Annotated in this window: 56 protein-coding genes and 1 pseudogene; 28 read left to right on the top strand and 29 right to left on the bottom strand. The window is 68.3% G+C overall.

Translation table 11 applies throughout. The annotated features are described in order from the left end of the window. Positions 1-2,608, top strand: a 2,608-nt coding sequence (locus OKJ99_RS34900; RefSeq protein ID WP_326022263.1) for an SUKH-4 family immunity protein, incomplete at its 5' end; no start/stop codon positions are given. Positions 2,609-2,675: 67 nt separating this feature from the next. Here OKJ99_RS34900 and OKJ99_RS34895 read toward each other — a convergent pair. Both OKJ99_RS34895 and OKJ99_RS34890 read right to left on the bottom strand, forming a co-directional pair. Next, a complete protein-coding gene (locus tag OKJ99_RS34895) occupies positions 2,676-3,275 on the bottom strand; it encodes a hypothetical protein (protein WP_326022262.1) in 600 nt (199 codons plus the stop codon). A 28-nt stretch (positions 3,276-3,303) separates the two neighbouring features. Continuing rightward, the gene (locus OKJ99_RS34890; protein WP_326022261.1) at positions 3,304-4,548 is read right to left on the bottom strand and encodes a hypothetical protein; all 1,245 of its coding nucleotides are present in this window, start codon (positions 4,546-4,548) and stop codon (positions 3,304-3,306) included. Between the two features lie 500 nt (positions 4,549-5,048). Between OKJ99_RS34890 and OKJ99_RS34885 the strand changes: the two genes are divergently transcribed. The 7 genes from OKJ99_RS34885 to OKJ99_RS34855 all read left to right on the top strand — a co-directional run bounded on the left by OKJ99_RS34885 (position 5,049) and on the right by OKJ99_RS34855 (position 13,109). After that, positions 5,049-6,437, top strand: coding sequence for a collagenase (locus OKJ99_RS34885; protein WP_326022260.1), 1,389 nt, complete (start codon positions 5,049-5,051; stop codon positions 6,435-6,437). Then, a complete protein-coding gene (locus OKJ99_RS34880) occupies positions 6,434-7,984 on the top strand; it encodes an outer membrane protein assembly factor BamB family protein (protein ID WP_326022259.1) in 1,551 nt (516 codons plus the stop codon). The genes OKJ99_RS34885 and OKJ99_RS34880 overlap by 4 nt, the downstream gene beginning before the upstream one ends. 338 nt (positions 7,985-8,322) lie before the next feature. Next, the gene (locus OKJ99_RS34875) at positions 8,323-8,637 is read left to right on the top strand and encodes a hypothetical protein (RefSeq protein ID WP_326022258.1); all 315 of its coding nucleotides are present in this window, start codon (positions 8,323-8,325) and stop codon (positions 8,635-8,637) included. An 89-nt stretch (positions 8,638-8,726) separates the two neighbouring features. Continuing rightward, positions 8,727-10,931: a DUF6571 family protein gene (locus tag OKJ99_RS34870; RefSeq protein WP_326022257.1), complete on the top strand. Its 2,205-nt coding sequence runs from the start codon at positions 8,727-8,729 to the stop codon at positions 10,929-10,931. Continuing rightward, entirely contained in the window at positions 10,928-11,512 is a 585-nt protein-coding gene (locus OKJ99_RS34865) for a hypothetical protein (protein WP_326022256.1), read from the top strand. Before OKJ99_RS34870 ends, OKJ99_RS34865 begins: the two co-directional genes overlap by 4 nt. Before the next feature lie 63 nt (positions 11,513-11,575). Further along, a complete protein-coding gene (locus OKJ99_RS34860) occupies positions 11,576-12,346 on the top strand; it encodes a transposase family protein (RefSeq protein ID WP_326022255.1) in 771 nt (256 codons plus the stop codon). Between the two features lie 427 nt (positions 12,347-12,773). Next, the gene (locus OKJ99_RS34855; protein ID WP_326022254.1) at positions 12,774-13,109 is read left to right on the top strand and encodes a hypothetical protein; all 336 of its coding nucleotides are present in this window, start codon (positions 12,774-12,776) and stop codon (positions 13,107-13,109) included. Positions 13,110-13,226: 117 nt separating this feature from the next. On the opposite strand, the gene OKJ99_RS34850 is transcribed toward OKJ99_RS34855, so the two are convergent. Together OKJ99_RS34850 and OKJ99_RS34845 are read right to left on the bottom strand one after the other, a co-directional pair. Next, positions 13,227-13,409, bottom strand: a complete 183-nt coding sequence (locus tag OKJ99_RS34850) for a DUF397 domain-containing protein (protein WP_326022266.1) — start codon at positions 13,407-13,409, stop codon at positions 13,227-13,229. A gap of 20 nt (positions 13,410-13,429) precedes the next feature. After that, positions 13,430-14,269: a helix-turn-helix domain-containing protein gene (locus tag OKJ99_RS34845; RefSeq protein WP_326022265.1), complete on the bottom strand. Its 840-nt coding sequence runs from the start codon at positions 14,267-14,269 to the stop codon at positions 13,430-13,432. A gap of 231 nt (positions 14,270-14,500) precedes the next feature. On the opposite strand from OKJ99_RS34845, the gene OKJ99_RS34840 reads away from it, so the two are divergent. The 4 genes from OKJ99_RS34840 to OKJ99_RS34825 all read left to right on the top strand — a co-directional run bounded on the left by OKJ99_RS34840 (position 14,501) and on the right by OKJ99_RS34825 (position 16,854). Beyond that, positions 14,501-14,746, top strand: a complete 246-nt coding sequence (locus OKJ99_RS34840) for a hypothetical protein (protein WP_326022253.1) — start codon at positions 14,501-14,503, stop codon at positions 14,744-14,746. Positions 14,747-15,080: 334 nt separating this feature from the next. After that, a complete protein-coding gene (locus OKJ99_RS34835) occupies positions 15,081-15,851 on the top strand; it encodes an ATP-binding protein (RefSeq protein ID WP_326022252.1) in 771 nt (256 codons plus the stop codon). Between the two features lie 167 nt (positions 15,852-16,018). After that, complete coding sequence (locus OKJ99_RS34830) at positions 16,019-16,498, top strand: hypothetical protein (RefSeq protein ID WP_326022251.1); 480 nt, start codon at positions 16,019-16,021, stop codon at positions 16,496-16,498. After that, a complete protein-coding gene (locus OKJ99_RS34825; protein WP_326022250.1) occupies positions 16,495-16,854 on the top strand; it encodes a hypothetical protein in 360 nt (119 codons plus the stop codon). Before OKJ99_RS34830 ends, OKJ99_RS34825 begins: the two co-directional genes overlap by 4 nt. A 221-nt stretch (positions 16,855-17,075) precedes the next feature. Here the strand turns inward: OKJ99_RS34825 and OKJ99_RS34820 are convergent, their stop codons facing one another. The 3 genes from OKJ99_RS34820 to OKJ99_RS34810 form a co-directional block, all read right to left on the bottom strand. Then, positions 17,076-18,452 carry a S8 family serine peptidase gene (locus OKJ99_RS34820; RefSeq protein WP_326022249.1) on the bottom strand — a complete coding sequence of 459 codons (1,377 nt, stop codon included), beginning with the start codon at positions 18,450-18,452 and terminating at the stop codon, positions 17,076-17,078. A gap of 92 nt (positions 18,453-18,544) precedes the next feature. Beyond that, positions 18,545-19,951: a WXG100 family type VII secretion target gene (locus OKJ99_RS34815; RefSeq protein ID WP_326022248.1), complete on the bottom strand. Its 1,407-nt coding sequence runs from the start codon at positions 19,949-19,951 to the stop codon at positions 18,545-18,547. 65 nt (positions 19,952-20,016) lie between these two features. After that, a complete protein-coding gene (locus OKJ99_RS34810; RefSeq protein ID WP_326022247.1) occupies positions 20,017-20,451 on the bottom strand; it encodes a hypothetical protein in 435 nt (144 codons plus the stop codon). Positions 20,452-21,018: 567 nt separating this feature from the next. Between OKJ99_RS34810 and OKJ99_RS34805 the strand changes: the two genes are divergently transcribed. The 6 genes from OKJ99_RS34805 (at position 21,019) to OKJ99_RS34780 (ending at position 25,875) form a co-directional block, all read left to right on the top strand. After that, positions 21,019-21,333, top strand: coding sequence for a hypothetical protein (locus OKJ99_RS34805; protein ID WP_326022246.1), 315 nt, complete (start codon positions 21,019-21,021; stop codon positions 21,331-21,333). Between the two features lie 3 nt (positions 21,334-21,336). Then, on the top strand, positions 21,337-22,617 hold the full coding sequence (locus OKJ99_RS34800) for a putative T7SS-secreted protein (RefSeq protein WP_326022245.1): 1,281 nt from the start codon (positions 21,337-21,339) through the stop codon (positions 22,615-22,617). A gap of 110 nt (positions 22,618-22,727) precedes the next feature. Beyond that, positions 22,728-23,315 carry a hypothetical protein gene (locus OKJ99_RS34795; protein ID WP_326022244.1) on the top strand — a complete coding sequence of 196 codons (588 nt, stop codon included), beginning with the start codon at positions 22,728-22,730 and terminating at the stop codon, positions 23,313-23,315. A gap of 36 nt (positions 23,316-23,351) precedes the next feature. After that, positions 23,352-24,131: a hypothetical protein gene (locus OKJ99_RS34790; protein WP_326022243.1), complete on the top strand. Its 780-nt coding sequence runs from the start codon at positions 23,352-23,354 to the stop codon at positions 24,129-24,131. A 427-nt stretch (positions 24,132-24,558) separates the two neighbouring features. Next, positions 24,559-25,203 (top strand): hypothetical protein, encoded by a 645-nt coding sequence (locus OKJ99_RS34785; protein WP_326022241.1) that lies wholly within the window; start codon positions 24,559-24,561, stop codon positions 25,201-25,203. Positions 25,204-25,221: 18 nt separating this feature from the next. After that, positions 25,222-25,875 carry a hypothetical protein gene (locus OKJ99_RS34780; RefSeq protein WP_326022240.1) on the top strand — a complete coding sequence of 218 codons (654 nt, stop codon included), beginning with the start codon at positions 25,222-25,224 and terminating at the stop codon, positions 25,873-25,875. Positions 25,876-25,918: 43 nt separating this feature from the next. Here the strand turns inward: OKJ99_RS34780 and OKJ99_RS34775 are convergent, their stop codons facing one another. The 8 genes from OKJ99_RS34775 to OKJ99_RS34740 all read right to left on the bottom strand — a co-directional run bounded on the left by OKJ99_RS34775 (position 25,919) and on the right by OKJ99_RS34740 (position 31,848). Continuing rightward, positions 25,919-26,635: an SMI1/KNR4 family protein gene (locus OKJ99_RS34775; RefSeq protein ID WP_326022239.1), complete on the bottom strand. Its 717-nt coding sequence runs from the start codon at positions 26,633-26,635 to the stop codon at positions 25,919-25,921. Positions 26,636-26,641: 6 nt separating this feature from the next. After that, positions 26,642-27,451: a hypothetical protein gene (locus OKJ99_RS34770; RefSeq protein ID WP_326022238.1), complete on the bottom strand. Its 810-nt coding sequence runs from the start codon at positions 27,449-27,451 to the stop codon at positions 26,642-26,644. A 152-nt stretch (positions 27,452-27,603) separates the two neighbouring features. Next, positions 27,604-28,257: a NucA/NucB deoxyribonuclease domain-containing protein gene (locus OKJ99_RS34765; protein ID WP_326022237.1), complete on the bottom strand. Its 654-nt coding sequence runs from the start codon at positions 28,255-28,257 to the stop codon at positions 27,604-27,606. Beyond that, positions 28,254-28,988, bottom strand: coding sequence for a WXG100-like domain-containing protein (locus tag OKJ99_RS34760; RefSeq protein ID WP_326022235.1), 735 nt, complete (start codon positions 28,986-28,988; stop codon positions 28,254-28,256). The genes OKJ99_RS34765 and OKJ99_RS34760 overlap by 4 nt, the downstream gene beginning before the upstream one ends. Before the next feature lie 99 nt (positions 28,989-29,087). Continuing rightward, positions 29,088-29,501, bottom strand: a complete 414-nt coding sequence (locus tag OKJ99_RS34755) for a hypothetical protein (RefSeq protein ID WP_326022234.1) — start codon at positions 29,499-29,501, stop codon at positions 29,088-29,090. Next, a complete protein-coding gene (locus tag OKJ99_RS34750) occupies positions 29,501-30,751 on the bottom strand; it encodes an amidase domain-containing protein (RefSeq protein WP_326022232.1) in 1,251 nt (416 codons plus the stop codon). Before OKJ99_RS34750 ends, OKJ99_RS34755 begins: the two co-directional genes overlap by 1 nt. A 2-nt stretch (positions 30,752-30,753) precedes the next feature. Then, a complete protein-coding gene (locus tag OKJ99_RS34745; protein WP_326022231.1) occupies positions 30,754-31,077 on the bottom strand; it encodes a type VII secretion target in 324 nt (107 codons plus the stop codon). A gap of 114 nt (positions 31,078-31,191) precedes the next feature. Continuing rightward, positions 31,192-31,848, bottom strand: a complete 657-nt coding sequence (locus OKJ99_RS34740) for a hypothetical protein (protein ID WP_326022230.1) — start codon at positions 31,846-31,848, stop codon at positions 31,192-31,194. A 68-nt stretch (positions 31,849-31,916) separates the two neighbouring features. Between OKJ99_RS34740 and OKJ99_RS34735 the strand changes: the two genes are divergently transcribed. Next, positions 31,917-32,273: a hypothetical protein gene (locus tag OKJ99_RS34735; RefSeq protein WP_326022229.1), complete on the top strand. Its 357-nt coding sequence runs from the start codon at positions 31,917-31,919 to the stop codon at positions 32,271-32,273. Between the two features lie 386 nt (positions 32,274-32,659). Beyond that, a complete protein-coding gene (locus tag OKJ99_RS34730; protein WP_326022228.1) occupies positions 32,660-33,793 on the top strand; it encodes a hypothetical protein in 1,134 nt (377 codons plus the stop codon). Between the two features lie 51 nt (positions 33,794-33,844). Here the strand turns inward: OKJ99_RS34730 and OKJ99_RS34725 are convergent, their stop codons facing one another. The 5 genes from OKJ99_RS34725 to OKJ99_RS34705 all read right to left on the bottom strand — a co-directional run bounded on the left by OKJ99_RS34725 (position 33,845) and on the right by OKJ99_RS34705 (position 37,224). Then, the gene (locus tag OKJ99_RS34725) at positions 33,845-34,465 is read right to left on the bottom strand and encodes a hypothetical protein (protein ID WP_326022227.1); all 621 of its coding nucleotides are present in this window, start codon (positions 34,463-34,465) and stop codon (positions 33,845-33,847) included. Between the two features lie 117 nt (positions 34,466-34,582). Further along, positions 34,583-34,873: a WXG100 family type VII secretion target gene (locus OKJ99_RS34720; RefSeq protein WP_326022226.1), complete on the bottom strand. Its 291-nt coding sequence runs from the start codon at positions 34,871-34,873 to the stop codon at positions 34,583-34,585. A 107-nt stretch (positions 34,874-34,980) separates the two neighbouring features. Beyond that, positions 34,981-35,307 (bottom strand): WXG100 family type VII secretion target, encoded by a 327-nt coding sequence (locus OKJ99_RS34715; protein WP_266714845.1) that lies wholly within the window; start codon positions 35,305-35,307, stop codon positions 34,981-34,983. A gap of 262 nt (positions 35,308-35,569) precedes the next feature. Continuing rightward, the gene (locus OKJ99_RS34710; protein WP_326022225.1) at positions 35,570-36,802 is read right to left on the bottom strand and encodes a WXG100-like domain-containing protein; all 1,233 of its coding nucleotides are present in this window, start codon (positions 36,800-36,802) and stop codon (positions 35,570-35,572) included. Between the two features lie 68 nt (positions 36,803-36,870). Then, positions 36,871-37,224, bottom strand: a complete 354-nt coding sequence (locus OKJ99_RS34705; RefSeq protein WP_326022223.1) for a WXG100 family type VII secretion target — start codon at positions 37,222-37,224, stop codon at positions 36,871-36,873. Positions 37,225-37,502: 278 nt separating this feature from the next. On the opposite strand from OKJ99_RS34705, the gene OKJ99_RS34700 reads away from it, so the two are divergent. Beyond that, complete coding sequence (locus tag OKJ99_RS34700; protein WP_326022222.1) at positions 37,503-38,294, top strand: hypothetical protein; 792 nt, start codon at positions 37,503-37,505, stop codon at positions 38,292-38,294. 158 nt (positions 38,295-38,452) lie between these two features. Here the strand turns inward: OKJ99_RS34700 and OKJ99_RS34695 are convergent, their stop codons facing one another. Together OKJ99_RS34695 and OKJ99_RS34690 are read right to left on the bottom strand one after the other, a co-directional pair. After that, on the bottom strand, positions 38,453-39,097 hold the full coding sequence (locus OKJ99_RS34695; RefSeq protein WP_326022221.1) for a hypothetical protein: 645 nt from the start codon (positions 39,095-39,097) through the stop codon (positions 38,453-38,455). 14 nt (positions 39,098-39,111) lie between these two features. Beyond that, on the bottom strand, positions 39,112-39,465 hold the full coding sequence (locus OKJ99_RS34690) for a hypothetical protein (protein ID WP_326022220.1): 354 nt from the start codon (positions 39,463-39,465) through the stop codon (positions 39,112-39,114). A 259-nt stretch (positions 39,466-39,724) separates the two neighbouring features. On the opposite strand from OKJ99_RS34690, the gene OKJ99_RS34685 reads away from it, so the two are divergent. Beyond that, positions 39,725-40,330 (top strand): hypothetical protein, encoded by a 606-nt coding sequence (locus OKJ99_RS34685; protein WP_326022219.1) that lies wholly within the window; start codon positions 39,725-39,727, stop codon positions 40,328-40,330. Positions 40,331-40,397: 67 nt separating this feature from the next. Here the strand turns inward: OKJ99_RS34685 and OKJ99_RS34680 are convergent, their stop codons facing one another. From OKJ99_RS34680 to OKJ99_RS34665, 4 genes are all read right to left on the bottom strand, one after another. Then, positions 40,398-41,036 carry a hypothetical protein gene (locus OKJ99_RS34680; RefSeq protein ID WP_326022217.1) on the bottom strand — a complete coding sequence of 213 codons (639 nt, stop codon included), beginning with the start codon at positions 41,034-41,036 and terminating at the stop codon, positions 40,398-40,400. A 5-nt stretch (positions 41,037-41,041) separates the two neighbouring features. Continuing rightward, positions 41,042-41,392, bottom strand: a complete 351-nt coding sequence (locus OKJ99_RS34675; RefSeq protein WP_326022215.1) for a hypothetical protein — start codon at positions 41,390-41,392, stop codon at positions 41,042-41,044. Between the two features lie 53 nt (positions 41,393-41,445). Continuing rightward, entirely contained in the window at positions 41,446-42,738 is a 1,293-nt protein-coding gene (locus tag OKJ99_RS34670; RefSeq protein ID WP_456115205.1) for a WXG100-like domain-containing protein, read from the bottom strand. Between the two features lie 104 nt (positions 42,739-42,842). Continuing rightward, entirely contained in the window at positions 42,843-43,181 is a 339-nt protein-coding gene (locus tag OKJ99_RS34665; RefSeq protein ID WP_326022212.1) for a WXG100 family type VII secretion target, read from the bottom strand. Between the two features lie 241 nt (positions 43,182-43,422). Between OKJ99_RS34665 and OKJ99_RS34660 the strand changes: the two genes are divergently transcribed. Both OKJ99_RS34660 and OKJ99_RS34655 read left to right on the top strand, forming a co-directional pair. After that, on the top strand, positions 43,423-44,121 hold the full coding sequence (locus OKJ99_RS34660) for a hypothetical protein (protein ID WP_326022210.1): 699 nt from the start codon (positions 43,423-43,425) through the stop codon (positions 44,119-44,121). Positions 44,122-44,272: 151 nt separating this feature from the next. Then, positions 44,273-45,016 (top strand): sporulation protein, encoded by a 744-nt coding sequence (locus tag OKJ99_RS34655; RefSeq protein ID WP_326022209.1) that lies wholly within the window; start codon positions 44,273-44,275, stop codon positions 45,014-45,016. Positions 45,017-45,098: 82 nt separating this feature from the next. Here OKJ99_RS34655 and OKJ99_RS34650 read toward each other — a convergent pair whose 3' ends face one another. The 3 genes from OKJ99_RS34650 to eccE all read right to left on the bottom strand — a co-directional run bounded on the left by OKJ99_RS34650 (position 45,099) and on the right by eccE (position 51,055). Next, a complete protein-coding gene (locus tag OKJ99_RS34650; protein WP_326022208.1) occupies positions 45,099-47,732 on the bottom strand; it encodes a MinD/ParA family protein in 2,634 nt (877 codons plus the stop codon). Positions 47,733-47,999: 267 nt separating this feature from the next. After that, complete coding sequence (locus OKJ99_RS34645) at positions 48,000-49,661, bottom strand: hypothetical protein (RefSeq protein ID WP_326022206.1); 1,662 nt, start codon at positions 49,659-49,661, stop codon at positions 48,000-48,002. After that, positions 49,661-51,055, bottom strand: a complete 1,395-nt coding sequence (eccE, locus tag OKJ99_RS34640; protein ID WP_407700822.1) for a type VII secretion protein EccE — start codon at positions 51,053-51,055, stop codon at positions 49,661-49,663. Before eccE ends, OKJ99_RS34645 begins: the two co-directional genes overlap by 1 nt. Positions 51,056-51,312: 257 nt before the next feature. Here eccE and eccB point away from each other — a divergent pair, with 257 nt between their 5' ends. From eccB to OKJ99_RS34620, 4 genes and pseudogenes are all read left to right on the top strand, one after another. Next, positions 51,313-52,815, top strand: coding sequence for a type VII secretion protein EccB (gene eccB, locus OKJ99_RS34635; protein WP_326022204.1), 1,503 nt, complete (start codon positions 51,313-51,315; stop codon positions 52,813-52,815). A gap of 54 nt (positions 52,816-52,869) precedes the next feature. After that, complete coding sequence (mycP, locus tag OKJ99_RS34630) at positions 52,870-54,105, top strand: type VII secretion-associated serine protease mycosin (RefSeq protein WP_326022202.1); 1,236 nt, start codon at positions 52,870-52,872, stop codon at positions 54,103-54,105. Between the two features lie 129 nt (positions 54,106-54,234). Continuing rightward, entirely contained in the window at positions 54,235-54,624 is a 390-nt protein-coding gene (locus OKJ99_RS34625) for a hypothetical protein (protein ID WP_326022200.1), read from the top strand. 14 nt (positions 54,625-54,638) lie between these two features. After that, positions 54,639-55,757 (top strand): annotated as a pseudogene (locus OKJ99_RS34620) (hypothetical protein); the annotation flags it as partial.

The following is a 55,757-nucleotide window of genomic DNA, read 5'->3' as shown; positions in this document are numbered from 1 at the left end:
CGGCAGTTCGCGGCTGCTGACCGGGTTCCTGATGCTGTGCGACCCCGGCCACCGCGAGCGCATCGACCTCGCGCGCCTCGACCCGTGGACGGTCCCGCCGCCGCTGCCCGCGCCCGCGGTGCCGAGCGCCGCGGGACGCACGCCCGCGCAGGTGCTGTGGCTGCTCGCCGACCACTACGGGATCGACGTCGCGCGCGATGCCGAGGTCTACGAGGCCTTGGGCGCGGGTGAGCACGTGATCGTCGTGCCCGATGTGGACGAGGCCGGTCCCGTACGGGCCGGGCGCGGGCCCGAGCGGATGGCGCGCGAGCTGCTGCTGCCGCTCGCGGGGCTCCCCTCCGTACGACTTCTCGCCGAGGTCCCGCGCGCGGTGGCCGCCGAGATCGCCGCCGCACTCCCTGCCGGGACGGCACAGGTCATCGATCTCGACGCGCCCGAGCACGCCGACCTCCACGGCCTCACCCTGCAGACCCAGATCGCGCTCGACCCGACCTTCGGGGCGCCCCGGCTGCCGTTCACCGAGGATCCGCAGATGCGGCTCTGGCTCGCGCAGGGCATCGCATCGCGCACGGCCGCGGGTCCAGGCGGCAGCCGCCTGACCGCCCAACTGACCGTCAGCGCACACTTGTTGGCCCCCGAGCCGCCGCCGAACGCCGCCCTCTTCCCCGCCGGCCCCGCCGAAGCCGTCGCCATGCACGCCCAACGCCTCGGCGCGGACCCGACCCTCCTGCCCGCGATGCTCGCTCCGCTGGCCCTCGCCGAGGGCGAGGGACTGCCGCTGCCGCTGTGGGCCCCGCTGGCCTCGGCGCTGGCCGCCCGCGACCTGTCGCAGGACATCGCCAACGGCATGCCGCTCGCCGGCCCGTTCGTCACCACGGTGAACGACGAGGACGCGGCGAAACCCACCCTCATCACCCTCGCCCATTCGGCCCTCGGCGAGGCGATCCGCGCCATGCTGCCCGATGTGCGCTCCGCACACCTCTGCCTCGCGATGGAGCTGCTGGAGCGGGTCCCCGACGAGGGTTGGGAGCAGGCCGACCCCTACGTACGGGACGGCATCGTCGGCCACCTCCTGGGCGCGGGCCAACTGCCCCGCCTGCTCAAGGACCCGTGGCTGCTGGTGCACACGGACCCGGTGGTACTGCGGGCCGCGCTGGAGGAGGTCGCGCCGGACGACCGGGCGCGCGCGTCGCTGCCCGCTCCGGGACGCACGTACCTACGGATCGCGCCGCTCCTGACGCGCACGCAGGCGGGTCCCGAGCAGCGCGCGCGGATGCTGGCGTCGGCGTTCGAGGAGGACGGACTCACGCAGTACGCGAGCGCGTTGGGCTCGGCCGCCCAGGGCTCGGGGGCCCAGGGCGCGGGGGCCTCGGGCGCGGGGGCCTCGGGCTCCACGGCCCGGGGCGAGGGGGTCGGCCCTGCCGACTCCGGGCCCCCGGCTCCGGTGGTCCCGCAGCGCACGGCTCCGCCGTCGACGGCACCGGTGCCGCCCGCCACCTCACCGCAGCCCACCCCCACCGTGGTGGACTACCCGTTGGCCCCGCCCGCAGCATCCCCTCAGCCGCACCAGCCGGCACACACGCCCGCCCCCGCCGGCCCACCACCCGGCCGCCCGGCCACCGGCCCGGGCAACACCGCGGTCTTCACCTACGTCGACCCGCGCACCGGCCAGGAGGCCTACGTCACGGCCACCTCGGCGCCCGGAAAGCCGCCGGCCGAGTACCAGGGCATGGCGCAGCTGGGCGAGTTGAGGGTGCCCGTGGAAAACGTCGTCGCGATCCACACGGACCTGTCCCCCGGCTACTTCCCCGGCGGCTACACGGCGAACGTCCTGTTGTCCACGTTCCCGAGGGCCTCCCACTCGCACGCCCACCCCTACGGCCGGGACCAGGCCTCCCGCACCGAGGGAATCACCGCGCTCACCTCACACGCGCAGATGATGTCCCAACTCGCCGGCCAGCAAGCACCACCACAGCCGTCCCGCGCCCCGCTCCCCCACCCCGTACCGCCCACGCATGTCCTGCCGGACGCGGAGCTCGGCCCGCTGCTCACGCAGGTCTTCGGCGAGCAGAAGGTCCGCCGTTACGCTCCCCAGCTCCTGGCCACCGCGGCACTCCCCGACGCGGCACGCGCGACCCTGGCCACCGCCGGCCTCCCCGCCGACGTCCCCCTCTTCTTCCTGGCGGACACCGACGCACCCGGCGTCACGCCCGTCATGGGCGGCATGTTCGCGGACGTGCGTACCCACCTCATCGGTACGGGCGTCCAGTTGCCCCCTGATGCGGCCAACACCCTCGCCACGCACACCCGCATCGGCACCGACGGCATGTTCGTGATCACGGTGCAGCGCGACAGCGGCCAGGTCTGGGCGGCCATGCCCCTGGACGGCCACCTCCAGTACGTGAACTCCTCGGTCGCCGCCTTCGCGTACTCCCTCGCCACCCTGTACGCGACGCGCGGCCACATGCTCGACGCGGACCCACACCTGGCGGGCAACATCGTCGCCGACCTCCAGACCCGCCTGCTGGCCATCGACCCGAACGCCCTGTCGGAACCGGGCAACTGGTGGTCCCTGATCATCGAGCAGATGTGGCACGGGTTGTTCTGAGGAGGGGGTTCAGAGGAGGGGGGTTCAGAGGACGGGGCGTCAACGCTGCTCCCCCGCCGCCCTCTCGTCACCCATGCACACGCACCGGCCGCCGGATCCGGAGGCGTCTGATCCCCGCCCTCCGCGCCCTCGCGATGCGCTCAGCACCAGCGCTCTTCCTCTCCGGGGCCCAGAGCTTCCAACCGTTCGGCTGCATGATCAGCAGTTCGCCACTTCCTGGTACGAACGCAGCACCGCCGAAGAGCCTGTCACCCGCGAACCACAGGCCGGCCTCAATATCCTTCGGCCAGCCGTCCTTCCTGCTGGCCTTGTGGGCGCGCATCGTCCACATCGGATTCCGTTCCTGCCCGAGCAGCAGAAAGAGCACGCCCCCGCCTTCCTGTCGCACTTTCTTGAGGGTGGGGACAAAGTCAGCCTCGTAGGCCCGGAAGGCGCGCGCACACATCCAGGTGCAACCAGCTCTGCGCGCAAGCATCTGCAGACAGTAGAGACCGCCGAGAATTCCGACGAGCCCGACAGGAATGAGAAGTGCGGTGTCACTTACCACGAACAGCACCCATAGCGCCACGAACAAGGGCGCCTGCCGGGCAAATCGCTTAACGGCGAACCGGTAATGATGCCGCACGGCTTCCCGGATCTCGGAGTTCAGCCGCTCCTTGGAGCTCACGCACAGCATCCTTTCCTCATGGCCCTATTCAGGCCTTCGTTGCGGTCGCCTCGGTCAGAGCCGGGGAACCCTTCCGGGAGCTGCCGGAAGCCAAGTAGCCGACGCACGTTCCCAGGAGCGCAACAGCCGCGACGAACCCCGCCGCCCAGCGGGGGCGGCCTCCCGTATCGGTCAGGAGCAGGGCGGTGGCGACCATGGCGACCGCGAGGAGCACCACGCTCCACCCGTGGATGCGGAGCGGCCAGGACGTCACCGGCAGCCACAGTGCCACCGACCGGCGGGGGTCGACCGGTGCTTCCGGGGTGCCGACGGTGGACGAGTCACGGTCGACCCGCGCGACCTGAGCGCTCCACACCTCACCCGGCAGGCACCATCCGCCGTCGCCGATCAGTGAGGCACGCAGCCGCTCGCCGGAACCCCCGGCCGCAGGCTTTTCGGCCGCGGCCCAGCAGACCCACACTTCCTCGTTCCGCAGGGACCTGGCGATGGCCTGGTTGTTCTGCTCCGCGCAGAAGTGGACCTCACCGGTAGCGGTGCGCACCCGCAGCGCGGTGCCGCCACCGCCCCACCGCGTAACGCCCCAAACGCTGCCACGGACCGCACGCGCACCGCCTTCGAGGCGGGAGAGCCCACGGAAACCGCCCCCGAAGACGGACAGCAGCACCACAAGGAGCGACACCCCTGCCCAGCCGCCGAAGAACGCCCAGGTAGCGACGGGCGTCAAGGCAGTGCCGGCCTGCAGTCGGTCGAGCGTCCCGCTGTCACCGTGCACGGCACCGAGTTCGGGGTGGCCCGGCGAGTACAGGACCCTCAACTTCCCGCCCTCGTGGGGCTCTTCGTGCGTGCGAGCCCAGAGCGTCGTCCGGGAACCCGGCTCTCCCTCTCGCCCCGGCAGCATCACCGTCACCTCGGCCCCGAAGTCCGTATCCGAGCGGCCTGCGTACCGCTCGAGTTCGCGCACCTGCACGATCCGGGCGCTGCCCGGGACGGCCCCGGCCTCGGCCAGGGCAGCCGCTCGGCCGGCGTCCGTGTCGTCTCCCGCGGTTACGGCCAGAATCCCGGCGAGCGCCGCCAGAAACGCGACGATGCCGACCAGTCCGCGCGCCTTCACACGCCGCCCGACGGGCAACGCCGCCGGCAGCCCCGGCGGATCCCCGGCCGCCGGAAACTCCGGCCTGACGGCGCTGTACCCCGCGCTCTCGCCACCGTCCCCCACGGGCAGCCCGCGACGCCCCAGCAGCACGACGGCCAGACACCCCAGCAGAACCACCAAGCACGCGACGATCAGCCCACGCCGCCACGCCAGAACCGGCAGAAAAAGCCACCCCAGAAAGGCGACAACGCACACACTCGAAGCCGTCCAACTGGCCGGAGCCAGCCCTCGCACGCGGTACCGACGGACAGGCGATTCCAAAGATCCACTCGTTCCCATACCGCCGTAACCCCGTCCCCGTTGAGCGCGCCCTGAGCAGCCGCCGACTTTACTGAACCGCGGGTCCGAGGACGGACGGGCCCCGGTGTTGCGGGAGTTACCGGCGGTGCCGGTATAAGCATCTGATAAAAATGAGGCTCGCGTCCCCTAGGTCGGATGCATGACAAGCGTCGTCACGGGGGACGGACGTGTGTCCCCCCTATAACGAGGGATCCATGTCGTTTCAACCGCCGCAGGGGTACGGGCAGTCGTATCCCCCGCAACAGCCACCCAGGCCACCGTCTCCGCCGCCCGCACCCCCGGGACCCCCGATCACGCCGCAGCGCGACGCACCGCGCACCGTGAACCCGGTCCTCAAGTGGGTGACCGTGGCCTTCGGCGGAATCGCCGTCATTGCGCTCGGCCTGATGGTGTTCGGCATCGTCCAGGCGGTCAGTGACGACCCGTTGCCCGTGGCCGGCAAGGGCGGGCAGGCCACCGAGATCACCCAGGGCGACATGTCCGATCTCCTCAAGAACCACTCCAAGGCGCTCACGGGCGGCGACAAGGGCGCCTACCTCGCGCCGTTCGACGGCAGCTCGTCGACGCTGAGGACCAAGCAGGCTTCGCTGTTCGCGAACCTTCGTAAGGTCCCGTTCGCGGTGTCCGAGTATCAGTACTTCACAATCGACGGCCGGGCCGTCGACCACTACGGCGCGGGCGCGTCGGCTTCCGTCGAAGTGGCGTTCGTACACCAGGTGAAGGGGGCTGACGCCAGCCCCGTCGCCGAGTTGTACCGCTGGACGGTCGAGAAGAAGACCTCGGACTCGGACCTGAAGGTCACCGCGGTGGGACCGTCCACTCCGGAGATCCCGGGATACGGCGAGATGACCAACTACCCGGCCCCCTGGGACGCGTACGACTCGATGGCCGTCACCGTCAAGCCGCACACCGTGATCATGTCGGACTCCGCCCAGGCGGCCGACGCCCGTCGCTACGCCCCGTACATCGAGAAGGCGGCGACGGACAATCTCGCGGTCTGGGAGGCCAAGGGCCCCAAGAGCGGCCACACGATGCCCGGCTTCGTCGTCACACTCGAGAAGAACCGCAAGGTGTACAAGCACATGTACCGGGCGGGCACCGGCCAGGAGGACGACGAGTCGATCGCCGAGGCGGGCGTGTCCATCCAGATGCCGGCGGTGACAGCCGGCGGGACCAAGGCCAGGGTGAACGTCCAAAACGGTGGCGCCCGCATCGTCATGGACACCGCGGAGAGCCGGTTCACCCGTCCCGGTTACGCCTCGGGCGTTCTCGAGATCAGCCACCACGAACTGGCGCACACCATGGTGGAGCCGCTGACGGGCCCCGACGGCCAGGCGCAGCTGTGGGTGATCGAGGGCTTCGCCGAATACATGGCAATGCGGAATGCGCCCTCGTCGGCGGCCAACGAACTGCGCGGCCTGAAGAGGTACTACGCGGGCAGCTACGTCGATCCCTTCGACGGCAAGCTCCCTCTCAGCGACGACTTCCACAGCACGATCGACGCGGAGAACAGCGCGCACTACACCCTGGGCTGGCTGGCCATCCGCTTCATCGCCGAGAAGTACGGCGAGGACAAGGCCCTCGCCTTCGTGGCCGAGCAGTACAAGAACCCCAAGGGGATGAACGCGCAGCTGACGAAGGCCACCGGTATGGGTTCGGACGAGTTCCAGAACGCCTGGGCCGACTACGTGAGGAAGCAGATCTCATGACGACGCCCGGCTACTCCAACGGCATGCCGCCCGTTCCGGGTCAGCAGCCCCACAACCCGCCGTATCCGCCCCAACAGGGCTACGCACCGCAGCAGCCCTATCCACCGCAGCAGACCTACCCGCCGCAGCAACCCCAACAAGCCTTCGCGCCGCCGCAGTTCACGCCCATGCACCCGCCGTCCTCCACCCCCGGGAAGCAGCGGGGCAAGGGGCTGATGATCTTCCTCCTGGTGCTCAGCGTCATCATGTCGGGCGTCTTCGGCTCGGTGGCCTGGATCGTGCTCGACCCCTCCAAGACCCAGGTCGAGTGGAGCCTTCCGTACTACGGGGGCGAATCCGACACCCAGAACTACCTCGGTACGTGGTTCACGGGGAAGAACGTCGTCCGCGCCCAGACCGACGGTGTCAGCGCACTCGATGCCAACAGCGGCGACCTTCAGTGGGGCATGGCCGCTCCCGGAAAGGGAGCCTCCACGATCTGTCACGCCTCCTCCGTGACCAGCGAGGACATCGCGATCCTCGCCGTCGGCGCCGTCCATGACTGCAACGGCCTCTTCGCCCTTGACCTCAAGACCGGCAAGAAGCTGTGGCAGCACACGATCTCGAAGCGTCAGGACGGCCCCAGCACCGCGGTGAGCGGCGGCACGGTCGTCGTCAACGACAAGACCGCGTACGACCTGCGTACCGGCAAGGTGCTCTGGAAGGACAGCAAGAAGGAGACGTACGGCGGAAAGCCGTGCGAGGGCCAGGGGTACGTCGGCGGCAAGCAGCTGGTGAGGGTGCAGCTCTGCACCACCCGCTGGGCCTACGGCTCCCCGGACGGCCAGAGCTCGACGGCGGCCGGCGTCGATCCGGCCACCGGCAAGGCGAAGTGGACCTATGCCATGGGTGACGGCGAGTGGGAGTACGGCGAGGACGCGATGGTCGTGTCGACCTCTCCGGTCATCGTCGGCGTCCCCCAGGAGGTGAAGAAGAACGGGTTCACCGTCCTGCAGGATGACGGCAAAGCCAGAAACACCCTGGTTCTCGGAGAGAACCTCGAGGAATACTCCTCCCCCGACATCTACTTCTCGCAGCAGGAGGCCGCGACGGAAGGCGACCCGCGGCCCGCGCTGAAGGTCATCGGCAATACGCTCTACATCGCCGAAAAGCACGACGGTTCGAGCCTGGGGTCGGCGATCGACGCGTACGACCTCGCCAGCGGCAAGCGCGTCTGGTCCACCGGAAGCAGCGACGACGCGGAGTACTCGCTCGTCCAAGGGTCCGGAAACGAGCTCCTGGCGCTGAAGCAAGACGAAACCGGCTGGCGGGAGGAGAACTTCGGCGGCGACGGGTCCCCCATGTACCTCGTCAGCCTCGACCCCAAGTCCGGCTCCGAGACGCAAGAGCAGTACTACGGGCACCTGGACGGCGCCCTCGGTCAGGACGCCTGGGCGATGCCCTACCTGCACGACGACAGCGTGTTCCTGGCCTCGGTCTCCAACACCGGCAAGAGCTCGGTGGCGAGCGAGGCGCACGAGGCCTCGCTCGTCAAGATGGGCGACTGACGCTCCGCGGGGCGGGCGGCGACCATCCGGTGGCCGCCCGCCCCGCCCACGGTCGACCTCACGCTTCCCGCCTGATCGACTGCAACTGGCTCACGGCTGAGCGCGAGACGGCCACCGCACCGCCACAGAACCACGCGAACCCATCACATCCCCCTGGCATCCCCCTGGCATCTCCCTGACATCCCCCTCGAACAGCTGTACCGTACCGCTGTCGAATTCACGGATCTGAGAGTTGCGGCCCGCGCGCCGCCAACGGGGGCTGATTCCAGGTGACTTCACCTTCTGGTGCCGGTACGTCCACGACCGGATCAGGCACAAGCAAGACCGACACCAGCCGCATGAAGCAGGCGGCCAACGCCCTGGTCGAACTCCGCGGTGACACCGAGAACGTCGACAACACCGCCGACGAGAACACTCAGAGCGCCGTCAAAGGCCTCAACAAACACACCGCCCCCGGCCTCCCGGAGGCCGGCTCCTGGGCCACCGCCGGCTCCCTGATGACGATGGACGTCCGCTGGGGCGAACAGGTCACCCACCTCAAGGGCATGCTGCAGGACATCAGCGACCGCCTGCACGCCACCACCGGCGAGTACACCCGTGCCGAGCAGGAAGAACAGGCCCGCATGGCCTCGATCACTTCCCCCTTCGGCTGAGCGGACCCGCTTCCCCGCTCGCCGCTAGGCCGGTACATCAGCCGGCCCGGACGCCTCGTCCGCCCCACGCCCCAAAGGAATCACCACACATGCCGTCCTTCGCCTACGTCAACGAGGCCGATCTCGCGCCCTTAGCCACGGCCGCCGAGTCCTGGAAGGTCCTGCCCGCCAAGTACGAGAGCCTGCATGACGAGTTCACCCGCCGCGTCATCACCCACCTCGAGGGCCACTGGGAAGGCGACGCTGCCGAAGCAGCCTTCTCCACCATGAAGAAGGCCCGCAAGCAGTACGAGGACGCCGCCACCGAGGCCGGCCGCATCGCCAAGCTCCTGAACGACGCCCACGGCGAGTTCGCCAAGTTCCAGAAACAGCTACACACGCTGATCGACGAGGCTCCGGCCGACGGCTTCCGCATCTCCGACAAGGGAGCGATCGAGGACGTCGACGAACGCTGGAACAGCCCCACAGCCTCCTCTGCCGAAGGCTTCGCCACCGAGCGCAACAAGGCCCTGGACGCCCTGGAATCCCGTATGAAACGGATCCTGGAACTGGCCACCGCCGCCGACGAGGCCGCAAGCGCCGCCCTGGAACGCGACGCCAACGGCGACAACAACACATCCTTCAACACCAGCGCCTACACGAGCCTCGACGCCATCGAGGCCGACCAGGCAGCACACCTCATGAAGAAGAAGGGCCGCCTGACCGACGTCGAATTCGACCGACTGAACGCCGTCCTCTCCGCCAACCGTAACGACCCCGAATTCGCCAGCCGCTTCGCGCTGAAAACCGGAGCCGACAACACTCTGGAAAGGTACAACGAGCTCGTCAACCCGCCCGCCGGAACCCATCTCTCCAAGAGGGAGCTCGCCGAACTCAAGTCGTTCCAGAGGAACTTGGGCACCACCCTGGGGACCGCCACCAGATCCGACGACAATGGCAAGCCGAACGCTGGCATCACCAAGTTCCAGAACGACCTACTCGCATCCGGACAGCACGAGTTCAACGCCAACCCCACTCAGTCCGCCTACGGCCTCAATGGCTACCAGCTCACCGGAAGCCTGATGAGCCACGGAAAGTGGGACAGGGACTTTCTCCAGGACTACGGCGACGACCTCATCACGGCGGAGAAGAACGGCACAGCGGGCGGCGGGAAGAACCCCGACGCCTACTGGAGCGGCGACAACACCCGCACCTCCGGACTGACCAACATCGTGGCCCTCGACCCCATGACCGGCTTCATGGAAGGCCTCGGCCACAACCCCGAAGCCTCCACCGAGTTCCTCACCGGCAGCACCACCGTCGACGGCGAGGAGATCGACCGCCTCGACTACCTCCTCAAGGACCGCCACTGGCCCGAAGGTGCCGCCTACACCGGCGACGCCAAGCACCCCAGCGGCTACGACAACCTCGGGCACGCGATGGAATCCGCCACCACTGGACGCTCCTACGGAGACGAGGACGCGGCACCCGTAAAGCACAGCCCGGAGCGCGCGGCACTGATGCACGACATCGTCAACACGGTAGGCGCCGAGCCCGGGACGCTCGCCGAGGACGGGCGCAACGCACTCCGCGACAGCCTGGGGAACATGACCGCCGACTACATGGCCGACGTCCAAGGAGCCATAGCCAACGAACAAGGCACCATCACCCCCTTCGGAGCGGACGCAGACCTGGACATGTCGAAGCTCCAGCCCTTCCTCGGCGCGGTGGGCCAGGACCCCGACGCCTACGCAGCCATCACCCAGGCCCAACAGGCCCACTCCGCGGTACTCATGCAGCGGGTCATCGAAAGCGACCCCACGCAGATGACCGAGGCCCTGCAGAACGTCGCCCATCCTGGAGCCGTTGTGGCCGGAATCATGGCCGACGGGCGCACTCAGGCCATACATGAGGCGCACTCCGCCTCGGACGCCGACTACAACAACGCCGTCGCCACCACTGATAAATGGGTAGGACGCGGATTGTCGATGGCCGTCGGCGGCGCCACCGCCGCCGCCGCCCCTGTAGCCGGGGTCATCGCCGGGTTCGCAGTCGAGGACATCCAGGAACTCGTCGTCAAGCGGGCCCAGCAGGACACTGGCGCCGAAGCCAACTCCGAGGCGGCAGGGGATTACGCAGACGGCAGGAAAGCGATCGGCACCTCCACCGCCCAGTCTCTTCGGCTGGCCTACCAAGCCGCTGGGCTCGACATGACGCAAGGGGATATCAACGTGGACAGCGGCACCATCGAGCGGACAGCCCAGCTTGGATACGCCGAAGGTGCGACGTGGAACTCCTCGGTGAACGACAAATGAGCAACACGACCAACAGGCGCCCCCGGCACCGGCCGATCGCCGTCATCGCTCTGCTCCTGCTCACCCTGACCGGCTGCAGCAACAACAAGAACCCGCCCGACACTCCCAGCACCGCTTCCCCGGTCTGCGACGGCAAACTCTCCGGCTCGGTGTTCAACTCCCTTGTCGGTGACGGCGGCATCACCTCCGAGGACACCAGCCGCTTCCACCCGACCACGTGGAAGGCATACGGGTACTGCTTCCTGGACGGCGAGGAGCACTCCGTCCGCATCTCCTACCTGTGGAAGAAGACCGTGAGGAACGGCACGAGCGCGTCGCCTTCCCCCACTTCCGCCACCTCCTCGCGGACGGCAGACACCTTCACCGTGAATTCGTGGACCGGCTCGGTGGTCGGCCACCGAGCCTGGATCGACATTCCCTGCACCGCACCAGGCGTGTGGAAAAAAGGCGAGGCCATGCTGGAGGTCGAGGTCCAGGACATGCCAGCCTTCCGGACCTTCGACGCGGCTCTGCGCAAGGACTTCGCCACCGCAGCCACGAAGGCCACCCGCTACTTGGCGGGAGATGTCTTCTCCTGCTGACGCCTTGACAGTGAACCCCCTAAAGCGTGTTGCACAAGGCCATGAACTGGGAATCTCCGGTGTATGGCTGGGGTGTTGAGGGCCGAACAGGTGTGGATAGAGACGTTCACCGGGTTGCGGATGACGCAGTTTGCGCGGCTGCTGAGGGCGGTGCGTGAGCGGGGCGGTAACGGCACTCTGCGGGGTCGGCCGTGGAGTCTGCCGCTGGCCGAGCGGGTGCTGATCGTCGCGGTGTACTACCGGACGAACCTGACGATGCGGCAGCTGGGCCCGTTGTTCGGCATCTCCTCCTCGACAGTGTGCCGGGTGATCCAGCGGCTCGGTCCGCTGCTGGCGCTGGAGCCCGTCTCCCGCCCGGCCGATGCCACCGATCGGTTGTGGATCGTGGACGGCACCCTCATCCCGGTCCGTGACCGGCACGTCGGCTCGTCCTCGCGCAACTACCGGTTCTCGGCGAACGTGCAGGTCATCGTGGATGCCGACACCTGTCTCGTGATCGCTGCGGCCCGGCCGGTGCCGGGCACCACCGCGGACGCGCATGCCTGGCGGGCTTCCGGCCTCGCCGAGCACTGCCAGGGCGTGACCGTGCTCGGCGACGGCGCCTATCTCAACTGCGGGATGGTCGTGCCGCACCGCAAGCGTCCCCGACGCGAGCTGCTGCCGGGCGAGGAGTCCGACAACGCGGCCCATCGCACGGTGCGGGCCCGGGTGGAGCATGTGATCGGCCGGATGAAGAACTACAAGATCCTCCGCGACTGCCGGCAGCATGGCGACGGCCTCCACCACGCCGTCCAGGCCGTCGCCCACATGCACAACCTCGCCCTCGCATCATGACCAGAAGACCGCGACCGCGTGCCCTGTCCTGCTCGAACACGGCCTTGTGCAACACGCTTTAAGGGCCGTCCCGTAATCCCCATCGGGTGCGATACGCGAACGTCTCAGCACTGCCGGGGCGTCCGAACACGTCAGGTCCGAGCATGTGCGACAACGGTGAAGAGGCGCCACAAGGCCGGTATCAATGTGGCGTGTCCGTGTAGCCTGCCGCCGGGTGAGGGGTGATGGGTGGGGCTGCTTGTCTCCGCTGCTTAGCTCGACAAGTGATCTTGTAGGGAGGGTCATGCATAAGCTGAACACTGCTCCGGGCCACCAATATGTACCCGTGATGTCCAATTGTGACTATCCGGAATCGGAGGCTACTCACAGGAGCTCCGGCCCTGGGTGGAGCTGGATGTGGGTCCCCCACCCCTTCAACTCGCAGTGGGTGCAGGGCCAGTTCAACTCCTACGTTTTCAAGCGCCACCAGACGTCACGTGACGACCTCCGGACTTTCATCGGTGAAATGCTCAGTGATGACGATGACGTGACAGATCAGCGCTGGTCCCAAGCAGCTGTTGCTGCCCTCCGGGATGTCACCGCGCCGGAGTTCGTCCTGGTCTGCTCGACTCACTGGGCATTTGCGTCATTTGAGGTCCGCTCGAGCGCCATTCCGGAAGCCGGAACGGCCTTCTACAACGAGTGGGTCGGGTCCATGAGTTTCGATGAAGAGGCCCAGTGGGCGCTGAAGTTGTCCGAAGAACCGGTGGTCCTACGGCCCTGAGCTACGACCCTCCGAGATTCCGGGACGCCATTTAGGGCCAGCGCGGCCCCGCCGGAAGAACATCGACAACTCAGCTCGGACCACGCCGGTTTGGTCCGGCTCATGGAGTGAAGTCATTCACGTTGCCATGCCACTGACGAACATGGCGAAACAGTCGGCACTTACCTTCAAGGCGCCCTGGGCTAGGTTCTTTGAGTCACGTACGGCTACATGGGTCCGAAAGTTGGCTATCTCAACACATTCATTACCCTCTCCACCACTGTACGAGGACTTGAACCAGATGTCATTTTCCTGACACATCGCTGTAGTTGACGCATAACTCATGGGGATATCTCCTGCTGCACTCTACGGATCAGCCGTGCCGAGGCTGTGGTGTCGGCGGCCTGCGAACGAAGGTAGTCGAAGGTCAACTTGTAGGCACTGATGTCCTCGGCATCATCCAAGTACAGGCCCCGACGGCGCATTTCGACGTAGACGACCGCCATGGAATTGAGCGGCTCGCGTTCGTCGTCCCGCCCGAGGATGACGAAGTGCCCGGCTCCCGCGGCATGCGCACCCGCACTGAACGGCAGGACCTGGACGGTGATGTTGGGGCGCTGCGCCATGTCGTACAGGTGGCCCAGCTGTCGCGCCATGGTCTTCGTGTCGCCGACCCTTCGACGTAGTACGGACTCGTCCAGGACGGCCCACAAGTGCAGGCCTGGGTCCCTCTCAAGAGTCTCCTGGCGCTGGATCCGCGCGTCGACCATGCGCTCGATCTCGTCGTTGGAGCTTCGCACTTCACGCGCTTGATGCACCGCCATCGCGTACTCGCGGGTCTGCAGCAGCCCAGGGAGAGCCGAGTTCGCGTAGATGTGCTCGTACGCCGACTCCTGCTCGAAGGAGACGAGTGGGTCCAGCCAGGCGGGCACGGCACTGTTGCCCACCCACCACCCGTCAGTCTGTGACTTCGCGACAGCGACCAAAGCCTCCCGCTCTGCCGCCGAGGCGTCGCAGGCATCGGCGAGTGCCTTCACCGTTGCCCATCGAATCCGGGCACGGTCCTGCCACATTTCGTAGCGACTGACCGTGGTGGTACTCACGCCCGCACGGTCGGCGACCTGGACCTGGGTCAACCCGGATCGTTCTCGTAGTGACGCGAGGCCCCGCGCGATCTGCATGCGCCCGGCCGGACTGATCTGTGTGGCAGTCATTGCCCAACCCCTCCTACTGCACAAGGAATTAACGCCCCTGGCATTGAGGAGACCGTACGGGCTGCGGTGTCGCCTTCGGACGTGCGAACGACGAGCGTCACCCACATTGACGAACTCCTCTCGAGAGCACCCCCTTCATGGGAATCCCATAGCAGGCTTCCCCTGAACCCTCCCTGGCTACTCGCAAAGGAGCACGTGATGCCAGTCGAAGTAGTCCCGGCCATCCGCCTACGGATCACCGACCCCACCACCCTCATCCCGGAACCCCGTCACCGCCTCCACTACCTCGCCGACGCCGCCTGCGGAGCTCCCGACTGCCCACGACCCGGCGGCCACTCCTACCTCCGCGACTGGAACGGCGGGCTGCCCGTGAACGTGTGCACCAGATCCCCCATCGGCCTGCCCGTCGCCAGCGATCACGGCGAGTCCGCATGCCAGCACTGATTCGTCAACTCCTCGATGCAGTGCAGACGTTTCTTGCTCCTTCTGGGCGTCACCGAGCACCCCGCGCTGCCGCCGCCGGCTACACAACGCCCGCTCCTTCACCCCCAGCACTCAGCCCGCTCCCCATTGCCACCGCGTCCCCCGCCCCCACCGTCCGGCACTGGCACGAACCCCTCGATGGTGCGGACAACGCACTGATCCGCCCCTATCTGCACGCCTTCGAAGCCGACGCGAAAGCACGGCTGCAGCGGATGCGCCGCGACGCCCTGTGGTGCGCGACCTACGGCGTAGACATCGACTTCCGCCAGATTCACGACCACCTCGGGAGGACCGCGTGACGGACAATTCGGCGATCAGCGACGGGAGTTGCATCCGATTGCTGCCCTGGCGCGGCGAGCGCGGCCAGGACTGCTATCTCGTCACCGACGACCCGCCGGACGCCGTCGGCGTGGTCACACGCCATGCCGACAACATCGAGTTTCTGCAGCTCGGCTTGGCACGAAGACTCCTCGCACGCGCCGAACCGCCACTGCCGAAGGCCACCGCCGAACACCCTGTACTGATGCGCGAGTTGACTGCCGCCCTACGGGACACCTTGCTCGTCGCCCGTTGCCGCGGGGAACGACTGGAGCATCTCACCGAGTGGGCGGCCGGGTCACCTGCCATGTGCCGAGCCGTACGCGACCTCTACAACGCGGCACCGGCCATGTTCCGGCTCGCCGCCTTCCCCGGGGACTGCCCGCGGTCGGCATGCGCGGCCCGACGATTCGTGCGGGACGGCGCCCGCGCTTGGGGACTGCCCGATGAGGCCGCCGACGCAATGGAGGCGGTCACCGGGGAGCTGGCCGCGAACGCCATCGGCCACGGCCAGGGCCCCTTGCTCACAGTGGCGGTGGGCTGCCGCCGCGACATCGTGACTGTCGTCGTAGCGGACGAGGGCGGCGGGACCTCGGAAGACCTGCCGTGGAGGCCGGTTGACACGGTCGCCTCCGCTGAGGAGGAGTCCGGGCGCGGGCTGCTCATCGTGCAAGGCCTCAGCAAACGCTGGGGGTGCCGGCCGACTACGGGCGGGCTGAGCGTGTGGGCCGAGATCGCACTGCCATGAGGCGGTGACCTCCACTGCCTCTCACGCACATGCCACGCGCCCCGAGTCCCGGAGGAAACAGGTCCCGTTCTGCAACGCGCCGAAATGCAGGCGGTCGACGCACTTCCGAGGACCACCCCACGTGTGGGTGATGGCGTCACGGCCACTTTCAAAGTAATTTCAAAGTCATGAGTGCTGAGAACGTATCCGTGAACTTCTCCGAACTGGTCAACAAGAACAAGCAGACACTTGCCCGGCTCCAGGAATCGCCGAGACTGCTCCTGCACCGCAGAGACGGCGAGGATCTGGTCCTGACCACCGCGGCACGGGCCGAGCAGGACCAGACCGTCGTATCGGCAGCTACCCGGATGCTGGCCGCGATGGCACGCCGGGAGCCCGGCAGCATGGAACTGCTCCTTGACGTGCTGCCGGACGCCTTCCCTTGGGTCCGTTTCCTACCCGAGTCCGATCTCCATGCCTTTGCCGTTGAACTGGTCGACACGATGCGCGCCGCCGACTCAATCGGCAACAACGCGTCTGTCGCACAGATGCTCGTTGCCTGGCAGCACACGGCCGAGGTCTACTCCGACCCCGAACTTCTTGCTGCGCTGACCAAAGATCACGGTGAGGACTACGGCCTGGTGACGGACCCGCGAGGTGCCGCGTGAGCCCAGGCCGCGGCGACCGCGCCGCGCCTCCGGCACCGGACGGCCAATGGGAAGTCCGCTTCGCCGATGCCGCCTCGGCCAAAGGCTGGGAGAGCCTCACCCAGCAGGCCCGCGAGAACACCTACCGCGCTTGGATCACCATGCGCACCACCGCCAGACCGGCCATCGAGACACCACGACACCACCGGCTCAAGGGCAGTCTGGCGCACGGCACTCACCGCGGGCAGACCTGCGAGCAGTGGCAGATCGAAGTGACCGGCGGCGGCCGCATCTGGTACCTCCTCGACACCGGCCGGGAGACGTGTTGGATCACCTTCGCGGGCACGGGGCACCCGCGAGCCACAGACCGGCACTGACAGCCGACGGGGCGGCGGAACTGGACACCGGGAATCGACCGCCGACGCCCAAGGAGAGGGATTCGCTTGATCTCGGCACGAGACGCGACCTCAGCCGCTCTCGACACGGTGAGCCCTGCTCCAAGGCTCCCGTGACCGCCCCTCGACCCCGTATGCGCATCTCACGCACACGTTAGAGCCCCGCGTCCGGTTGGACGCGGGGCTCTAACGTGAAGCACGAACTACTGCTGCCTGTACGGCGGTTGAGAGGGAGCCTGAGGGTACGAACCACCCGGCGCGGGGGGCGCCTGCTGCGGGTACGAGCCCGGGTACGGCTGCTGCGTCGGGTACGGCTGGTGACCACCGCCGCCCCAACCACCACCGGGGGGCGGGGGCGGGCCACCGCCACTGTTCTTGCGGCTGCGCACAATCACGATGACGACGATCACCAAGATGACGAGGACGCCGGCAGCGATGCCAACGATCAGGCCGGTGCTCATACCGCCGGAGTCCGAGGAGTCGGAGGCCGCCTCGGGCGGCGAGGAAGACGGTGCCGAGGCGTCGCCGCCCTTCGCCTTGCCGACAGCGGCGTTCAGTTCATCGATCTTCAGCGGCCCGTTCTTGGAGCCTGCCGGGACGTCCTTGGTGAGGGCAGCCAACGGTTGGATATAGCCATAGCCATAGTGCTCGTCGGGGAGAGACGTGCCCTTCGCAGAAGCGGGTAGACCGGCTGTCTTGACGAGGCGGTTGACCAGCTGCCCTGGGGTCAGGTCGGGGAACTTCTGCTTGAGGAGAGCAAGGGCGGCGGAGGTATAGGCAGTGGAGTCCGAGGTGCCATCGCCGCCGTCGTAGCCATCGGAGTCGAGACCAGCGGTGACGATATCGACGCCGGGCGCGGTAAGCATGAGATGCGAACCGTAATTGGAGCCATCCCAGATCTGCCCATTCGAGCCAATGGCACCGACCGCTACAACACCTGGGTCGACCGCAGGGTGGTTTTGAGCATCGCTGCCTGTCTTGCCATCATTGCCAGAGCCTGCGACGACAGGTACGCCCTTGTCCAAGGCGTATTTGACGGCCTCCTGCTCTTCCTGAACGCCCTTGGAGTCGGCGCTCTCTGAAGTCCAGTTGATTTGAGAGATGTTGATGACGTCCGCACCGTGGTCAACGGCGTACCGAATCGCCGGACCGAACATGCCCTTGCCGCCATCGTCGCGGATCGGAAGGATCTTGGCGTCTGGCGCCAGGCCCTTCACTCCGCTCCCGCCACCCGTACCGTGGCCATGACCGGCGATAATGCTGGCCATCCCTGTGCCATGGCCAGGGTTGTTGCCGTCCTGCGGATCAGGCTCAATCGACGTGTCTCCGTCGATAAAGTCCCTGCCCGCGAGGAATTTACCCTTGAGGTCAGGATGGCTGGTCTTGAAGCCGCTATCGATCACGGCAACCGTCACGCCCTCGCCTGTCGCGACCTGCCAAATCTTATCGGCGGAGAACGCCGACAACGCCCATTGGTCGTCTCTGACCTGGTCCGCCGACGCCGTCGGCGCGGCCGCGAAAAGCAGCGCTCCCGCCGCCGCTGCAGCGCCCACAGCGCGCAGCGCTCGCGTGAAGCTCATGCCGTAACACCTTCCCTCGCAGGGCGGGGCCCACAGCCCGAAGGCTGCGGGCCCCGTCTTGTCTTCACCGCATACTTAACCAGTAGGCCTGACTATTCCACGACCTTGGGGTTAACAGTGCGACCGTTCGCCCAGGTCTGCTCGTCCTCGACCAGGTAGTCCGGGCGAGAGTTGTCGCGACCCCTCTTGTCCTTGCCCTTGCCCGTCTGAGCACCGTGCCCAGCGAGACCATTACGTCCGGCGTCCTTTCCGGCACCACCGGTCGCGGTCTTCGGCTTCTGACGCAGAGCGGAACCGCCCTGCTGTCCGGAGCCCGGCTTGACGACGGACTTGCCGATCTCGCCGCCCTTGGTACGGGCGAGCGAGTTGCCCTTCAGGCCCTTCGCAGCATCCTTGCCAGCGGCTCCAGCACCCGCGCCACCACCGAGACCGCCGCGTCCCATGGCGCCTGCGCCGCCACGGCCTGCGGCACCCGCGCCGAGGCCTGCACCAGCACCGATCCCGCCGCCGATGCCCGCTCCTCCGACACCGCCCGCGCCAGCACCAGCTCCTGAACCAGCCATGCCGCCACCGATGCCGCCAGTACCAGCGCCGGCCCCCGCGCTGATACCGCCGGCTCCGGTTCCCGAGCCGCCGTTGAAGCCGAGGTTTCCGGCGCCGATCTGCGAACCGGCCGTCGGCTTCTGCGAGCCGATGCCTCCGCTGATGCCGTTGGTGGTCGGCGACTTCATTCCCTTGACTGGCGAGCCGGACGCGTTTGAGCGGCTGAGGTTGCCAGTCCCGGTGCCGCCAGAGGGGGCACCTACGGAACCGGCGACGATGGGCACGGGGGTCACTCCACCGGGTTCGCCTGGATAGTCCTCGTTATCCGTAACTCGCCCATTCCGACTCCACGACCCCATCGACTTGGTCTGCGAGTTGTACGCCGCCCCCAGCGCCTCCATCTTCACAGCCATGGCCATCTGCGCCTCTCGCCCAGCCGACATGTCGCCTTCACGACCATCAGCGATCTGCTGCGCAGTGACATTCTTGTCGGCGAGGTCCTTGTTGAGGCCGTCCTCATCGCGGTTGATATCGGTGAGACGGTCAGACCTGCTATCGCCCGCGGACGGCTTCTGCATAGCCAGGACTTGCTTCTTGATGTCCCCGAGTACGTTCGCCGCACTCGTCATCGCAGTGGAGACCTGCGTCGCATACGTGGACGTGTCATGGATCTTCTTTGCGATCACCTTCGACCGAGCCTGGAACTGGTCGGCTGACGAGCCCTGCCAGTGCTCCATTACCTCGGCAACAGCGTGCTCATAGGTCTCTTTGGCCGCGACAAGCTGGTCGTGGACACCCTTCCATCCCCTAGCAGCAGTGTGCACGTTCTCAGGGTTGGCGCCCTGGACCATGGCCTTCATGGTGTCCATGTCCAGGTTCTTGAAGTCGGTCGTGTTGTCGCCGACGTAGCACTGCGTCGGCGCCTGGTAGGTGTAGTCCGCGCCCTGGTCACTCATTGCGCCCCAGGCCCCCTTCGTCTCTCGCTTCGTGTCCTACGCGTCCGCCGCCGTCCTTGATGCCTCTAAACACCCGACATCGACCCCGCCGACGAACCCGAACCGATCCCCGACCCCGAGGACGAAGTCGACACCTGGTTCGCCCCATGCACAGCGTTCGAGGTGTCCGCCTCAGCGTCCTGATACGCCCCGTGCGCCTTTTTCGTCTTCGTACCGAAGTCGTCCATCACCGACTCCAGGTGAGCAACGACGGCCTCGAGATAGTCCTTCATCTCGGCGTGAGCGGAAGTCAGCGCTTCCGCCTCTTCGAACCGGCCGCCCGACGTGCTCCCGCCCGTCGTGCACTGCCCAGCCACGCTCGCGCCCAATGCACCTGGTGGCAGGTACGTGTTGCTCTTCGTGTCCCCGTTCGCCTTGCCGAGGTCACCAATAATCGCGTTCAGCTTCCTGATGACCTGGTCGAGCGCACTCAGATCGACCTTGTACCCGTCACTGGCCATGCGCTTGGCCCTCCCCGTTCATCCTGCTAGTCCCGTTCTTCCCGTTGGGGGCGATAAGTCCGGTCCCCTGTCACAAGCCTGTCCTTAGCCTATCGAACGGCACCCACACCTCGCTCGGTGCTGCCCGTCACAACTCCGCGACAGGTGCGGCCGGCAGGCCGCCTTATGGGGCATAAGCGGCGCAATTACCTCACGCGCGCCCTGCCGCCCTGCGTCGACACGGGGTGCGACTCAGCAGAAAGCCCCAACCCAAGGATTCCAACCTCCCCCTCACTGCACACCCCGGCCGCACCCCTCCCCCTTTATGCGACCTCACCAAGCGTCACACTCGCGGCCGCCAATCATCCGATCGAGGGCCAACCCATCGGACTGGAAAGGCCGTTCACCTATCTGCGCCATCTCGATGCCAGCCTGCACATCGCTCCGGCCACCCACCCCCTGATGCTCCTCCGCGCGACAGCAGGCCCTGACCGCCCCACCCCACCTCTCCCCCGCCAGACAGAGAGTCACTCAATCCGCTTATCGTGACCCCTCAGCCTCAAGCGCCGACCACGGGGAGGATGTCGCATGGGCGGCCACTACAAGACCGATACCGATGCATTGGGGAAGTTTGTCGCCTCGCTGGAGGCCAGCGTCGACGAGCTGAGCTCGGCGCGCACGGCGCTCGCCCACATCCGTGGGGACCAGATCGGGACGGCCCGCCTCGACGAGGCTTGCGACACGTTCCAGGACCGGTGGCGTTACGGCACCGAGCAGCTCAGCGAGCAGATCGGCGACATCTCCGAAGGGGTCAAGGAGAACAAGCTCAGCTACGAAAAGCTGGAGAACGATCTCGCGGATGCCCTGACGAAGTTCCAGACGTCCACCTCGGGAGGGAAGTGACCAGTGGCAGCCAACCCCTACACCCACCTCGGCTGGAATCCCGTCCCCGGAGTCCCCTCCGAAGTCGCCGAACTGCAGCAGAAGATCACGTCCGCTTCGAAGACGCTGGACTCGACCCACCGGCAGATCGAGCAGCTGCTCGGCGAGTGCAGCTACTGGGAGGGCGACGCCGCGGACGCGTTCCGTGACGCGCTCGATGGCGACATCCCCACATACGTCAAGAACGCGGCCCACTCCTTGGGTAAGGCGGCATCCGCGCTATCCGTCTGGGAGACGGAACTCATCTCTCACCGGGATCTGGCGAAGAAGTACGACGACGAAGCCGGTGAGAGGAAGTCTGCCGCCGACTCCGCGCAGAAGCATTACGAGCGGGCCAAGGAGAACCCGGGCCTTGACCTCGGCGGCCAGACCTACCCCAACCAGGCGGAGGCCGACGCGGCCACGGCGAAGCTGCGCGCCGCCGAGTCCGCCCTCAACGACGCCTCCACCAAGCTCGAGCAGGCCAACCAGGCGTACCAGGACGTAATCACCAAAGCGAAGGAGCTGGAGGCCGAGCACGAAGCGAAGGCTGAGACGGTCGCGAAGCGCCTCGACGACGCCGACGACAAGCTCGCGCCGAAGGAGCCCGGCTGGCTCGGCAAAACGGTCTCCGCGATCGGTGATGTGCTGAAGGTGATCGGCGAGGGCATCGTGGAGCATGCTGGCACGATCGGAGCAATCGCCGGGCTCCTTGCACTGCTACCCACCCCGGCCGCACCCGTGTTCCTCGCCGTCGCCGTGGGGGCCAGCGCTTTGTCCCTGGCCAACAACCTCTCCAGTGAGGACTTCAGGGATTCACTGACCGGAGAGTACGGGTGGGGGGAACGGATCAAAGCCGTTGCCAGTGTCGCCGGCGACTCCCTCGGCATGGTGCCCGGAGTAGGAGCACTCGCACGGGCGGGTAGTGAGGTCGGCCTGGCCTCGGCCGTGGCCCGCGAGGGTGGCGAGGCCCTGACGGTAGGGACCAAGGCGGACCAGTTCGTCAAGGGCATCGTTCCGGCATTCGACCACAAGGCGATGGACGCGGCCACGTCCGCCGGGGTGAAGGAGTTTGCCCTCGACGGGTCCAACGCTCTTGTCAATTCCGTCTCTTCTCTAGAGAGTTTCGGGGTTCTCCCTGACGACGGAGTAGGCCACGAGGCCAACGAATACTCCAAGATCGCTGCCAGTGCGCCCAGCTTCCGCGATGACATCGGCGAGATCACCAAGGACGCCGGCGAGTTGCTTCGGGGGATTCGTCTGTAATGGAATCACTTACGCAGCACGACGACACCCCGGCACCCGCCCTGTGGTGGGCGATCCCTCACGGCTTCCACGAGCTCACCTTGACCCCCTCCCTCAGTGATCTACGTGAGATGGCCGAGCAGATCCGTAGCCTCCCCCAGGGCGAGGAACGCGACCGTGCGGACTCCGCGCTGCGGGTGTATGCCGCCACTTTGCTGGCCATGCGGAGCAACCAGGTCATGGGGTGTGCGCTCGGCCTGCACCCTGGGCAAGCCGGTGAGACCCCTGCGATGTCGACTCTTGTCGTGTCGAAGATGTCCGTGCCAAGTGGTGGCGCGAAGGCCGCACTTACCGGGTTGATCCCCGCGTCCGCCGGTGCCTCACCGGGTGAGGGAGCACGCCCCGTTGAGCTTCCCTGCGGGCTGGGCTTCGTCACAGAGCGAGAGCAGCGAACCGCATCACCCAAGCAGGATCCCGAGACTCAAGCTTTCCAGGAGATGCCGGTATGGCAGGGCACCGTCGCCATCCCAGACTCCCGCTCGTCCACCGTCTATTTCGTGCAGTTGGTAACCGCCGAGACCGAACAGACAGATGCCTATCGCGACGTGCTCCTGGGCGTGGCGCGCACGGTGACCTTCACCGCCCCCGAGGCGGACACCGCCGCTTCCCCGCCTTACCTCGCCCCCGAGGACGGCGACGTTCGAAACATCTTCGGCTGAAACGCTCCGCACCGCACCCACGATAAGGACAACACAGTGACAGGACAGCCCCTCACCACGTCCGCCACCGCCCCCAAAAGCAGAATCGGCAAGGCCCTTACCGCCACTCTCGCCGGGTACGCCCTCACGCTCCTTCTCAAGAATGACAGTGTCTGGCTCCTCGGAGCCCTGGGTATCTTCGTGATGGTTGGCGGCTACATCGTGCTCGCGCTTGCGACGTACCCGAAGGCCTCAGGACGGGGCGCCTCCGAAGAAGGCACCCCCGACATGGCCGCGGCAGTCAGAGCGCACTACAGCGCCATCGCCCGTTGGGGCGGAATCCAGTTGCTCATTGCCGCCGCATGCGTGGCGGCCGATTACGTCCTGGGTTCGTCGTATCTGTGGCCCTTGACTCTGCTGTCCGCTTTCGTACTCCTCCTCGTAGCCAGCAGCCTCATCGGGGGGATCGCCGGGACCAGGAGGTGCGCCCGGGCCGGCAGCGTGTACGAACCTGTGTCTCGCCCCTTCAAGCCGTTCAACATCCAGGCCAATGGCAAGAGTTCCCTGCGCCTGGGCGATGCAGGAGCAGGCGAGTCGCCGATCATGGCCGGCACGGATCCACTGCGCCACCACGGCTGGCCCTCCGGCCATGCCGACTGGGTGTGGTTCGCTGGGGACGACGCCTTCGGCGGCACTGTGATGCTGCCGCATTCGGGAATGCTCATCTTCGTCCAGCCCAAGGACCCGGACGAGGCAGCAGGCGCCCGGAAGGCCGCCGATCCCGAACGCACCCAACGGGCCATACGGGCCGGGCTGTTGAGGCGCGACAAGATGTGACCGTGGGGCCGTGGGATTGCAGGCACGCACCCGCTGACAACCCGAGCGAGCAGGCGGAGCGCCGCACGGCGACGACTGTCGCACGCCGCTGCGAGATGGCGGTTGGCGTGGGGTGCGTGGCCGGGCGGCAATCGGAGTGGGATGGGCACGTGACGGGGGCCGCTGCGACGGTTTCGGGCATGGCGAACTCCCTTACGTATGAGGTGCTGAAGGGGGAATACCACGGCAGCCGGTGGCTCGTCTCCCTGACGCGGGCCCGCACGGTGAATCGCCGCTACCGGACTACCGGGGGCCCTGCTGCGTCCGAGCCGTCTGGATAGGGTGCCGACGCGGCATGCAGACGTTGTGCTGACATGTGGTCCGGGGGTGTTCGCTCAGGCTGCTCCGCCCGGGGCCCGATGGAGTCGAGCATCCAGGAGATCGAATCATGCACGGTGCGGCCGCCGACGGGACTCAGACGGCGCAACTCGCGGCACAACTCCCCCTGGCGAAGTGCGCTTTCGACGATCCCGCCACCCGCGACGCCTGGACGAGAACCAGACGCACAGTGCGCGTACGCCTCACGCTCTGGACGGTCTTCTGGGTGGGTTCGTTCATCGTGCTGAGCCTGCTCGACGGGTTCGGGGTCATCGGTCTCTCCGATGTTCACTTCAAGGCGCGTTGGGGTGGGGACGGCGGGACCCTGCTCGGTCTGGTCGGGGCGGTGCCCTTCCTTGTCTATCTGTGTCAGCTGTACCTCTACGTCGTCTCCCTCCGGTCGCTGAAGCGCATACGACGAGTGCTCGAGCGGCGCCCCTGGCGGCTCGTCTCCGCTGTCCGCAAGCAGCATCAGGTCACGGACCCGAGCGGCGTACCCGTCCGGTTGCGGATCGGGGCCGAAGGCGCGCGGAACGAGTGGAGTCACGTCATGTCGGCCAGCGGTGTGCCCCGTAAGCGGCGATGGCCCGAGGCCATGGAGCACGGCGCGTGGCACGCGGGGGACAACTGGGGTCCAGGGGTGCTGGCCCTCCCCGGCGGCGAGAACCTCATGGAAGTCAGGAAGCGTCATGTCGCCGGCGCGGCCCGAGCGTAAGGGATCTCATCACTCACCATGAGCGCCGATACTTCACGTCCCACCACGGTTCCCGTCACGATTCCCGCCGCGCCCGACGTGGCGCAGGTGCTGTCGCACAACTTCCGGGCTCTCGGGAAGTTCCTCGCATTCCGCCTGAGCCTGATCATGCTGCTGATGGTCGGACCGGTCGTCTGCATCAGACTGGGTGTGGTGCCGGATTCCGCGCTCGCCGTGTTGCCGCTTGTCGCCGGTCTGTTCGTTCTGATCTACACCATGCTCCGCGTCAGGTTTGCGACCAGGCTCTTCGCCTGCCGACGGGTTCTGCGTCATTACCCGCTCACCCACTACTCGCGGGTCGCCAAGAAGGACGCGAGGGGAAAGGTCTACGGGACCGTGTTCGCGCTACGTGTATCGATTCGCGGGCAGCACGGTGCTCCGCTGATGCGTGGGCTCAATGCCACGGGCAGCCCGCGGTGGCCGGCAGGGTTCGACGAGGGTGGCTGGGTGGCCGGTGATCTCGCGTACGGCGGAGTCCTCATCTCCCCCACGACCGACGCCCTGCTCTTCATCAAGCCGGATGAGTGGGACAAGTTGGAGTCGCGGCGCCGTGAACTGGGGCCTGAGCGTGCGGAGTTGGCGAGGCGGGCCGGGCTGGACAACGGCAAGTGGCCCGAGCCGAGGATCTCCTAGGGTTGCGCCCCACCACTCCGTTCAGCCAGGAAGCACCCTCGGCTCACCCGAAGGGGTTCGGGCTCGGCAGGCGCAGGGTCGCTCCGTCGGGAAGGTCGAACACCTGCTGTGCGATCGGTCCCCGGATCCGCATCGCGGTCGCCGCGTCGACGGCCTTGAAGTTGTCGAAGTCGTAGCCGCCGCCCGCGACGAAGAAGCGGCGGGGGACCAGGCGCTCGGCCGGGTCCAGCGCGCCGTTCGCCTTCTGGTAGGCGTACGCGAAGCTCGCCGTGCCGTTGACGTCGGGGTCGTCGAGGAGCCACTGGGCCCAGTCGTTCAGGCTGGTTCCAAGTTCGGTGAGCTCCGCGGATTCCGGGTTGAGCGTGACGACTTTCGCGCCGTCGATGATGCCGAACTGCGTACCGAAGATGTCCTGGCCGAAGCAGAAGATGTCGTCGGCGAGATCGTCGTAGGTGTCTTTCCAGGTGTCCTCGGCATTCCAGGAAAGAAGGTCGGGGCCGAGGCCCTCGTCACCCGCGCGGAATACCTGGACGCCGGCGTTGAAGAGGAAGAAGCCGTTCATGCTGGAAAGGACCGTGCCGAGTTCGGCGAGGGGGCCGGTTTCCCAGCCGAAGTCGAGATCGATGGCCGGACCCATGGGGCCGCGGGCGCGGCTCAGGAGCTGTTCCAGTGCGCCGTCGGACGATGCGCCTTCGGACGATGCGCCTTCGGGCGTTGCGTCCTCGGGCGTTGCGCCGCCGGGCGTTGCGTCGTCGGACATTCCGAATCACTTCGCTTCCGGGCCGATGGGGCGTGTCAGATAGTGCTCCCGCACACGGTCCGTGGTGACCAGGCGGAGAGTGGGCTGAAGGACGGGAGCCGTCGGGATGGCGTCCCATTTCTTGTACGGGTGCCATCGGCCGTGTGCGGCGAGCAGCATCGCCTCGCCGCGCTCGATGTCCCCCTGAACCGCGTACCATCCTGCCATCCACGAGCACTCGGCGAAGCGGGGAGGGGTGTGCCCGCCCTGCGCGACGAGATCGTGTGCGCGCGGGAAGTCGTTGGCGGTCCTGAGCGACATCCATACGACGTGCTGTTCGTCTGAGGTGAGCGTTTCGAAATCGCGCTCCACGAGGGGAGAACGGTGCTTGGCGCCCGACGGCGGAAGCGGTACGCCCCAAGGCCTGAACCCCGGCAGCAGTTCTGCCAAAGGACGCTGAGTCAGTTGCTCGGAAAGCCAGGACAGCCGCTTCTGCAGCACACGTCCGGTCGGCAGGGTCTCCGCCACCGCGGCAAGGCGGTCCGCGATGGCCTCCGGCGTGACGTCCGGTGCGGCCAGGAACGCCTGATCGAACGGCATGTCCTGGTCACACAGCTCGCCACCGCTCGGGCCGTCCGTCCGGATCAGCGACTCGGCCAGCTCCGAGGCCTCTGCGGGGCGGTCCAGCCACAGCAGGATCTGGATCGACGCGGCAGCCGCTTCCCATACAGGGCCACGCGCACCACTGGGCCGACGAGCGATCTCGAGCAGTTGTGGCAGTGCCTCCTGGAAGTGCCCCTCGCGGGCGTGTGAGATCAGCTTCTCGGCAGAGTTCATGAGGTCATCCTCTCCTTTGGCCTCTGGAACGGGGGATTTCCGCCGCGTCGAGCGTCGTGCGTCGCGCGTTGTGGGTCGCGCGTTATGCGTCGCGCGTTATGCGTCGCGCGTTATGCGTCGCGTCGTGCGTCGGCTCCCCCTGGCGTTCTCCCTCAGCGCACCGAGATTTTGACTCTGGTGCCGTCCGGCAATCCGCGTACGGCGCTTCCCATGGCCGACCCCGACCCTTGGTTGTCCTTTGCCCCGATGTACTGGACACTCGCGCCCGCCCCTCCCTCCTTGTACATGGCAGGAGGGTATTCGTCCCGGTCGCGCGGGCTGTCGGTCGGAATCCCGCGGAGCGAGTCGGCGCGGTTGTCGTCCGCCCCGTTTCTGTCGATGGTGAGAACGTTGGGTTTCGGCGCGTCCGAGTCGTTGTCGTCGCCGCGCCAGATGGTGCCGTTCTGGGCGTCCTCGATGTGCTGCGCGGACTCGGGGTACTTGTTCCTGTCGAGGACCATTTCCGCGTCGTATTCGGTCTGGCCGCCGGTATGTTGATTGAAGTCCCGCCGCGCGTCGGCCTGTTCGCGCATTCTGCGCCGCGAGCCCTTGCCGGTCTCGCCGCCGTTCTTGGCGACCTTGTTCGCGAGGTTGATGAGCTCGTGCGCGTGCTGGCCGTCCGCGTCCTGAATGTTCTTGACGACCTTCTTGGCGCCGTCCCCGACCTGGCTGTACATGTCGCCGACGGCCTTGGCGGCGTCCTTGCCGAGTTTCCTGCCCATGCGCTGCGCGGCGTCTTCGAGCGCCTTGGCTATCGGATGGCTCATCCGAACGACACTCCCCCGGCCGCGTTGCTGAATTTGACGGCGTGTCCGGCGACAGCCTCGGAGTGTTTCTTGAAGTCGTCGGCGTGCTTGAGCAGTTCGTCCGGGTGGATGGAGAAACCGGTGCCGCCGCCCGCGTCGGCGGGTCCCGCGATCGCTTCGCTGGCGGACTCGACGCCCTTCAGGACCAGGCCCTTCAGGGCACGCCCCACGATGTCCTCGAGCGGCTCGACGGCCTGGGTCGCGAGGTGCGCGACCACCTCTTCCAGGGCGCGTTCGAGGAGTTCGTTCACCACCTTCTTGGTGACCTGGATCAGTGCCGCCTCGGCTGCCGCGGCCGCCCCGAGGGTGACGATCGCCGTCGCGGCCGCTACGGCCAACTGAGCCGCGATGAAGATGAGTTGGGCGATGACGGCCACCTTGGCCGCGACGATGACCGCCGCCGCGACCTCCAGGGCGACCGCCGCCATCTCGCATCCCTGGATGAGCTCGCTCATGTGGCTGGTCGCCAGCCGGCTCCAGGTCTCGGCGAGCCGGTCGTACGACGACCCCTCGTAGCAGGCGGCCATGGCCTGGATGGTCGCAGACGCCTCCTCCTGCGACGAACCGATGTCACCCGCGAACGTGCGGACGTGTCCGGCGAACTCGTGGACGGCGTCCTCGTTCACTTGGGGCCAGTTCAGGCCCATCAGGTCCATGACCCAGACCAGTTCGTCCGGTAACTCGATAGCCATGCGCTCCCCCTGTGTCCCCGTGGCGCAACTGCCCTACCTGTGACAGTTGTTCGAAGGATAGTTGCCCGGAGGTGACGCTTCCTCATCGAGTGAGTCATGTCAGGGCAATGCTCGGGTCACCATCAGTCCCGAACAGTCCTGCCCGCCCGCCGGGTCCGGTGCGTACACCCAGTACAGGGCCGCGAGTTGGACCAGCAGGAGGACCGGTACGAGGCAGATCGCCGCCACCGCCAATCGGCGTCCCCGATACGTCTCCCCCGGTCGCCCACCCGTGCGGCGCCGGCGCTCCCCGCGGCGCAGGACGAGCAGAGCCCCCACCGCCGCCGCTCCGCACAGCGGAGCGGCCCAGGCCGTGACGTACATCCGCACGGACGGGCCCAGGTACCGGCAGTGCTGGAAGGTGTCGCCCTCGAAGGAGAAGTGGGCCGCCAGGAGAGCCGCCGAGGCGAGGACCAGGACCGGTACGAGCAGGGCCAGTCCGACCGGCGGGCGCCGGACGGAGGACGGGGGCATCAGTACCAGTCCGGGTCGGGGCGTACGAAGCGCAGGTTCTGGTCGCCCTCGTTCTTCTCCGTCGAGGGGAGGCGGCCTTCCAGGCTGACGTTCTGGTACTCGTTGTTGTGCTGGGTGTACTTGATCTCGCCGTCCGGCATCACCGCGGTGACGATCGCCGCGTGGTGTGTGTTGCCCCTGTCCGCGGTGTCGGCCGTACCGGCCTGCTCGTAGTAGATGATGTCGCCCGGCTTCGCCTCCGCCTGCGGGACCTCTGAACCGCCGTGCGAGAGCATGAAGTTCTGCTGGTTCTCCGCCGCGGCCCAGCTGTCGGAGTAGGAGACACGCTTGTCGATCGCGTCGATTCCGGTACGGGGGCCGGCCATCCAGGTGTCGTCGTCCGCGGGACCCCAGAAGCTCGTCTTCTCCTTCATGCCGGCGTGCGACAAGGCGTTGGAGACGAAGTTGGCGCAGTTGTTGCCGAAGTCGGTGGGGTCGGCCTTGTTCCAGTTGGCGAGGGCGTACTCGACCATCTTCACGCGGTCGTACTTGCCGTCGCTGCCGCGCAGTTCCTGTTCTACGTCGGCGGGGATGCCGTCCAGGTTGGCGAGGGCGACCGGCTGGGCCAGCATCAGGTCCTTGCGCTGCTCGGGCGTGAGGCCGTTCCACCAGCGGCGGGCCGTCGCCCTGTCCTCGCCGACCGGGATGTCGGCGGCGAGCATCCTCATCTGGACGTGCGAGGCGTGCTCTTGGAGGTCGCCCAACGCCTTGTCCGGGTCGGTGACACCGGTCTGGGCGGCGAGCTTGGCGAACTCGGTCGACGCCAACTTGTCGGCGGTGGTGACCTGTTCGACGGCCTGGTCGATGAGGTCCTGGATCTCGGCCCGGTACGAGTCCGTTCCCCCGGCCCCCGCCGACGGATCCGCGATCGTGCCGTCGGCGGCGATCTCCAGTCCGTGGCGCGCGGCGAGGTCCGTCGCGGCGTGCAGGGTGCTCTGCGCGGTCTCGATGGTGGTCGTCATGCCGTCGGCGACCATGTTGACCGCGAGCAGGATGTCGTACGCCGACTCGAGCCGGTTCGCGAGCTTCTCGAACTCGGCCGCCGCCGTGGCACCGACCTCGTCCGTCCAGTTGTCGGCGAGCGGCTTGGCGCCGTACTCGCGCAGGTCCTTCGCCGCGCCCAGGGCGTGCTTGGCGAGGGCGTGCCATTCGTCGGCCGCGGTGGCCCAGGTCTTCGGGTTGGCGTCTACCACACCCTCGTACGCGACCATGGTCAGGCCCTCCCGAGGTCGGCCAGGCCGGCGCGCAGGCGCGATTCGGCCTCGGCGTCCGCGCGGTCGTAACTGTCTGCGGAATCCCGCAACTTCTCGCTCAGCTCGCCCATCCGCTTGGCGAGGGACACCATGTGTTCCTCCCACTTGAGCGCGCAGGCCTTGAGCTCGGCCGGGCTCTGCCAGCCGTGGCCGTGGTGGGTGGCGGGCACCTCGTCGCTGGTGTCGAGTGCGTGACCGAGGCGCTTGGCCGTCTGCCGGGCCAGGGACTCGGTGTCGTGGGCCGTGGCGCGTACGCGTGCGGCGTTGATGTCGATGTCTGCCATGGACGTTGGACAACTCCCCCGTTGTGAACCGCTGTCGCCGGTCGCCTGTAGCCGGTCGCCGGTCGTCGGTTCGAATCCGGCGATCATCGTACGGGGGGGCTGGAAGTACGGGCCTCAGCGCGACTGCCCGCGCGTCCGCGTCCGCTCCCGGTGTCCCTTACGGTCCGGCGCGCCGATGTGCCCGGACTCGCGTTCCGCCTCGCCCAGCCACAGGTGGGGGACGTACGACTGGATCGCCGTGACGACTGCTTCGCGTGAGCCGGGTGGGACGGGGAGGCGGTAGCGCAGCCGGGGCAGGTCCGGGTGGAGGGGCTCCTCGTCGCGGACCAGCGGCCACAGGACCGGGTCGTCGCGGTCGATGGGGCCCGAGGGGCACAACTCGACCGAGTAGACCTTCGTGCGGCCGAGCTTGCTCCAGTGCAGGCCGACGCCGGCGAGCGTGTGCCAGGGGACGACGTCCCGCACCTTGCCGTCACTGACCCACAGGCCGGTCCGGTCGATGCTCACCGTCGAACGGCGCGACACCCAGGCGGAGATGAGGCTGGTGACGCTGATGAAGAGGATGAGCAGGCCCATCACGATGCCGACGACGCCCTTCGGGCTGGGATCGTCCTCACCGAGGCCGAACGTGATCGCCACTCCGCCGAGCATCACGAGCAACCCCACCACCGTCAACACGATGCCGAGCGGCAGCGCCTTGGCCGCACTGCGCTGACCAGTGCGAATGACGGTGGCTGTGGGAGTGGGGGCGTGGTCGTGAGGTGTCGACATGAGCAGGGAGTGTAGGGAACCTGTCGCGTCGGCCGCCAGGCAGATCGGTGACGTTTAGGCTCCGAGACATGACTTACGGCTCGGAATCCGACGAACAGCTGAAGGCGCTCAAGACGCTGAAGACGCGGTTCCAGGGTCAAGGGCGGCAGAGGCTCGTGGTGGACCGCCGGCGCGCGGCCCGGCAGGCGCGCCGGGTGTCCGCGGGGATCTCCGCGCTGGTCGCACTCGTCGCCATCGCCCTCACGGGCGTCCGCCTCGCCCAGGGCAGCGAGGCCGGGGTGTGGACGGTGCTCTACCTCGCGGGTGGTGTGGTGAGTGGGTTCGGGGTTCTGTTGGCCCGGTTCGGGCGGACGCGGTGGGCGTTCGCGGCGATTTGTGTGGGGGCGGGGGTTGCGATGTTGGGGGATGGGCCGATGTTCGGGTGACGCGTTGGTGACGTGCTGATGTGCTCACACGTTGACGCGTTGAAGCGCGGCGAGGCGGAAGCGTTCGGTTGAGTGTTGAGTGCTGAGTGCTGAGCGGATCGAATGACGTGAGTGGGGTAAGTGGGTTGATTTCGGGGGAAGTTCGGCTGGGGCGGTGGGTTTCCCTGTGCGGGATCGCCGCGCTTGTCGTCATCACAGGCAGCTGGCTTTTTCTGGGGGCCGGGTCGGTCAGGACCTCGCTTACGTGGGCGGGGCTCGTCGTCCTCGTCGGATGTGTGGTGGCGGTCGCGGGGCAGGTGCGTTCCGGTGGGCGGGTGTCGCGCACGGAGGCGTACGGCTTGGCGGTGGCGTCGGTACGGGGGCCGGGTGACGGTGGGACGCAATCGGTGCCGGCGACGGTTCACGGGACGCGTTGGGTCTGGATCCGGGTCACTGCGATCGCGGTCGCCGTGGTGACCACGGCCGTGCTCGCGGCGTGCCTCGGTTTCGCTCAGCCCGAGCGTTCCGGGACGGCTGCGGCCATCGCGGATGCCGACTACGTGATCGAGGAGTTGCCGATCGTCTCCGTCGCGCGCGTGGATGCCGCCGGGAGCAGTTCGCGGAGCTCGACGATGGCCGACTACACCGTCAACTTGCCCTCTTCACAAGGCGGCAGGGCCACTCCCGCGACGTTCCGCGCGTACAACGGCAAGGGCGTACGAGAGGTGGGGGAAACCTACGAGGTCGCCTACGCGCCGCAGCGGCCCGGTCTCGGCGCGGTCGGCGACACCTCGGCCGACGCCGTCGAGGGACAGCTCACCGGGCACGCTCTGTCGTCCCGCAGCATTCCCTTCGTCGCGGCCGGATGGGCGATCGCGGTCGTCCTGGCTGTGGCCGTGGGAACCGGTATCGCGTCGCGTCCCCGTGGTGAGCGGCGCGTGGGCGGCGACTGGGTCGCGCTGCGGGCGGTCGTGACGGGGCAGGCGGAGCACGTGGAGGAGGCAGGCGGTGGCGTCGGCACTTCGGCCAACAGCGGGAAGAGCGGGAAGAGCGGCAGCCGTTACGCGTGCCTGACGCTGCGGACCGATGCGGGCGAGGACGTCCCGTTGGTGATCTCGGCGAAGCTGCAGGCTGCGACTCCCGTACTCACCGGAACCGAGGGCCGGCTCCTGTGGAACCCGCGGGGCGACGGCAAGGCCAAGGTCGCCGCGGACTTCGTCGCCGACGACGGCTGGCAGCTGCCGGGCCGGGTCCCCGGCGCGGTCGCGGCGCGTATCGCCGCTGGACCTCGCGGAGCGTTCACCGTCGACGCGGGTCGCCGCACCCGGCTCCTCGAACTGGGCGGCTTCTGGCCGCGCACGGTGCCGATGGGCCTCGTGGTGGGGTTGCTGGTCGCGGCGGCCGCGGTGGGCGCGTTGCTCGTGCCGGTGAACGGTGGTTGGCGGGTCTGGGCGGCCCTCGTCGTCGTACTCGCACCGCTCCTCGGGCAGCTGCTCGCGAAGGGGGCGACGAGCGCTCCGGGGGTCGCTGTGGAGCGCTGACTCGGCTCCGCCGTGTTTGTCCGTGCGCGCTGGTCGGCAGTCTGCCCCGCCTCAGGCACCTACGTGTGCGGCGAACGGCCCCGCGTGAGTCGGCACCGATGCCACCAACGCGATCCACGACCCGTCGGCGAAGACGAGCTCGACGCGTCCACGTTGGACAACTCCCTTGGGATTCGCGCGGATGTCGGCGACGACCGTTCGGGGCGCCTCCCATTGGGGTTCGTACACCCGCTTGAACTGCCACAGCTTCGCGCGGTCGGCGAGTACCAGGACCCGGCGGTCGGTCACGGCGAGCATGAGCACCGCAGCGGACAGGTAGGCGGCGCTGTAGTGCGTCATCAGAAATTGCCCGGCCTGGCCGTCCCAGCCGCCGTGCAGGGCCTTACCGTGTGTGGCCCGCATCAGGCCGTTGTCGATCGCCCGCTCAGTCGACTCCATGGCGTTCTCGAAGCGCCCCATGGGCTTCGGCTCGCTCGGCCGCAGCAAATTCCGCACAGGCCCGGGCAGCCGGGACTTGATCCGCCGCTCCAGGTCGGACTGGAGCAGCGGTGGCTGTCGCAGCCACACTGGCGGGTCGGGCATTCCTGGTGCCAACCCGCACTCGCAGGCAGCGATCAGCTCCTCGCCGGGATGCAGGTGCGGCTCGACCTGGCTGCGGTATTCCGGCTTCATCGAGTGCGTCCCCCGTACTCCTCGCCTCTCCCCGGACATGCCACCGGGGGCGGCCGATGCATCCGCATCTGCCGCCCCCGGTTATGTATCGCTGCGCGCTGACCGCGCGACGACGCGTTACGACCAGACGCTGGTGTTCCGGCTCTCGGTCGCCTGGTAGTTCTGGGCGGCCGTGTCGAGCGCGCGGGCGATCGACTCGAGCGTCGAGTGGAGGGACGCGGCGCGACGGTCCCACTCCTGCTGCTTCTGCTGGTAGCCCTCCTGGGCCGCACCTTCCCAGCTCGCTGCGATCCGCTTGACGCCGGCCTCGAGGTCGTCGAGCTGCTGGCGGACGTTGCTGGCCGTGGACTTGACGTCCTGCGAAGCCTGGGAAATGGTCTGGAAATTAACCAGAACCTGACCGGACATGATGTCTCCCCCGGGGGATGTTGGACGGAAGGGTGATGAAGGATTACGACGGTGGCGCGCTGTCTGTTGCCGGCCTGTGGCGGCGCGGGATCAGCGGCCGGGGAGGCTCATCCGAAGGGAGAGGCCTCGGCGCCCGACGAGACGTGCGAGATCGAAGCGGCCTGCTCGTCCTCGGACGTCTGGTAGTTGCTCGCCGTCGAGTCGATCGCTTCCTTGATCTCATTGAGCACGCGGTTGAGGGCGGTAGCGTCCTCGTTCACCTGGCTCTGCAGGTTGTTGTACGCAGTGGCCGCCTGGCCCCTCCAGCCAGAGGTGATCGAGTCGACCACCGTCTGCAGTCGCTGGATCTCACCCTGGATGGACTCGTTCACCTGGGAGATACGGCCGCTGAACGCGACCATCTCCTCGTGCGTCACATTAAATTGACCGGCCATGGCCACTAGCCCCCATGAGAATTCGACATCGGTCCCCGCGCCTCGCTGTTCCCCGGAGGGAACTGGGGCGCGGGTGGCACTTCTCGATAGTGCCGCGACCTTACTTTAGCCACAACTGACACGGTCACCCAAGGCGGTTCCCCAGTGACCAGCCGTGCCGTGACAGGATCCACACAATGTCACGGATCGACACGGGGGCACACTGTTCGCACAGGCCCCATACGTCCGTTACACATTATTTTCGTCAGTTACATCAGCCACGTCACCCGAAAACTGATCTGGCGCGAGCGTCTTCCGAGGCCCGTCCGGAGCCACCGGACCCACCGGATCCGGTGGATGCACCGGACCCACCGGACCCACCGGACCCACCGGACCCGCCGGACCCACCACTCTCCGTATTACTCGCCCCGCCGCCCGGTTCGTCCGCCGCCGGCTGCTCCCCTCTGAGGCGCCCGACCCCGCCCTGAGCCGCGTCTCCGAGCGCCCCGGTCGCGCCTTCCACCGCGCCGTCCACCGCACCCTGGGCGCTCTCGCCCGGCGACGAGACCATCGAACTCGGGTCCAACGCCTCCGTAACGGCATCGCCCGCGCCCGGCAGACTCTCGCCGGTACTGTCCACGATGCCCTGGGCCGCGGCCCCGGCCCCCTGGCCCACGCCCTCGCCCGTCGCGTGGACGCCTTCGCCGATGCCCTCGCCGACCGCGCCGAGCCCCGCGCTCGCGGCCCCTCCGAGCACCTGACCGGCCGGGCCGAGCCGCCCCGAGGCCTCGTCGATGGCGCCCGCGGCACCGTTGACGGTCTCCGAGGCGAAGGTGCCCGCGCCGACCACGGCCGCCTCGCCCCACTTCATGCCGTCCTGCGCGCCGAAGTGGTTCTGCACGCCCTGCTGGACGAGGTTCTGCCCGGCCGCCTTGCCCGCCTCGACGGCCGCTTCCTTCACCACGTCGAGGACGATTTCCTTGACCGACTGCACCGCTTGCTGCTCGACGGCCTGCGTGACCTGCTGGATGAGCTTCTGCTTCAGCTCGTCGAGGATGCGGCGCACGATGAGCCGGGTCGCCTGGGTCGCCCCGGCCGCGCCGATCTCCGAAAGCCCGAACGTCACCGGTGCCGCCGCCTGCGCCGCCGCGATCTCGAAGGCCAGCGCGATGAGCTGCACGATGACCGCGATCTTGCTGGCGACGACGATGAGGGCGACCGCGTCGAGCGCGAAGGCGAGGATCTCGGCGGCCATCGCGGCATCCTCGAGGTAACCGCCCCCGCCGCTCGAGAACTTCTTCCACGCCTCCTCGAAGCCCTGCGACGCGTCACCGGAGTTGGAACTGAGGACAGCGCTCGCGGCAGTGGAACCGCCGCCCTGGGTGTCCCGCACCGCTGTGGCGAACTGTCGCCACGCCTCGGCCGCTTCGTGGATCTTGTCCTCGTCGGCGTCAGGCCAGCTGTAGCCGAGCAGGTCGAGGACCCATGCGACCTCGTCGGGCAGGGTCAATGCCATGCCGTGTCACTCCCCCGTGGTACGTGTGATGGTGGTTCGTCGCCGCAGCGCGTGGCTGCGCCCGGCGGTCAGAACTGCATGCCCAGGCCCGGGCGGTTCGACTGCTGCCCGATCATGATCTGGGCCTGGTCGTCCTCGGTCACCTCGTACTGGGTGCCCATGACCTTCAAGTTGCCGCCGATCTTGTCGAGCTCGTCGGCGAGGTGCTCCATCGAGGTCGCCATGCCTTCGCGCACCGGCTCGTAGATGTCGTTGAAGGTCCCGATGATGTCCTCGCCCCAGTCGCCCTCGGCGCTTTCGAGGGCGGACTTCAGCTCCTTGGTGGCGGCCTTGAAGGCCTTGCCCAACTCACCGAAGGCGGTGCCCTGTTCCTTCAGCACCGCCGGGTCGACATCGAAGCTGCCTGAGCCGAGACCTGCCATGTGCTCCCCCATGAATGTGCGTGCGTTTCGCGCAAGTAGAGCTCGGTGGCGCGTAGTTGATGCGCGCGGCGACCCGGGCCCACGGACGCGGATGTCCGACAACGCGACCTTAGTGATCTCGACACACAGGACTCGCCCCGAAGCGCCGGTCTTCACCGCCTCCTCGCACGATTGCCATGTACCTGCGGTAGCGTGCCGCGACTGTCCACAACCGCATCCGCATGGCGCGGGGAAAGCCGTACCGCGATCCGTTCGGCACAGGGGGAATCACCCGAAAGATGTCCCACTACCAGCAGCAACCCAATCCGGGTGGCTACCCGCCTCCGCCGCCTGGTGGCTACCCGCCGCCGGGTCCGTATCAGCAGCAGCCCGCTCCCGGGCCGTACCCGCAGCAGGGCCCTCCCCCGGCGCCGTACCCGCAGCAACCTCCCGGCGCCTACCCGCCGCCGCAGGCACCCGCGCCCGCGCCCATGCCCCCGAAGCACCAGGTCCCGTTGAAGGCACGCCTCATCGGCGTCTGCGTCATGCTCGTCACGCTCATCGCCGGCGGCATCTTCGCCTGGCAGGCCATGTACGCCGCCGGGCTGCGCGGAACGCACGGCGAGTTCACGGTCTCCCAGTGCTCGACGCAGACCGTCAGCTACCGCTCGCACGGCAAGCACCGCACCCGTGAAGAGGTGGAGTGCCACGGGACGTTCAGTGCGGACGGCGGCAAGGGCAGCGACCCCAACGCCTTCCTCGAGCCTTCGTCCTCCCACTCCGCGGGCTCGAAGATCTCGGTGACGCAGACGGACTCCGCCTCGACGCTGGAGAGCCGTCAGTTCTCGTACGTCGAGGCCAGCGCCTGGAACGGCGGGCTGATGTTCGCCTTCGCCTTCGCCTGGCTGATCGGCACCGCGCTGGGCGCCTTCATGACGGTGACCGGCCACACCGGCAGACGCAGCAGGGTGTCGTACGGCGCCGCGTGGCGGTCCACGGCGGGCGGAGCGACCCGGCCGGTCCTCTTCGGGCTGGCCGCGGTCGGGGCGCTGGGCGTGGTGGTGTCGCTGCTCTTGGGGCTTGTGCTGTAGACGAGCAGGCTCGTCACGCGCGCGGGCCCGTACCCACACGGTCGATGTTGGGTACGGGCCCGCGGCACGTGGTTGACCCCGTTGACCCCGGGGTGTGCCGAGACGGTCACATGCCCATCGGGGGCACCGGCCCCGGCGATCCCGAAGAAGCGCTCACATCACGCGCCCCCCGCCAGCCAGCTCCCGACGAACAGCACAGGACACAGCACCGTCACGACGACGAGGATCGGCAGCGCCGGACCACGCTCGTGCCGCACGACGTGCCAGCCCTCCTCCAACGTGACCCGGCCGAAACGGCGTTCGCGTTCACGCCAGACGCCGATGAAGGGGCCGTAGTGGAGGGGCGGCCGCGGCTGGTAACCGGTCAGCAGGAAGAAGGCGCCGACGAGCCACAGCAGATCCGTGAGGCCGAGCCAGAAGAGCGCCCTGGACAGCTTGGCCGTGGTGAGTTCGCCGTCGGCCGTGGCCGTGTAGCCGTCGTCCGTCTTGAACGCGGGGAGCGCGGCGCTCGGGATGGCGTCGCGGTCGTTCGCCAAGGCGGCGCCCTGCGTCTTCTCGCCCGTCTTGTCGTCCTCGAAGGTGCCGGTGCAGGTGTAGCCCGGGTCCGCGGGCTCGCACGACCGCACCACGACGGATCCCGGCCGCGCCGAGACCGTCACGTGGCCGTCGAGGTACCCGACGCCCGCCCAGGCCGTCGCACCCCCGATGACCACGATGGCGATCCCCGTCAGCCAGCCGAACATGCGCCGGAAGATGTAATTGCGCCGAGCCACGTACTGGTCGGCGGCCCCCGTAGATGTCACGTCGGATCCCGTCCTCAACGAATCCTGCCGTCGCGCCCGGGGGCCTTCTTCGGGTCCTCGTCCGGGTCGTAGTCCCGGACCTGCTGCCGCTCCTGCGGCGACATGTTCCGCCACTGCTCCCGCATCGGAGCAAGACCCTCACCCAGGGCACGATGACCCGACGACGAATCCAGCACGTCCTTCAACTCCATACGCCCACCGAGAAGTTGACGCGCGAGGTCCTGCAACGCGGGCGGCGCACCCTTCATGTCACGCACCTTGCGCAGCGACGCCGTCAACTGCTCGTTCTGCTCCTCGGTGAGGTTCTTGTCCTCGATCGGGTACTCGCGCTCACCCTCCGGGCCATAACCGTTTCCACCACTACTCATCGCGTGGCGCCCCCTAGCTGTGTGTCATGTGTACGTGGCGAACCGCCTTCGCCAGCGAGCTCCGGCGCCCGGCTCTGGCGTGGGCCCAAGCGCGGCGCATCGCGTCCCGTACCCTAACGGACCGGGCGTTCGGGCCCGCGACCGTAAGCGCCTCCCCCTTCATTCCCCCACACACCGAAGGTCGGTATTTTTCGTGAGTCAGCCTGTGGCACCGCAGCCGAAGACCCGCTTGCGGGATCGCGGCGTTCTCGGATTTGGATTGATTGCGGCCTTTGTGGTGTTGGCGGCCTGGTTCTCGTTCCAGGCCGTCTATTCCGGCGGCAACATCGGAACTCGTGGGACCTTCACGGCGAGTTCGTGCGAAAAGACCGTCGGCAGGACTCCTGGCGGCGGCTCCCGCGGCAACGGCTCCTCGCACGAACTGGAGGTGACGTGCGACGGCGCGTTCCGTCCCGACGGGGGTGCCGCGGGCGCCACATCCGTCCGCATGACGCTGCAGCCCGGGGATGCCCCGGTCACCGACGGCGACGCCTACCTCCGCAAGCTGATGAACACCGGGGGCAAGGGCACGGAACTGCACGCTGCCCACCTGAACCCCGACACGGTCCCCGGTAACTTCCTCGGCGAATTCAACACGTCGAACCCGGAGAAGACGGAGCAGTCCGCGCTCATCGCGCTGGGCAGCCTCTTCTTCCTCGCGGCCGGGATCTTCTCCCTCAGGGCCGACTGGCCGCGAGGCGGCGGCGGGAGCCTTCCGCTCAAGGTCGCCTGGCGTGAGAGCGTCGGCCCCGGGACGCGGGGCACGGTCATCACGGTGGCCTCCGCCGCCGTCATCGGCATCATCCTGGCGAAGATCCTCATCTGACCGGTCACACACGTGGGCCCCGAGTCGAGTGCGACTCGGGGGCCCACGGCGTTGCCGTGCCCGCGCGTTACGCCAGGAACACCACGAGCGGCCCCGTCGCCAGCAGTACGAGTCCCAGGGCGCAGAAGGCGACGATCGACCAGAGGAGCAGGGCGCGGGAGCGCACGATCTGCCATGCCTCCCCGAAGGGGACGCGACCCCAGCGGGACCAGCTGCCGCTCATCCGCGGCGGACGCGGCGTGTATCCGGTCGCCAGGAAGAAGATGCCGGTGCCGATCATCAATGCGGCCGCGCCGAACACCATGGACGCCCCACCGAGCATCCCCGTGGTGACCTCGCCCGGGTTGTCGTACGAGTAGCCACCGTCCGGCGCCCGGTAGACGGCCGTCAGGCTGCCCTTGATCTGCTCGGAGGGCGCCACGAAGACAGCGTCGTCGAACGTCCGGTGACTTCCGCCGTTCTCCCGGAAGGCGCCCGTGCACCGGTAGTCGTCCCCAGCGGGCGCACACGCGGCGACCTTGAACAGTCCGGGCGCGCCGACGCCATCATCGGGCGTGGCCTGCCAGCCGACCCAACTGCCCGCGGAGATCAGGATCTTGACGGCGAACACGACGAGTACGGCGCCGAAGATCCAGCCCGTTCCCCGCCGGTACACGAACGACCGCCGGGTCCGATGGCGCTGCCACGCCTCGCTATTGGTAGCCACGGTTATCAGCGAATCCTGCCGTCGCGCCCGGGGGCCTTCTTCGGGTCCTCGTCCGGGTCGTAGTCCCGGACCTGCTGCCGCTCCTGCGGCGACATGTTCCGCCACTGCTCCCGCATCGGAGCAAGACCCTCACCCAGGGCACGATGACCCGACGACGAATCCAGCACGTCCTTCAACTCCATACGCCCACCGAGAAGTTGACGCGCGAGGTCCTGCAACGCGGGCGGCGCACCCTTCATGTCACGCACCTTGCGCAGCGACGCCGTCAACTGCTCGTTCTGCTCCTCGGTGAGGTTCTTGTCCTCGATCGGGTACTCGCGCTCGCCCTCCGGGCCGAAGCGGTTGCCGGTGCTCATGATGTGTTGGTCTCCTCTTCGGGGCGGGTACGGCGGGATGTCTGTGTAGCCGGTCAGCCGAATACGGTGCGGACGCGGTCGCTCTCGGGGACGCCCTCGGCGCTCGTCGCACTGCCCTGCCTGGGCCCCGGCGGCGCCTCGGCCGCGCCGGCCTCCTGCGCGGCGCCGCTGCCCGACTCCTGCGAGGTGCCTTCTCCGGACCCCTCGGTCGTACCGCCACCGGACTCCTGCGACGTCCCACCGCCGGACTCCGAAGTGGCCCCGCCACCGGACTCGGACGTCGTGCCGCTGCCCGACTCGGATGTGGTCCCACCACCCGACTCGGACGTCGTGCCACCGCCGGACTCCGAAGTGGTCCCACCACCCGACTCGGACGTCGCACCGCCGCCCGACCCCGATGTCGTACCGCCGCCGGATCCCTCTCCGGAACCGCCACCGGACTCGGACGTCGTGCCGCTGCCCGACTCCTCGCCCTTCTTCTCCGTGAAGTTGTTGAAGAGCTCGCCGGAACCCTGCGCCATCTTCGACAGGCCGCCCGAGTCGCCCTGCGCCGCGTCGATCGCGCCCTCGACGACCTTGCCACCAGCCTTCGTCTCGAAGTGGTAGCCGGAACCGTCGTCGTCTTCCTTGATCTCTCCGGCGACCTTGCCCAGCACAGGGTTGGCGGCGGCGACGCCGAGCGACGTCAGGCTCTCGCCCCAGCCGCCGCCCGCACCGAACGACGCCTTGATGCCCTGGGAAGCCAGCTCGCCGGCCACCTTCTTGCCGACATCCTTCGCCAGGTCGACGGCCATGTCCTTGGCCTTGACGACGACGCGCTCCTTGACGGCCTTGACGACCGCCTCTTCGACCTTCTGGGCCGCTTCGGTCAGAGCGCGCTTGACCAGCATCCGGATCATGACGACGCGGCCGGCGAGCGCGGCCTCCGAGGCACCCAACGTGACCGGCGCGGAGGCCTGGGCGATGGCGAACTCGATGGCCAGGTCGATGAGTTGGACGATGACGAAGATCTTCAGAGCAATCACGGCGATCGCACAGATCTCGAGCATCAGCGCCAGCACTTCACCGGCTCCGGCCAAGCCGTCCAGATAGCCGATGCCGTGTCCGCCGATACCGAGACCGTTGTCGGCGAACTTGCCCCACTCCTTCATGAAGGCGTCCGCGGCATCACCGACGTGCGCGCTCATGACGAGGCTCGCCGCCGCATTGCCCTGCTCCTGGTACTCGGCAACGGCCTGACCGAAGTCACGCCATTCCTGAGCGGCCTGGTTCAGCAGGTCCTCGTCGATATTCGGCCATTCAAAACCCAGTAGATCGAGAACCCAGTCGAGCTCCCCGGGCAACATGATGGACACGGGATTTTCCCCTCAGGACACAGAGTTGCGCCGCCGGATCGGCACATGCGGATGGGACATGGACGGGTGACCTGACGGTCGCGCGCGCAACCGGCTCAGCCGTGACGCTGCTGAGCCGCCTGCTTCAGCGCGTGGAGGTGATCCTCTTCCGTCTGCTCGTAGCTGCGCGCCGTGGAGTCGAGCTTCTCGCCCACGCCCTTCAGGGCCTCACCAAGGTGCTCGAGGGCGCCGAGGATGCCTCCGCTCACCGGCCCGTACACGTCGAGGAGCGCGCTGACGAGCTTGACGTCGTCCTCGCCCCAGCCCTTCTCGAGCGCTTGCATCCGTTCCTCGAATTGCTTCGACTTGGAGGCGAACTCGCTCGCCATCCGGTCAAAGCTCCGAGCCTGCGCCTTCAGGACGTCCGGATCGACATCGAACTGCGGGCCCGCCATGTGTTCCCCCTGCTGCCTGTCGCTGTCGGGACCACAGTCGAATCCCGGCCACCAGATTAGTCGACCGCCGAACCAGGCCACGCCGCGTGCACACGGTTCTCACACAGGCCATCCATGGCCCCCACCGAAGCCGGTCGCCATTCGGTGATCACCAAGTCCGTCCATCGACTCCGAGATACCGTATCGGCGCTCATCGACATCGACGCCACACGAATACCGGCGTCAACCCCACGGAGAACCGGTGAAGACGCCTACCCCCTCACCCCAGCCGCCCGCCGGCCAGTCGCCCCCCGAAGACACAGGACCCGTCCCCCCGCCGTCGCCGATGGGCCGGGTCTTCGGCATCGTACTGGTGGTGCTGACCATCGGCGGTATGTGCTGGACCTTCTTCAACGCCACGATGTCCAGCGGATACGTCGGCTCGCACGGAAAACTCGCCATCAGCAAGTGCGTTGAGGACTACACGGAGAGCAGGTCCGCGAATGTGGGACCTGTGGCCTACCAGACGACGTGCCACGGGACGTTCCGCTCGTCCGACGGCGACGTCGTCGACCGGTCCGCGGAGATCACGTTGAGCATGAACGGCGCCGAGTCCGACGCCGCCAAGAAGGTCACCACGGCGCACGCCGACGAGCTCGCGGTGAATCGTGCCGACAGTGGCACGCTCGCCATCACCAACGTGGAATCCGTGGCCAATTACCTCTGCGGCGGCTTCTTCCTTCTGCTGGTTTTCGCGTACGGGTTCAAGTGCGCGCTGACGGGGTCCTTCCCGAAGAAGGGCATCGGACCTTCTTCGAAGCAGGCGGACCAGTTGATCCCCAAGCGGCTGAAGCCCACGGAGGAATGGCTGTGGGTCATCGGCGGAATCGGGCTTGTCCTCGCGGTCCTTTTCCGTCTGGCCGTCGGGGTCTTCGGGCTGGCCACACTGCCCTTCCAGTGAGTTCTTCTCGCACATCCAGGATCACCCGAGCCATTGCGGGCGGAGGCCCAACTGCGCTCCCAGGCTCATGATTTAGTGTTTTCGCGGCGGGTCGGGGCGGGTGCCTGGAAGGTCCAGGTGGAGGAGCCGGTGGCCCGGGGAGTGGGCATTCGTGGCTTTTCGGAAGTTCCTCAGTTCGCTCGGTGTCGGTGCGCCCGAGGTCGAGACCACGCTCAGTGCGAGCGCCGTACGGCCGGGGGATCAGTTGCACTGCGATGTGCGGCTGCAGGGCGGCTCCGTGGACATCGAGGTGGAGCGGGTCCGGATCGAGATCGTCACCCGGTTCGAGGACCTGGAGGAGACCGAGGTCCTGTGGAGCAACCCGGGCATCGTCAAGTCCCTCGTGCTCGGTGAGAAGTTCGAGCTGAAGGCCGGGGAGACGAAGGACGGGCAGGTGACGTTCGAGGTGCCGTGGGAGACCCCGTTGACGCACTTCCTGGGTGGGCGGCCGCTCAAGGGGGCGCGGGTCGCGGTGCGTACCGAGCTGACCGTCGACAACGCCGTGGACCGCGGTGACTTCGACGAGATCCAGGTGCACGCGCTGCCGGCGCAGGACGCGCTGCTGCAGGCGTACTCCAACCTCGGCTTCCGCTTCGACGAGGCCGAGGTGAAGAAGGGGACGCCGACGGGCGGTCGCAACTCGCAGGTCGATTTCTGGCAGGAGATCGAGATGTGGTTCCCGTCGGAGTACCGGCGGCCCGGCGGGCAGTTGGAGTCGATGTTCTTCGCCCGTCACGACTCGCTCGACCTGGTCACCGGCAGGTTCGGGCCGTTCGCCTTCCCGTACGACAACATCGACGTACCGGCGTGGACGGCGTGGCTCGACCAGCATCTGCGGACCACCTTCCAGCGGTGAACGCGTAACGCATACGAGGGAGGGGCCACGTCCATGTCGGACGTGGCCCCTCCCTCGTATGCGTTACGCGTACTGCTGTCGCCTACTGCGGCGGCGGCTGCTGCGTCCAGCCGGACGGCAGGCCGCCGCCACCCGGCTGCTGCGGCGGTTGTTGCTGCGGCTGCTGGGGGGCCTGGGGCGGCTGCTGCTGCGGGTAGCCGTAACCCTGCTGGCCGCCCGGCTGCGGGGCCGCCGGGGGCTGTTGACCGTAGCCCTGCTGCTGCGGCGGGAAGCCGGCCGGGGGCATGCCCGGCTGCTGGCCGCCGTACATGCCGCCCGCCTGCATCTGGGCCTCGGCGCGCTGCGCGAAGTCCTCGGCGATCAGCGCCGCGATCTCGAAGTACGCCTCACGCGTCTTCGGGCGCATCATGTCGAGGTCGACCTCGGCGCCCGCCGCCAGGTGCTCGTCGAACGGGACGACGACCACGCCGCGGCAGCGCGTCTCGAAGTGGCTGACGATGTCGTCCACCTTGATCATCTTGCCGGTCTCACGGACACCGGAGATGACCGTGAGGGAACGCTGGACGAGGTCCGCGTACCCGTGCGCCGACAGCCAGTCGAGGGTCGTGCTGGCGCTGCTCGCGCCGTCCACCGACGGGGTCGAGATGACGATCAACTGGTCGGCCAGGTCCAGGACTCCGCGCATCGCCGAGTAGAGCAGGCCGGTACCCGAGTCCGTGAGGATGATCGGGTACTGCTTGCCCAGGACGTCGAGCGCGGACCGGTAGTCGGCGTCGTTGAAGGACGTCGAGACGGCCGGGTCCACGTCGTTGGCGATGATCTCCAGGCCGGACGGGGCCTGCGAGGTGAACCGGCGGATGTCCATGTACGAGTGCAGGTGCGGGATGTTCTGCACCAGGTCGCGGATGGTCGCGCCGGTCTCGCGACGCACACGGCGGCCGAGCGTGCCGGCGTCCGGGTTGGCGTCGATCGCCAGGATCTTGTCCTGGCGCTCCGAGGCGAGGGTCGCGCCGATCGACATCGTCGTGGTCGTCTTGCCGACGCCGCCCTTGAGGCTGATCACGGCGATCCGGTAGCAGGACATGACCGGCGTGCGCATCATCTGGAGCTTGCGCTGCCGCTCGGCCTCCGCCGCCTTGGCGCCCAACTTGAACTTGCTGGGGCCCTTGTTGTTGTTCTTGCGCTTGGGCTGGTTGCGCAGAAGTCGGTCGGAGCTCAGCTCCACCTGCGCGTTGTACCCGAGCGGCGCGCCCGGCGCCGAACGCTGCTGGCCCGCGCCCGGGTCCCAGCCCGCGCGCGGGTCGACGGCAGGCTGCGGGTACGCGTTCGGGGCGGGGGCCCCGGGAGCGGCCTGCTGACCTGGAGCCGGCTGACCCTGCTGGGGCGGCTGTCCGTACGGGGCCTGCGGCGCGGGCGGCGGCGCCTGGCCCGGCTCCTGACCGGGAGCGGGCTGCGGCTGGCCCGGCTGCTGCTGCGGCGGGTAGCCGTAACCCGGAGCCGGGGGCTGCGGATAGCCGTAACCACCGTCGGCGGGCGGCTGCGGCGCGGCCGGGGCCGGCTGACCGGGAGCAGGCTGCTGCTGCGGCGCGGGCTGTCCATAGGGACCCGGCTGCTGCGGGGCGGCCGGCTGCCCGTACGGGCCCGGCTGTTGAGGAGCGGGCTGGCCCGGAGCGGGCTGGCCGTACGGACCCGGCTGCTGCGGAGGCATCGGCTGTCCCGGCTGGCCGGGAGCGGGCTGCGCCTGGGGCTGGGGCTGCGGCTGGCCCGGCTGCTGCTGCGGCGGATAGCCGTAACCCGGAGCGGGCGGCTGCGGGTAGCCGTAACCACCGTCGGCGGGCGGCTGCGGCGCGGCCGGAGCCGGCTGACCAGGAGCAGGCTGCTGCTGCGGGTAGCCGTAGCCACCAGCGGCGGGCGGCTGCGGTGCCGCGGGGGCCTGTTGACCGGGAGCAGGCTGCTGCGGGTAGCCGTAGCCACCAGCAGCGGGCGGCTGCGGCGCCACCGGAGCCGGCTGACCAGGAACCGGCTGCTGCTGCGGCGCCGGCTGCGGATAGCCATAACCACCAGCGGCAGGCGGCTGCGGCGCCACCGGAGCCGGCTGACCCGGAACCGGCTGACCAGGAACCGGCTGCTGCTGCGGCGCAATCGGCGCCGCCGGAGCCGCACCATCCGCAGCCGTCGGACCACCAGGCACGGCCGAACCAGCCGGAGCCGCCGCCTGGTTCACGTCGGCCGCGCCCCCGGACGTCGCCGTCCCGGATTCCGCTCCGTCATCGGCGTCGTCGTCATCGTCGTCGTCCCCCCACAGGTCACCCGTGGGATCGACGGCCCCTGCCCTACGGCTCGACGGGGCGGGATCGGCAGCAGGAGGAGCCGCCGGTGGTGCGGCGGGAGCAGCCGGCGGTGCGACGGGCGCGGCCGGAGCCGCCTCCCCCGCACCCGCGTTCGTACCCCCGAAGGTCGGAAAACCAGGCGCGGCCGGCGGCGGCGCGGACCCCTCGGACGAGGGACCCGGCGCGGGCGGCGGAGGAGTCGCACTCCCCCCTGCCGTGTCGGACGAGGGGGTCGCGGGCGTGCCGGACGGCGGCGTCGCACTCGATTCACTGGGCTGCGCGTACCAGGACGGCGCGTCGAAATCGAGCCGGAACTCTCCCGTCAGCTCCGTCTCGATCGAACCGTCGCCGGGGTCCGGGTTCCGCTGGTCCCGGTCACTGGTCACTGTGCCTCCTGGTCTCTGCTGTGCACCTGAACGACCGGTTCCGGCGGGACCTGGTAGTGGGTCGCGCATCGTCGCCCCCGACCGTCGCGGCGGCCCCGCGTCACTTGCGTCTCAGCCGTTCGTCCCGACAGCGTAAACGGTTCGGGGCGGCCACCGTAAAGGCGGTACTTGTCACGTACCCGTCGGTACACGTCGCGTACCCGCTCTCCACGGGGCCACCCCAGGCCTCTACGGGACCACCCGCCGCACGCCGGAGTCCGCCGGGCGTCAGTCCATCCGGCGCGGGCCGCCGAGCAGCCCGGTCTCCGGTTCCGTCGGCTGCACCATCACGAACTGGCGCTTGTCGCCCGCGATCCAGAGCATCGTCGCGTCGCTGAGCGTCGGCAGCGTCTGGGTGAGCTGCTCGGGAAGGCGCAGCACCCGGCCGATGGCCTCGGCCTCCTGCGGGGAGAGGCTCTGCAGTCCGATGACGTCGGCGCGGGCGAGCAGTCGCGGCGCGCGCGGGCCGAGGAACGGCACGACGGTGAGCGTCGACTGCCAGGGCGTCGGCGCGATCTGGGAGCGTCCGGGCTGCGCGCCCAGGTCCCGTACGACGAGGACAGGGCTCGCCACCGACGCGCCCTGCGCGGCCATCTGGCGCGGCTCGTACACCGAGACGCACTGCAGTCCGCCGCCCGCGGCCTGCGCCATCGGCGCCCACGCGGCGGGCCGCACGGACTCGACGGCGATCCGGGCGCCGATGGCCGCGGTGCGCAGCGCGATGATCTGCGCGGTCCACATCGAGCCGACGACGACGATCTCGCGGGGCCTCGGCCGCAGCACGTCGAGGACGGCGGGGCTGCCCTGCGGGTCGACGCCGATGACGACGCCGTCGTCACCGACGCTCACGCCGAGCGAGCCGAGCGACTTCTTCGACATGACGTGCCGACGACGGCGCGGGCCGCGCAGCCCGTAGCCGGGGCTGGTGAACTCCTCCTCGAACTCCGCGAAGTCGTCCTCGTGCGCGGGGTCCTCGGGGAGCGCCCGGTGCGTGGGCCGGCCCGAGCCGACCTCCGGCGCGGGCGCGTACGTCATGGTGGAGGTGGCCGCAGGGGCCGCCTGCTGCGGCACCTGGGCGATGCCGCCGACGACACCCTGGGACGGGTCCTGCGGCTGCTGGTCCGGGTGCTGCTGCGCGTACTGCTGCTGGGCGGCCGCCTGCTGCTGGGCCGCGAGCTGTTGCTGCTGCGCCAGTTGCTGCTGGCGCTGCTGGTCCTCCCACTCGCGGCGACGAGCCTCGGCCTCCTCCGCGCGGCGCTGCTCCTCCTGATAGCGGGCGCGCAACTGCCGCTGCTCTTCGGCGTGCTGGGAGGCGGCGGCCTGCTGGGCGGCGGCTTGCTGCTGGGCGGCGGCCTGCTGCTGCGCGGCCTGTTCCGCGGCCGCCTGTTGCTGCGCGGCTTGTTGCTGCGCGGCCTGCTGCTGCGCCGCCTGGTCGGGCGTGGGCTGCTGCGGGTAGCCGTAGCCGCTCTGGTCCGGGGTCGGCTGTTGCTGCTGTTGCTGCTGTTGCTGCGGGTACCCGTAGCCGCCTGCCTCCGGCGTGGGCTGCTGTTGCTGCTGCTGCGGATAGCCGTAGCCGCCCGCCTCGGGCGTCGGCTGCTGCTGCGGGTAGCCGTATCCGTCCTGCTGCTGGGCGGCGGCCTGCTGCGCCTCCCACTGCCTGCGCCGCTCAGCGGCCTCCGCGGCCCGTTGCTGCTCCGCGTGCTGCTCGGGCGTCAACTGCTGCTGCTGTTCCTGTTGCGGGTAGCCGTACCCGCCCTGCTGCTGGGCGGCGGCCTGCTGCGCCTCCCACTGCCTGCGCCGCTCCGCCGCCTCCGCGGCGCGGCGCTCCTGCTCCGCGTGCTGCTCGGGCGTCATCTGTTCGCGGGGGTCCTGGTTGCCGGGGGTGCTCATCAGCGCGTGCCTCCGAGGGGAAGGGTGGCGAGGAGGCCGGGCAGCTGTTCCCGGTCGAGACGGACGAGGCCGGCCTTGAGGCCGGAGGCGGCGCGCTCGAGTTCGCGCTTGGCCTGACCGAGTTCGTTCTCGCTGCGCGCCGAGAGGCGCACGTGCCCGCTGACCGCGACGTCCTCGCGGCCCGCGCGGGCGAGGGCGACGCTGAACGTCGTCGCGAGCGTACGGGTCGTGGACAGGCCGGACGCGAGTGCGCCGAGCGGCGTGCCACCGCGGCCGAGCTGCGGCCACGTGCCGATCCAGTACGAGGCGTGCCAGCGGTCGTCGCACCGCCAGGCGCGCACGCTCTCCTCGGTACGCGGACCCGAACGGCCCTGCTGGGACTGGGCGTTGAGGTTGGCGCGCGGGTTGACGCAGGTCGCGACGGAGAGCGCGGAGAGGACGGCGTTCTCGTCGAGGACCTCGGCGACGAAGCCCCGTCCGTTGAGCCGGCTGATCAGCTGGTCGGCGGCGCGCAGCAGGGCGCGCTGGGCGCCGCGCAGGTCACCGCCGCGCGCCTCCACGGCCTCCGGGCACAGCTCGGGGTCGAGCTTGAGCGCCACCCACGTCATCCGCACCGCCGGGGTGCCGGCCTGCGCCTGGAGCGCGGCGTACGCCTGCGCGGCGAGGGCCTGCGGCGGCAGGTGCGGGGCGGGCGCGGGCTGGGTGTACTGCACCAACTGCACCGATTCGAGGTGAATGTCCTCGACATCCAGGGCGTCGGCGAGCAGTTCGACGGGCAGCGGCCGCGCGTCGCCCTGAGGGCGCAGCGGGCCGGGCGCGGAGTCCACCTGAACGAGTGCCGTCAGGAACGAACCGTCGCCGACGAAGCCGACGAGGCGCCGGTCCCGGGCCTCGTACTCGTACGTACGCAGGCTCGGGTCCGCCTCGAGGAGCGGCGCGAAGCCGCTGTCGATGTCGGCGGGCGGCGGCCCGCTGAAGGCGCGGCGGCGGCGCTTGAGGGCGCGGCCGATCGCCATCCACTCGGGAAGCGGGTGGCGGCGGCGCCGGCCGAGCTGAAGGAAGACGAGCAGCCCGCCGACGATGGCGGCGGGCACCATCAGCACCGCCTTGATCGCGGCGGCCGCCACGACGAGCGCCAACGCGATCTCGATGATGACCAAGTGGTGCGTGCTGATCGGCCCGAAGCTGCCGATCTTGCGAGGCAGCTTCGGTCTCGCCGGACCTGCGGCCTCCTGCTGCGGTGGCGGAGCGGCCTGCGCGGTACGGCTACCGCGTCCGCCCTGCCCGCCGGGTCGGCCCGTGGGTCGGCCGCCGGAACGGCCCCCTCCGCGGCGCCCGTTCGGAGCCGGTCGCCCCTGATTGCCACGCTGTCGGGTCCTGCTGGCGCTGGACATCCCCCGCCCCGCTCCTTCGCTCGCTACTGTGCTGAATCGTGATGGCCGGCTGGGTTGAATCGGTCGGAATCGGACCGCCCCGGGCCATCGGGACCCAACGTCGGCTGGCGCGTGGAAAAACCGTACCCGTACGCTACGGCCCGATCACCACACGGCATAGTAGAGGCCCATGCGGCGCATGCGCCGGGGGTGGTCGAGAAGTGGACCCGCAGCAATAGTCCAGCACGGTCCAGCGAAGACGGGGAGAAAACGTAACGATGGCATCACGTCGCGATGAGCTGAATGCCTACAATTTCGCACGCAAGCGGACCGTTGCCGCTTTTCTCAAACCACTCCCCAATGGATCGGTGGACAGCGCCCCGCGGCCGCTCAAGCACGCGGTCCCGGGGATCGTCATGGCCGTGGTGGTCCTGGCGGGCTTCGGCGCCTGCGGCATGATCAGTCCGGTGGCGCCCAAGGGTTGGGACACACCCGAGGCCGGGATCATCGTCACGGATCCGTCGGCGACGCGGTACGTGGTACTCAAGTCGGACAAGAAGGATAAGAACGGCAAGGACAAGCCCGTTCTGCATCCGGTCCTCAACCTGGCGTCCGCAAAGCTTCTGTTGAACCCGAAAAACAGCGGTGAGGGTTCCGTGAAGACCGTCAAGGAGAAGTTCCTCGACGAATCGAATATCACCCAGGGTTCGATGGTCGGAATTCCGTACGCCCCCGACCGAATGCCGAACACCAAGGACGCGGGTACGGCCAAGGCGTGGGCGCTGTGCCAGCAGGCGATCGGCGGTGCCGACGCGATGTCCACGTCCACGCAGCAGACCGTGTTCGTACTCGACAAGGACGACGCGAAGAAGGTCTCGGCGAAGGGCTCCGGCAAGCTGGACTCCGGCAAGGCCCTGTACGTCCAGGACGAGGCCAGGACGCCGTACCTGGTGAGCAGCCGCGGCGTGGCGTACAAGCTCACAGGCGGCCAGGGCGGCAACCTCGACTCGCTCGTCCGCACACTGTTCGGCAACAGCGCTCAGCCGCGCACCGTCACCGACGACTGGCTGGCCACGCTCAACCCGAGCCCCCAGCCCATCAAGCTGCCCTACGTGCCGGGCGACGGCCAGCCCTCCAACGCGACCGGCGTTCCGCCCAAGTTCCGCACCACCGGCACGCTCCTGAAGACCAATGGCGGCGACCACTACCTCGTCGAGCAGGACAAGGTCGTCCCCGTCACCGCCTTCCAGGCGAAGCTGCTCCAGGAGACGCTCAGCGACTCCACCCCGAAGATCATCCAGGAGCCCGAGCTCTCGGTGGACAGGGGCGCGTCCATGCAGGGCGCCGACACCTGGCCCACCCAGGCCGTCTCGCTCGCCAACGGCGGCTCGAACGACACCTCCTGCTCCGTGTACAACGGCGGCAAGTCGACCAACCTGAGCACCTGGGCCGGTTCCTCCCTGCCCATCACCTCGGTCGCGTCGAGCGCGTCCTCCTACGTGAGCCCGGGCAGCGGCCTGCTCTACCAGGAGGAAGAGGGCAAGTCCGCGAGCGGCTTCAACTACCTGGTCACCGACACGGGCCTGCGCTACTACCTTCCTGTCAACAACGACTCCGGCAAGGACTCGTCGGGCTCGGAAAAGGAAGAGGTCGGCAGGGCGCAGATCCGCCTCGGCTACGAGAAGACGAGCAAGGTATCGGTGCCCGCCCAGTGGTCCAAGCTCCTGCCGTCCGGCCCCGACCTGACGACCAAGGCCGCTGAGCAGACGCAGAACTCCTGACGCCGAACTCGTAACGCAGAACTCATAGGGGGAACAGAGACCGTGGCACCCACCGTGGCATCTACTGCTGTCGCGCGCCGCACGGCGGCGGCGCTCGCGGCGACGGCCGCACTCGCCTGTCTGACCGCGACCCCCGCGGTCGCCGACGACGATCCTCAACTGGCGTCCACCGACTGCCAGTTCGGCGGCAACGTCATCAAGGGCACGCCGTGGTCGCTGCAGCGCGTCATCCCGGAGCAGCTGTGGGAGGGCACGTCCCTCAAGGGTGACGGCGTGACCGTCGCCGTCATCGACACCGGCGTCGACACGAAGAACGAGCAGTTGACGGGGAAGGTCCTCGGCGGCAAGTCGTTCGCGAAGGGCTCCAAGGCCACGACCGACGGCGTCGGCCACGGCACGAAGGTGGCCGGCATCATCGCGGCCTCGCCGATCAAGGGCTCGGGCTTCCACGGCCTGGCCCCCGACGCCAAGATCCTGCCCCTACAGACGAGCACGGCGGAGGAGGGCGGCAACCTGGCGACCATGGTTGACGCCATCAACGCGGCCGTCTCGGCGGACGCCAAGATCATCAACATCTCCCAGGGCACGACGGCGAACGTGTCCAAGCTGCCCGCCTTGCAGGCCGCGGTGAACAACGCGGAGGCCAAGGGCGCCCTCATCGTCGCCTCTGCCGGCAACAGCGGCTCGTCCGGCAAGGACTCCGACACCTACCCGGCGGCCCTCCCCAACCCCAACGTGCTGTCCGTCGCGGCCTCCGACCGCAACAACGAACGCGCCCCGTTCTCCACGCCGAACAAGCACGTGGACATCGCGGCCCCGGGCGTCGACATGGTCTCGACCGTCCCCCAGGGCGGCCAATGCGTCGACCAGGGAACGTCGTTCGCCGCCCCGTACGCGGCCGGGGTGGCCGCCCTGCTCAAGCAGAAGCACCCCAAGTGGACGCCGGAGCAGATCATCTGGCACCTCGAAGACACCGCGTCGCGCTCGCACGCGTACCGCGACAACAACATCGGCTGGGGCGTCATCGACCCCGTGGCCGCCGTCAAGGACGAGACCGCGCCGACCCAGCAGATCACCAACGAGGACCTACAGGGAGCGGCGGGCGCGGGCCCCGGCGCCGGCGAGAAGATCACCGCCGCGAAGCTGACCTTGGGCGAGACCCCGGCGGAGCGCAACTCCCGCTACGGCACGTACCTGGTGATCGGCGGCGGCCTCGGCCTCGCGGTGATCGCGGCGGGCGCGATGGCGCGGCGGGACTGGCTGCGGCGGCGGGGCGAGGACGTTCTGTGAGGGAACCTGTGTTGAACTTGTGAGTTCGGCGCGTCTCAGGCGATTCTTGAGGTAGTCACTGCGCGTCCAACTGCACGCGGCACAACAGAACTTCATAGTTACAGAAGAAAACGGGGAAGGCGGCCTGCGATGGCTGACGGGTACGAGGTCGATCTCGATGCCCTTGACCAGGTGGTCAAGGAACTGAACCAGGTCCTGAAAGACATGGGCGGGCCGAAGCGTAAGGCGGCGCACTCGACGTACGTTCCGAGTGCAGCGCTGGGGGACTTCGATGAGGCGCGGAAGTTGGCCACCGCGCACGATGACATGAAGACCCGCATCGAGAAAGACATGATCGAGAAGATCGAGAACCTGATCGACAAGTTCGGCCAGAAGACACGGAAGGCCCACGGCGCATACCAGGACGCCGAGGCCGACAACTCGGTCAAGGAAACGAACGGCGGCGCTCGCGGCTCGTACCAGGATGCCGAGGCCAACAACACGGGCGGTGGCTCAAACGTCGCCAACCGCAACGCCTGAAGGGGGACGGCGAAATGACGGGAAGCGCACCAACGGGCGGCCGAGGCGAGGGTGCCTCGGGCAGGGGCTTCGACACCCCGTTCAACACGAAGGACCTCGACACCCTGAAGAGCATGGTGGCCAATGCCAACCCCGGGCTCCTCAGGGAAGTTTCGCAGGCCTGGAAGGAAGTCCACGAAGAGCTTGTCGGCCCGGACGGGGACGGCGGTCTCCTGGAGCAGTTCAACAAGGCCGTGAAGAAGGTCCTTGAGAGCTGGAAGGGGGGCTCCGCCGGGAAGTTCGCGGAGGAAGCTGGCAGGATCAGCAAGGAGATCGCCGGAGGTGGCAGTTCAGCGAAGCTCACCTCGGATGGGTTGTTCGATGCCGCGGACAAGCTCGACGACGCCAAGACTGCGGTCGACGACCTCGACGTCAGCTGGTGGGACGAGGCGAAGGACTCCGTCAGCGACTACTTCGGCAGCATGAACTCCTCGGATGTAGCCGCGGTGCTGGCTGCCCCCAGCACCTACGGCGCTAGCGCCGCGGTTTCCTTCCTCAATAAAATGAAAGCGGCCGATGCAGCCCAGAGCAGCATCGACGCGGACATCGCCTCCGGGATGGAAACCTCCAAGGTCATCCAAACGTGGAGTGGCAGCATGAGCGCCAAGCGGGAGGCGTCGCTGCAGGCCGCTACGAAGCTGGAGGGGTTGGCGGCGTCCTACACGTCGACGTCCAAGCAGTTTGACCAAGGCGGTGGCACAGGTCAAACCTTCCAGCCGCACAACGTGGACACCGGCGGCGGCCCTGGCAACGTGAATGTCCCCAGCGGCGGCGGAACCAACCCGAGCATTCCTGGTGGCACCGGTATCGGTAGTGGCGTCGGATCCGGCAAGGGCATCCCGCACTTCGACAACAACGGCCTGAAGTCGCCCACCGCTTCAGGTGGCGACATTCCGGACGCCTCCCAGATCGGTACAGGTCTCGACAGTGCCGCCCCCAGCATCGGTACCGGCCCGGGTGCCGGTCCCGGGGTCGGTGGCGGCATCGGGGCAGGCGGCGGCATCGGCGGCGGCGCGGGAGCCGGTGCGGGTGGTGGCATCGGTGGCATGGCCGGCGGTCTCGCCGGTGGCATGGCCGGCGGCGCGGCCGCTCTG

Origin of the sequence: Streptomyces endophyticus (assembly GCF_035798155.1) — a bacterium.
Classification (GTDB): Bacteria; Actinomycetota; Actinomycetes; order Streptomycetales; family Streptomycetaceae; genus Streptomyces; species Streptomyces endophyticus.
This window is presented reverse-complemented; position numbering and strand designations above follow the sequence as displayed.

Bases quoted from the DNA above. Each gene is read 5' to 3' on its own strand.
- OKJ99_RS34880 (WP_326022259.1), top strand. From the start codon at position 6,434: ATGACGACGCCCGGCTACTCCAACGGCATGCCGCCCGTTCCGGGTCAG.
- OKJ99_RS34875 (WP_326022258.1), top strand. From the start codon at position 8,323: ATGAAGCAGGCGGCCAACGCCCTGGTCGAACTCCGCGGTGACACCGAG.
- OKJ99_RS34870 (WP_326022257.1), top strand. From the start codon at position 8,727: ATGCCGTCCTTCGCCTACGTCAACGAGGCCGATCTCGCGCCCTTAGCC.
- OKJ99_RS34865 (WP_326022256.1), top strand. From the start codon at position 10,928: ATGAGCAACACGACCAACAGGCGCCCCCGGCACCGGCCGATCGCCGTC.
- OKJ99_RS34860 (WP_326022255.1), top strand. From the start codon at position 11,576: ATGGCTGGGGTGTTGAGGGCCGAACAGGTGTGGATAGAGACGTTCACC.
- OKJ99_RS34850 (WP_326022266.1), bottom strand. From the start codon at position 13,409: ATGTGTCAGGAAAATGACATCTGGTTCAAGTCCTCGTACAGTGGTGGA.
- OKJ99_RS34845 (WP_326022265.1), bottom strand. From the start codon at position 14,269: ATGCAGATCGCGCGGGGCCTCGCGTCACTACGAGAACGATCCGGGTTG.
- OKJ99_RS34840 (WP_326022253.1), top strand. From the start codon at position 14,501: ATGCCAGTCGAAGTAGTCCCGGCCATCCGCCTACGGATCACCGACCCC.
- OKJ99_RS34830 (WP_326022251.1), top strand. From the start codon at position 16,019: ATGAGTGCTGAGAACGTATCCGTGAACTTCTCCGAACTGGTCAACAAG.
- OKJ99_RS34820 (WP_326022249.1), bottom strand. From the start codon at position 18,452: ATGAGCTTCACGCGAGCGCTGCGCGCTGTGGGCGCTGCAGCGGCGGCG.
- OKJ99_RS34815 (WP_326022248.1), bottom strand. From the start codon at position 19,951: ATGAGTGACCAGGGCGCGGACTACACCTACCAGGCGCCGACGCAGTGC.
- OKJ99_RS34810 (WP_326022247.1), bottom strand. From the start codon at position 20,451: ATGGCCAGTGACGGGTACAAGGTCGATCTGAGTGCGCTCGACCAGGTC.
- OKJ99_RS34805 (WP_326022246.1), top strand. From the start codon at position 21,019: ATGGGCGGCCACTACAAGACCGATACCGATGCATTGGGGAAGTTTGTC.
- OKJ99_RS34795 (WP_326022244.1), top strand. From the start codon at position 22,728: ATGGCCGAGCAGATCCGTAGCCTCCCCCAGGGCGAGGAACGCGACCGT.
- OKJ99_RS34785 (WP_326022241.1), top strand. From the start codon at position 24,559: ATGCACGGTGCGGCCGCCGACGGGACTCAGACGGCGCAACTCGCGGCA.
- OKJ99_RS34780 (WP_326022240.1), top strand. From the start codon at position 25,222: ATGAGCGCCGATACTTCACGTCCCACCACGGTTCCCGTCACGATTCCC.
- OKJ99_RS34775 (WP_326022239.1), bottom strand. From the start codon at position 26,635: ATGTCCGACGACGCAACGCCCGGCGGCGCAACGCCCGAGGACGCAACG.
- OKJ99_RS34770 (WP_326022238.1), bottom strand. From the start codon at position 27,451: ATGAACTCTGCCGAGAAGCTGATCTCACACGCCCGCGAGGGGCACTTC.
- OKJ99_RS34765 (WP_326022237.1), bottom strand. From the start codon at position 28,257: ATGAGCCATCCGATAGCCAAGGCGCTCGAAGACGCCGCGCAGCGCATG.
- OKJ99_RS34760 (WP_326022235.1), bottom strand. From the start codon at position 28,988: ATGGCTATCGAGTTACCGGACGAACTGGTCTGGGTCATGGACCTGATG.
- OKJ99_RS34755 (WP_326022234.1), bottom strand. From the start codon at position 29,501: ATGCCCCCGTCCTCCGTCCGGCGCCCGCCGGTCGGACTGGCCCTGCTC.
- OKJ99_RS34750 (WP_326022232.1), bottom strand. From the start codon at position 30,751: ATGGTCGCGTACGAGGGTGTGGTAGACGCCAACCCGAAGACCTGGGCC.
- OKJ99_RS34745 (WP_326022231.1), bottom strand. From the start codon at position 31,077: ATGGCAGACATCGACATCAACGCCGCACGCGTACGCGCCACGGCCCAC.
- OKJ99_RS34740 (WP_326022230.1), bottom strand. From the start codon at position 31,848: ATGTCGACACCTCACGACCACGCCCCCACTCCCACAGCCACCGTCATT.
- OKJ99_RS34735 (WP_326022229.1), top strand. From the start codon at position 31,917: ATGACTTACGGCTCGGAATCCGACGAACAGCTGAAGGCGCTCAAGACG.
- OKJ99_RS34725 (WP_326022227.1), bottom strand. From the start codon at position 34,465: ATGAAGCCGGAATACCGCAGCCAGGTCGAGCCGCACCTGCATCCCGGC.
- OKJ99_RS34720 (WP_326022226.1), bottom strand. From the start codon at position 34,873: ATGTCCGGTCAGGTTCTGGTTAATTTCCAGACCATTTCCCAGGCTTCG.
- OKJ99_RS34715 (WP_266714845.1), bottom strand. From the start codon at position 35,307: ATGGCCGGTCAATTTAATGTGACGCACGAGGAGATGGTCGCGTTCAGC.
- OKJ99_RS34710 (WP_326022225.1), bottom strand. From the start codon at position 36,802: ATGGCATTGACCCTGCCCGACGAGGTCGCATGGGTCCTCGACCTGCTC.
- OKJ99_RS34705 (WP_326022223.1), bottom strand. From the start codon at position 37,224: ATGGCAGGTCTCGGCTCAGGCAGCTTCGATGTCGACCCGGCGGTGCTG.
- OKJ99_RS34700 (WP_326022222.1), top strand. From the start codon at position 37,503: ATGTCCCACTACCAGCAGCAACCCAATCCGGGTGGCTACCCGCCTCCG.
- OKJ99_RS34690 (WP_326022220.1), bottom strand. From the start codon at position 39,465: ATGAGTAGTGGTGGAAACGGTTATGGCCCGGAGGGTGAGCGCGAGTAC.
- OKJ99_RS34675 (WP_326022215.1), bottom strand. From the start codon at position 41,392: ATGAGCACCGGCAACCGCTTCGGCCCGGAGGGCGAGCGCGAGTACCCG.
- OKJ99_RS34670 (WP_456115205.1), bottom strand. From the start codon at position 42,738: ATGTTGCCCGGGGAGCTCGACTGGGTTCTCGATCTACTGGGTTTTGAA.
- OKJ99_RS34665 (WP_326022212.1), bottom strand. From the start codon at position 43,181: ATGGCGGGCCCGCAGTTCGATGTCGATCCGGACGTCCTGAAGGCGCAG.
- OKJ99_RS34645 (WP_326022206.1), bottom strand. From the start codon at position 49,661: ATGAGCACCCCCGGCAACCAGGACCCCCGCGAACAGATGACGCCCGAG.
- eccE (WP_407700822.1), bottom strand. From the start codon at position 51,055: ATGTCCAGCGCCAGCAGGACCCGACAGCGTGGCAATCAGGGGCGACCG.
- eccB (WP_326022204.1), top strand. From the start codon at position 51,313: ATGGCATCACGTCGCGATGAGCTGAATGCCTACAATTTCGCACGCAAG.
- OKJ99_RS34625 (WP_326022200.1), top strand. From the start codon at position 54,235: ATGGCTGACGGGTACGAGGTCGATCTCGATGCCCTTGACCAGGTGGTC.